This is a genomic window from Pedobacter sp. SG908, assembly GCF_011759615.1.
Taxonomy (GTDB): domain Bacteria; phylum Bacteroidota; class Bacteroidia; order Sphingobacteriales; family Sphingobacteriaceae; genus Pedobacter; species Pedobacter riviphilus.
Genome location: NZ_JAAOYY010000002.1, coordinates 807368 through 865038, shown reverse-complemented (window position 1 = coordinate 865038; position 57671 = coordinate 807368). Strand labels below are relative to the sequence as shown.

At 38.2% G+C, this 57671-nt stretch carries 56 protein-coding genes (2 of these 56 running past the window's edge); 38 read left to right on the top strand and 18 right to left on the bottom strand.

Annotated elements, in window-relative coordinates; genetic code table 11:
* The 5 genes from FHT21_RS18700 to FHT21_RS18680 all read left to right on the top strand — a co-directional run.
* Positions 1-614, top strand: the 3' end of a protein-coding gene (locus FHT21_RS18700) for an ROK family protein (protein ID WP_167296251.1). 640 nt of this gene lie to the left of the window's left edge; 614 of the gene's 1254 nt are visible here — the last part of the coding sequence; its start codon lies beyond the left edge, outside the window; it ends in the stop codon at positions 612-614.
* Between the two features lie 102 nt (positions 615-716).
* Positions 717-1499, top strand: a complete 783-nt coding sequence (locus FHT21_RS18695; RefSeq protein ID WP_167296250.1) for an alpha/beta hydrolase — start codon at positions 717-719, stop codon at positions 1497-1499.
* A gap of 39 nt (positions 1500-1538) precedes the next feature.
* Positions 1539-1814: a MafI family immunity protein gene (locus FHT21_RS18690; RefSeq protein WP_167296249.1), complete on the top strand. Its 276-nt coding sequence runs from the start codon at positions 1539-1541 to the stop codon at positions 1812-1814.
* A 65-nt stretch (positions 1815-1879) separates the two neighbouring features.
* Positions 1880-2563, top strand: coding sequence for a GNAT family N-acetyltransferase (locus tag FHT21_RS18685; protein WP_167296248.1), 684 nt, complete (start codon positions 1880-1882; stop codon positions 2561-2563).
* 84 nt (positions 2564-2647) lie between these two features.
* Entirely contained in the window at positions 2648-2872 is a 225-nt protein-coding gene (locus FHT21_RS18680; protein ID WP_167296247.1) for a CDGSH iron-sulfur domain-containing protein, read from the top strand.
* 63 nt (positions 2873-2935) lie between these two features.
* Here the strand turns inward: FHT21_RS18680 and FHT21_RS18675 are convergent, their stop codons facing one another.
* Together FHT21_RS18675 and FHT21_RS18670 are read right to left on the bottom strand one after the other, a co-directional pair.
* A complete protein-coding gene (locus tag FHT21_RS18675) occupies positions 2936-3739 on the bottom strand; it encodes an AraC family transcriptional regulator (protein ID WP_167296246.1) in 804 nt (267 codons plus the stop codon).
* 126 nt (positions 3740-3865) lie between these two features.
* Positions 3866-4744, bottom strand: coding sequence for an oxidoreductase (locus FHT21_RS18670; protein WP_167296245.1), 879 nt, complete (start codon positions 4742-4744; stop codon positions 3866-3868).
* A 308-nt stretch (positions 4745-5052) separates the two neighbouring features.
* On the opposite strand from FHT21_RS18670, the gene FHT21_RS18665 reads away from it, so the two are divergent.
* The 6 genes from FHT21_RS18665 (at position 5053) to FHT21_RS18640 (ending at position 9703) form a co-directional block, all read left to right on the top strand.
* Positions 5053-5451: a helix-turn-helix domain-containing protein gene (locus FHT21_RS18665; RefSeq protein ID WP_167296244.1), complete on the top strand. Its 399-nt coding sequence runs from the start codon at positions 5053-5055 to the stop codon at positions 5449-5451.
* A gap of 95 nt (positions 5452-5546) precedes the next feature.
* A complete protein-coding gene (locus FHT21_RS24880; RefSeq protein WP_208398985.1) occupies positions 5547-6080 on the top strand; it encodes a hypothetical protein in 534 nt (177 codons plus the stop codon).
* Between the two features lie 501 nt (positions 6081-6581).
* Entirely contained in the window at positions 6582-6884 is a 303-nt protein-coding gene (locus FHT21_RS18655; protein WP_167296243.1) for a metalloregulator ArsR/SmtB family transcription factor, read from the top strand.
* Between the two features lie 11 nt (positions 6885-6895).
* Positions 6896-7996 carry an NADH:flavin oxidoreductase gene (locus FHT21_RS18650; protein WP_167296242.1) on the top strand — a complete coding sequence of 367 codons (1101 nt, stop codon included), beginning with the start codon at positions 6896-6898 and terminating at the stop codon, positions 7994-7996.
* Positions 7997-8524: 528 nt separating this feature from the next.
* The gene (locus tag FHT21_RS18645) at positions 8525-9415 is read left to right on the top strand and encodes a pirin family protein (protein WP_167296241.1); all 891 of its coding nucleotides are present in this window, start codon (positions 8525-8527) and stop codon (positions 9413-9415) included.
* Positions 9416-9421: 6 nt separating this feature from the next.
* Positions 9422-9703: a GNAT family N-acetyltransferase gene (locus FHT21_RS18640; protein WP_167296240.1), complete on the top strand. Its 282-nt coding sequence runs from the start codon at positions 9422-9424 to the stop codon at positions 9701-9703.
* Between the two features lie 6 nt (positions 9704-9709).
* Here the strand turns inward: FHT21_RS18640 and FHT21_RS18635 are convergent, their stop codons facing one another.
* Entirely contained in the window at positions 9710-10894 is a 1185-nt protein-coding gene (locus FHT21_RS18635; protein ID WP_167296239.1) for a hypothetical protein, read from the bottom strand.
* On the bottom strand, positions 10891-11532 hold the full coding sequence (locus FHT21_RS18630; protein ID WP_208398984.1) for a sigma-70 family RNA polymerase sigma factor: 642 nt from the start codon (positions 11530-11532) through the stop codon (positions 10891-10893). Before FHT21_RS18630 ends, FHT21_RS18635 begins: the two co-directional genes overlap by 4 nt.
* 173 nt (positions 11533-11705) lie before the next feature.
* Between FHT21_RS18630 and FHT21_RS18625 the strand changes: the two genes are divergently transcribed.
* The gene (locus FHT21_RS18625) at positions 11706-12566 is read left to right on the top strand and encodes a hypothetical protein (protein WP_167296238.1); all 861 of its coding nucleotides are present in this window, start codon (positions 11706-11708) and stop codon (positions 12564-12566) included.
* Positions 12567-12624: 58 nt separating this feature from the next.
* Here the strand turns inward: FHT21_RS18625 and FHT21_RS18620 are convergent, their stop codons facing one another.
* Positions 12625-13023: an HIT family protein gene (locus FHT21_RS18620; protein ID WP_167296237.1), complete on the bottom strand. Its 399-nt coding sequence runs from the start codon at positions 13021-13023 to the stop codon at positions 12625-12627.
* Positions 13024-13098: 75 nt separating this feature from the next.
* Positions 13099-13572, bottom strand: coding sequence for a transcription elongation factor GreA (gene greA / locus FHT21_RS18615; RefSeq protein WP_047798983.1), 474 nt, complete (start codon positions 13570-13572; stop codon positions 13099-13101).
* A gap of 95 nt (positions 13573-13667) precedes the next feature.
* Here greA and FHT21_RS18610 point away from each other — a divergent pair, with 95 nt between their 5' ends.
* Positions 13668-13904: a hypothetical protein gene (locus tag FHT21_RS18610; protein WP_167296236.1), complete on the top strand. Its 237-nt coding sequence runs from the start codon at positions 13668-13670 to the stop codon at positions 13902-13904.
* Positions 13905-13906: 2 nt separating this feature from the next.
* Positions 13907-15787, top strand: coding sequence for a M1 family metallopeptidase (locus tag FHT21_RS18605; RefSeq protein ID WP_167296235.1), 1881 nt, complete (start codon positions 13907-13909; stop codon positions 15785-15787).
* Positions 15788-15861: 74 nt separating this feature from the next.
* On the opposite strand, the gene FHT21_RS18600 is transcribed toward FHT21_RS18605, so the two are convergent.
* The 3 genes from FHT21_RS18600 to FHT21_RS18590 all read right to left on the bottom strand — a co-directional run bounded on the left by FHT21_RS18600 (position 15862) and on the right by FHT21_RS18590 (position 18012).
* Positions 15862-16329 (bottom strand): OsmC family protein, encoded by a 468-nt coding sequence (locus tag FHT21_RS18600; protein WP_167296234.1) that lies wholly within the window; start codon positions 16327-16329, stop codon positions 15862-15864.
* A gap of 139 nt (positions 16330-16468) precedes the next feature.
* Entirely contained in the window at positions 16469-16927 is a 459-nt protein-coding gene (locus FHT21_RS18595) for a hypothetical protein (RefSeq protein ID WP_167296233.1), read from the bottom strand.
* Between the two features lie 158 nt (positions 16928-17085).
* Positions 17086-18012: an NAD(P)-dependent oxidoreductase gene (locus tag FHT21_RS18590; protein ID WP_167296232.1), complete on the bottom strand. Its 927-nt coding sequence runs from the start codon at positions 18010-18012 to the stop codon at positions 17086-17088.
* Between the two features lie 240 nt (positions 18013-18252).
* On the opposite strand from FHT21_RS18590, the gene FHT21_RS18585 reads away from it, so the two are divergent.
* The 4 genes from FHT21_RS18585 to FHT21_RS18570 all read left to right on the top strand — a co-directional run bounded on the left by FHT21_RS18585 (position 18253) and on the right by FHT21_RS18570 (position 24893).
* Complete coding sequence (locus FHT21_RS18585; RefSeq protein WP_167296231.1) at positions 18253-20736, top strand: TonB-dependent receptor; 2484 nt, start codon at positions 18253-18255, stop codon at positions 20734-20736.
* 55 nt (positions 20737-20791) lie between these two features.
* A complete protein-coding gene (locus FHT21_RS18580) occupies positions 20792-23221 on the top strand; it encodes an outer membrane beta-barrel family protein (RefSeq protein WP_167296230.1) in 2430 nt (809 codons plus the stop codon).
* 28 nt (positions 23222-23249) lie between these two features.
* Positions 23250-23804, top strand: coding sequence for an NUDIX hydrolase (locus tag FHT21_RS18575; RefSeq protein ID WP_167296229.1), 555 nt, complete (start codon positions 23250-23252; stop codon positions 23802-23804).
* Between the two features lie 324 nt (positions 23805-24128).
* Positions 24129-24893 (top strand): lysophospholipid acyltransferase family protein, encoded by a 765-nt coding sequence (locus FHT21_RS18570; protein ID WP_167296228.1) that lies wholly within the window; start codon positions 24129-24131, stop codon positions 24891-24893.
* Positions 24894-24967: 74 nt separating this feature from the next.
* On the opposite strand, the gene FHT21_RS18565 is transcribed toward FHT21_RS18570, so the two are convergent.
* Together FHT21_RS18565 and FHT21_RS18560 are read right to left on the bottom strand one after the other, a co-directional pair.
* Positions 24968-25717, bottom strand: coding sequence for a LytTR family DNA-binding domain-containing protein (locus tag FHT21_RS18565; RefSeq protein WP_167296227.1), 750 nt, complete (start codon positions 25715-25717; stop codon positions 24968-24970).
* Positions 25718-25777: 60 nt separating this feature from the next.
* A complete protein-coding gene (locus FHT21_RS18560) occupies positions 25778-26809 on the bottom strand; it encodes a histidine kinase (RefSeq protein WP_223833479.1) in 1032 nt (343 codons plus the stop codon).
* Between the two features lie 262 nt (positions 26810-27071).
* Between FHT21_RS18560 and FHT21_RS18555 the strand changes: the two genes are divergently transcribed.
* From FHT21_RS18555 to FHT21_RS18540, 4 genes are all read left to right on the top strand, one after another.
* Positions 27072-27329 carry a hypothetical protein gene (locus FHT21_RS18555; protein ID WP_167296226.1) on the top strand — a complete coding sequence of 86 codons (258 nt, stop codon included), beginning with the start codon at positions 27072-27074 and terminating at the stop codon, positions 27327-27329.
* A gap of 5 nt (positions 27330-27334) precedes the next feature.
* Positions 27335-28243: an ABC transporter ATP-binding protein gene (locus FHT21_RS18550; protein WP_167296225.1), complete on the top strand. Its 909-nt coding sequence runs from the start codon at positions 27335-27337 to the stop codon at positions 28241-28243.
* A 1-nt stretch (position 28244) separates the two neighbouring features.
* Positions 28245-29042 (top strand): ABC transporter permease, encoded by a 798-nt coding sequence (locus FHT21_RS18545; RefSeq protein ID WP_167296224.1) that lies wholly within the window; start codon positions 28245-28247, stop codon positions 29040-29042.
* Between the two features lie 119 nt (positions 29043-29161).
* Positions 29162-30730 carry a M20/M25/M40 family metallo-hydrolase gene (locus FHT21_RS18540; RefSeq protein WP_208398983.1) on the top strand — a complete coding sequence of 523 codons (1569 nt, stop codon included), beginning with the start codon at positions 29162-29164 and terminating at the stop codon, positions 30728-30730.
* A gap of 98 nt (positions 30731-30828) precedes the next feature.
* Here FHT21_RS18540 and FHT21_RS18535 read toward each other — a convergent pair whose 3' ends face one another.
* On the bottom strand, positions 30829-31059 hold the full coding sequence (locus FHT21_RS18535) for a helix-turn-helix transcriptional regulator (RefSeq protein WP_167296223.1): 231 nt from the start codon (positions 31057-31059) through the stop codon (positions 30829-30831).
* 318 nt (positions 31060-31377) lie between these two features.
* Here FHT21_RS18535 and FHT21_RS18530 point away from each other — a divergent pair, with 318 nt between their 5' ends.
* The 7 genes from FHT21_RS18530 (at position 31378) to FHT21_RS18500 (ending at position 37580) form a co-directional block, all read left to right on the top strand.
* Positions 31378-31827: a hypothetical protein gene (locus FHT21_RS18530; protein ID WP_167296222.1), complete on the top strand. Its 450-nt coding sequence runs from the start codon at positions 31378-31380 to the stop codon at positions 31825-31827.
* A 696-nt stretch (positions 31828-32523) separates the two neighbouring features.
* Entirely contained in the window at positions 32524-33291 is a 768-nt protein-coding gene (locus tag FHT21_RS18525) for an ATP-binding protein (protein ID WP_167296221.1), read from the top strand.
* Between the two features lie 4 nt (positions 33292-33295).
* Positions 33296-33937, top strand: a complete 642-nt coding sequence (locus FHT21_RS18520; RefSeq protein ID WP_167296220.1) for a response regulator transcription factor — start codon at positions 33296-33298, stop codon at positions 33935-33937.
* A 209-nt stretch (positions 33938-34146) separates the two neighbouring features.
* Positions 34147-34524, top strand: a complete 378-nt coding sequence (locus FHT21_RS18515) for a BlaI/MecI/CopY family transcriptional regulator (RefSeq protein WP_147227562.1) — start codon at positions 34147-34149, stop codon at positions 34522-34524.
* Positions 34521-36506, top strand: coding sequence for a M56 family metallopeptidase (locus FHT21_RS18510; RefSeq protein WP_167296219.1), 1986 nt, complete (start codon positions 34521-34523; stop codon positions 36504-36506). Before FHT21_RS18515 ends, FHT21_RS18510 begins: the two co-directional genes overlap by 4 nt.
* Positions 36507-36517: 11 nt before the next feature.
* Positions 36518-37156 (top strand): TonB-dependent receptor plug domain-containing protein, encoded by a 639-nt coding sequence (locus FHT21_RS18505; RefSeq protein WP_167296218.1) that lies wholly within the window; start codon positions 36518-36520, stop codon positions 37154-37156.
* A 25-nt stretch (positions 37157-37181) separates the two neighbouring features.
* Entirely contained in the window at positions 37182-37580 is a 399-nt protein-coding gene (locus tag FHT21_RS18500; protein WP_167296217.1) for an energy transducer TonB, read from the top strand.
* A gap of 498 nt (positions 37581-38078) precedes the next feature.
* On the opposite strand, the gene FHT21_RS18495 is transcribed toward FHT21_RS18500, so the two are convergent.
* The 3 genes from FHT21_RS18495 to FHT21_RS18485 form a co-directional block, all read right to left on the bottom strand.
* Positions 38079-38849 (bottom strand): succinate dehydrogenase/fumarate reductase iron-sulfur subunit, encoded by a 771-nt coding sequence (locus FHT21_RS18495; protein WP_109929539.1) that lies wholly within the window; start codon positions 38847-38849, stop codon positions 38079-38081.
* Between the two features lie 111 nt (positions 38850-38960).
* Positions 38961-40940: a fumarate reductase/succinate dehydrogenase flavoprotein subunit gene (locus tag FHT21_RS18490; RefSeq protein WP_167296216.1), complete on the bottom strand. Its 1980-nt coding sequence runs from the start codon at positions 40938-40940 to the stop codon at positions 38961-38963.
* Between the two features lie 17 nt (positions 40941-40957).
* The gene (locus FHT21_RS18485; RefSeq protein WP_167296215.1) at positions 40958-41638 is read right to left on the bottom strand and encodes a succinate dehydrogenase cytochrome b subunit; all 681 of its coding nucleotides are present in this window, start codon (positions 41636-41638) and stop codon (positions 40958-40960) included.
* A 237-nt stretch (positions 41639-41875) separates the two neighbouring features.
* On the opposite strand from FHT21_RS18485, the gene FHT21_RS18480 reads away from it, so the two are divergent.
* On the top strand, positions 41876-42997 hold the full coding sequence (locus tag FHT21_RS18480) for a TlpA disulfide reductase family protein (RefSeq protein ID WP_167296214.1): 1122 nt from the start codon (positions 41876-41878) through the stop codon (positions 42995-42997).
* An 89-nt stretch (positions 42998-43086) separates the two neighbouring features.
* Here FHT21_RS18480 and FHT21_RS18475 read toward each other — a convergent pair whose 3' ends face one another.
* Entirely contained in the window at positions 43087-43278 is a 192-nt protein-coding gene (locus FHT21_RS18475; RefSeq protein WP_010599638.1) for a cold-shock protein, read from the bottom strand.
* Between the two features lie 281 nt (positions 43279-43559).
* Positions 43560-44063, bottom strand: a complete 504-nt coding sequence (locus FHT21_RS18470; protein ID WP_167296213.1) for a hypothetical protein — start codon at positions 44061-44063, stop codon at positions 43560-43562.
* Positions 44064-44328: 265 nt separating this feature from the next.
* Here FHT21_RS18470 and FHT21_RS18465 point away from each other — a divergent pair, with 265 nt between their 5' ends.
* Complete coding sequence (locus tag FHT21_RS18465; RefSeq protein ID WP_167296212.1) at positions 44329-44673, top strand: four-helix bundle copper-binding protein; 345 nt, start codon at positions 44329-44331, stop codon at positions 44671-44673.
* Between the two features lie 59 nt (positions 44674-44732).
* On the opposite strand, the gene FHT21_RS18460 is transcribed toward FHT21_RS18465, so the two are convergent.
* Positions 44733-46283: a trypsin-like peptidase domain-containing protein gene (locus tag FHT21_RS18460; protein WP_167296211.1), complete on the bottom strand. Its 1551-nt coding sequence runs from the start codon at positions 46281-46283 to the stop codon at positions 44733-44735.
* 316 nt (positions 46284-46599) lie between these two features.
* Here FHT21_RS18460 and dapF point away from each other — a divergent pair, with 316 nt between their 5' ends.
* The 7 genes from dapF to FHT21_RS18425 all read left to right on the top strand — a co-directional run.
* Complete coding sequence (dapF, locus tag FHT21_RS18455; protein ID WP_167296210.1) at positions 46600-47382, top strand: diaminopimelate epimerase; 783 nt, start codon at positions 46600-46602, stop codon at positions 47380-47382.
* A 416-nt stretch (positions 47383-47798) separates the two neighbouring features.
* Complete coding sequence (locus FHT21_RS18450; RefSeq protein WP_167296209.1) at positions 47799-48968, top strand: efflux RND transporter periplasmic adaptor subunit; 1170 nt, start codon at positions 47799-47801, stop codon at positions 48966-48968.
* Positions 48969-49016: 48 nt separating this feature from the next.
* Positions 49017-52193, top strand: a complete 3177-nt coding sequence (locus tag FHT21_RS18445; protein ID WP_167296208.1) for an efflux RND transporter permease subunit — start codon at positions 49017-49019, stop codon at positions 52191-52193.
* 10 nt (positions 52194-52203) lie between these two features.
* The gene (locus FHT21_RS18440; protein WP_167296207.1) at positions 52204-53604 is read left to right on the top strand and encodes an efflux transporter outer membrane subunit; all 1401 of its coding nucleotides are present in this window, start codon (positions 52204-52206) and stop codon (positions 53602-53604) included.
* A gap of 241 nt (positions 53605-53845) precedes the next feature.
* A complete protein-coding gene (locus FHT21_RS18435; protein WP_167296206.1) occupies positions 53846-56737 on the top strand; it encodes a DEAD/DEAH box helicase in 2892 nt (963 codons plus the stop codon).
* A 134-nt stretch (positions 56738-56871) separates the two neighbouring features.
* Positions 56872-57189 (top strand): DUF2892 domain-containing protein, encoded by a 318-nt coding sequence (locus tag FHT21_RS18430; protein ID WP_167296205.1) that lies wholly within the window; start codon positions 56872-56874, stop codon positions 57187-57189.
* Between the two features lie 64 nt (positions 57190-57253).
* Positions 57254-57671: the 5' portion of a DUF1080 domain-containing protein gene (locus tag FHT21_RS18425; RefSeq protein WP_167296204.1), read on the top strand. Its footprint extends 365 nt past the window's final position; the window shows 418 of its 783 coding nt (coding positions 1-418); its start codon is at positions 57254-57256; its stop codon lies beyond the right edge, outside the window.

Sequence of the window (57671 nt, the reverse complement as noted above, 5' to 3'; positions counted from 1 at the left end):
GTAAAAAGAACGTACTGGTATTGTTAATGGATTGGGGCGTGGGCTTAGGCATTATAATGGACGGAAAACTAAGGCAAGGCACCAGTGGTTTCTCTGGCGAATTGGGCCATATACCTTTTGTGGAGAATGGCGCGCTCTGTTACTGCGGAAAACACGGCTGCCTCGAAACCATAGCATCAGGGAATGCCCTATCGGAAATGGCAAAAGAAGGCATTTTATCGGGCAAAAACTCGATGCTTAATAAGCTTTCTAACGAAGAACTCAAAAGAATTGAACCCGCTTTGATTATTCAAGCAGCAAATAAAGGTGATCAATATGCCATTCAGCTACTCTCTAATGTTGGTACTTATATGGGCAAAGGAATAGCCGTCCTGATCCAACTATTTAATCCCGAACTAATTATTTTAAGCGGCAAAATTGCAGGTGCCAAACAATACATCACATTACCCATGCAACAGGCAATAAACACTTATTGTATGACCCAGATTAGAGAAAAAACAACGATAGTTTCTTCCGAGCTGGGCGAAAACTCCAGGTTACTGGGATATGCAGCAACTGGCATTGATCAATTTTTAGAAGCTTACACCAAAAAAGTAAAAAAACTTAGAAAGTAATATTTCAAATGGCTCAAACCACCCTAAATTTGTCTGTTATCAACACTTTATTCTCCGATAGCTTATTTAGATTTGTATAGCAAAAATTTTAAACCAAAACTGATGGAAGCATATAAAAAGGCAGGATATGAAAACGTAAATGGTATTAAAATGTACTATGAAATTTACGGCGAGGGAGAAATTCCGCTGGTATTGATACATGGTGGCGGCTCAACCATCCAGTCCACATTCGGGAAACTTATTCCGCTTTTGGCAAAATCTGGCCGGGTCATAGCTGTCGAGCTTCAGGCACATGGACGTACCAGCGACCGTGACCAGGCAGAATCTTTTGAGCAGGATGCAAAGGATGTAAGCACTTTATTAAATCAGTTAAAAATAACAAAAGCCAATTTCCTGGGTTTCAGCAACGGCGGAACAACAACCTTGCATATTGCAGCGCACCATCCGGTGGTGGTGAATAAAATCATCGTCATTTCGGCCAATTATCAACGCGAAGGCTTAATTGATGGTTTTTATAATGGCTTTGGAGATGCAACTATAGATCATATGCCCGAGCCACTTAAAGCAGCTTTTTTAGCCGTAAATCCAGATCAAAATGCACTGCATACAATGTTCGAAAAGGACAAACAGCGCATGCTCGATTTTATCGATCTCAGCGATGATGACCTGAGGGACATTACCTCCGATACACTTTTAATGGTGGCAGACAAGGATGTCATCAAGCCCGAACACGTGGTTAAAATGTCGAGATTGATTGCCAATGCACAACTGGTTATTTTGCCTGGTGTGCACGGTGCTATGATCGGCGAAAACCTAAATCCGGATGTAAGCAACAAAACGATTGAGATTACGGCGCATCTGGTGGAAACTTTTTTAAATAATTAATGCCTTAAGCTACTCTGCATAAAAATTAACTATAGGTATATGAAAAAGAAATTAGCATCATTAATTGAGGGGGCTAAAATACTGGGTTTACCTCAGCGTGATCTAGAGAATGCAAATGATTTTTTAATTAACCATGAGTATGGCCTATGTTACGACACAGTTATAACACAATTGTATGAGTATAATATAGAAATTGACAATAAGATATATAGTCTAATTTCGAAAATCGCGAAAGACCTCAGCCTTTCCGAAGACGATTATTTGTTTATGAAAGATTTAGTTCCCACAGAGACTGAAATTTCTAAGAAATTATAAGTTAAGACTTAACTCCATTAGATAAAATTACCTCCTCCTGATTTAGCATTTAATATCTTTGCCGAATGGAACACGTATTGGATAATCCTATTTATTATGCCTTAACATCCGGACATAGCCATATTGCAAAAGGCCTTGATGAGGTAAAATATTATATCGAAGATATCACCGCATTTGCAGGTTTAAAAGATAATTCGAAGGAGAATTTAAACACCCTTTATCAGGTCAGCCCAGCAGAAAGCCTTTTCGTATTTTTCTCAAAAACACCTGTCGAAATACCTGCACAGTGGAAGTTGCTAACCCATATCGATATGTTTCAATTTATTTTTCGTGGCAAGGAAGTACCAACCGCAGATGCAACGGGAATAACAGACCTTGATCTGGAACATGTTACAGAAATGATCGACTTGGTAGAGCTGACTAAACCAGGGCCTTTTCTGGCCAAAACCATAGAACTCAGTAATTACACAGGCATATTTGCTGATGGGAAATTGGCTGCTATGGCCGGGCACCGGTTCTATCCCAGCCCTTATCGCGAAGTAAGTGCCGTTTGCACGCATCCCGATCATTTAGGCAAAGGTTATGCCTTTAAGATTTTACAAGAACAGATTAAACGGATACTGCTCCGTTCCGAAATACCGTTTTTACACGTTAGAAATGATAATGAGGGTGCCATTAAACTTTATCATAAATTGGGTTTCGAGATCAGGACTGATATGATTGCCTACGTCATTAAAAAAGAGGCTTAGACCAAGAAGAGAATGTTTCTAAATAGAAAACCGTTCAGAAATTACCATTTCAATGCTTTAGTTTTGCACTAAACTAACACATACATGTCTAAAACAAAACTTACCATTAACAATAACGGCTCTGTTAAAATTGAGGGCGATTTCGAAATTGTAGATAGAAATGGAAATGCTTATGGCTTACAGGGTAGAGAAGTACTTTCGATCTGCCGTTGTGGTTTATCAAAAAACAAGCCTTTTTGCGATGGTGCACATAATGGCCACTTTGAGCATGAAGCAATAGCTTTCGACCTTCCTCCAAAAAAGGTTTAATGACAATTAAAAATATAAAAGCCCTGCTCATACGGGGCTTTTATATTTTGAAAGCGGTATAAATTAAACACTTACCCTTGACGGCGCCATGCCATAAGCTTTTTTAAAGGCGAAAGAGAAATGTGACAGGTCTTTAAAACCAACTTCGAGGTATACATCTGATGATTTCCAGCCTTTTTCGGTTAGGAGATAATAGGCATCATTCAAGCGCTTTTTCTGTAGCCAACGGTTGGGCGAAAGGTTAAAAATCTTCTCAAAATCCCTTTTAAAAGTCGCTAAACTCCTGCCCGTTAAATAAGCAAAACGGTTAATATCTACGTTGAATTTATAATTTGCATTCATATAGGCTTCCAGATCAATTTTTCCAGGTTCTGAAAAATCGAAAAGCACATCTTTTAATATTGGGTTGGTCTGCAATAAAATCATTACCGCTTCTTTAACTTTTAAATCGATCAAAACCTGATTAAACTCGTTATTTCCATCTAAATATGGCCATATCGAATCGATATAATTCTTCAAAAGGCCATTGGCTTCTAACGCCAGACCTTTAATATCGTGGTTCGGCTTTTGCATATGCAAATCATATTCGTTACTGATGCTATGCAGAATATCCTGATCAATGTTAATGCTAATCGACTTAAACTCTCCTCCTGCTGGTGGGTATTTGGTATACCGGGCCAATTGATTCCGCCTGAAAAAACGAAAATCGCCATCAGAAAAAACAAATTTTTCTCCACCGATAAAAATCTCAGAAGTACCCGCAATAACCAACCCCACAGAGTGGTTAGCAATAAACTGTTCGCCCTCGCTGCTTTTTTGGGCATAGCAGGAATACAGGATCTGGGGACGTTTCTCTTGATTTGACATCTTAATCAAATTTATGGATTTATAGCGAGACATCGTCATCCCCGTGCAGACGGGGATCTTAATGCAAATAAGCCTTGGTAATGGCATTAAGATTCCCAATCAAGTTGGGAATGACGATACAACCAATTATCTCTTTGTAAAAGATTTTCCCAAATCAGTAGCTAAGAAATTCTCAGCTTCATCATGATCTGTTGATAAACTAACGTTCATCCATTTCTCCATTTCGGCAGTTCTGGCAGCATCGGCGTGTTTAAGCATTCCAATGGCTTCACTTCCAAATACCAAATGTACCGGTGGTTCAGGGTTCTCTACCAGTGCCAACATGGCTTTCGCTGCTTTCTGCGGATCGCCCATCGGTATAAAGTTACCACTTTGGAAAAAATCTGAGCGTTTTTTTACAGTAGATTCATACCCTTCAACATGAGGTGCATACGACATTGAGGCACCAGCCCAATCGGTACGAAAACCACCAGGTTCTACACAGGTTACATAAATCCCTAAATCCACTACCTCTTTTGCAAGGGATTCACTAAAGCCGCTCAACCCAAACTTTGCAGCCTGGTAAATACTTACCCCGGCATTCCCTACCCGCCCGCCTATCGAGCTGATTTGAAGGATTCTGCCCGAACGTTGCTTGCGCATAAATGGCAATACAGCTCTCGTAATTTCAATCGGTGCATATAAATTTGTTTCCAACTGACTGCGCACCTGTTCTTCAGTAAAAGCTTCTGCTGCACCAACAATACCAAAACCAGCATTGTTAACCAAAACATCTATTTTACCAAAATGGGCTACAGCCGATTCTACCGCCAAATACACCTGATCGTAATCGGTAACATCTAAAGTGATCGGAAAAATCTGATCAGGGTATTTTTCTACAAGATCTTTTAAAGCTGCTGTATTTCTTGCTGTTGCTGCAACGAAGTCGCCTTTTGCCAATACCTGTGCTGTTAGGTCACGTCCTAATCCACGGGAACTACCTGTTATAAACCATACTTTTTTCATTTTTTCTATATTTTATGAATCAAAGGTAGGTCGATAATCTAGGCAAAGTTTTGCTTTAGGGCTCAATTTACTTTGTTAAAAAGCTCAATTGGTTGATCAGAACTTTTAAATACAATCTGCTGTTATTAAAAAATCGAGTTCCAAGAAGAAATTAACAATCAGTAAAAAAGCCTATAAAAAATGTAGAAAGGATAAAAAAAGTAACCATTTGTTATACGACGGTCAAACTCAGGCAGTTTTACTATCTAAAAGATACTAGTATCCAAAAAGATAGTAGTATCCTTTACGAAAGCTTATACCTTTGTATTATGGGACCAAGAAAAGAAGACCGTAATAAAGAAACCTGTACCGCAAGTTTAAATGCGGTAAAAGACGCACTCTATGTGTTAAATGGCAAGTGGAAGCTCCCTTTGATTCTTTCCCTGCAAGAAGGGCCACAGCGCTTTAATGAGATCCAAAAATCGCTTGGAGAAATTACGCCCAAAATATTATCGAAAGAGCTTAAGGATCTGGAATTAAATGAATTTTTAGTGCGCAAGGTTTTTTCTACCACTCCGGTTACCATAACTTACGAGCTTACCCCCTACAGCGAATCGCTTGAAAGAGTAATTGATGAACTAAGGGATTGGGGATTAAAACACCGCGAACGGCTGGTTAAAAATAGAAGAACCGAACCGGTTGCCGCAGAAATAACAGCTTCTCTTTAAGCGCCAAATTCAATCTCTCACACTATCCATTTTGCCTAAAACAGCAAAAAACTGATAATGATAAAATTCGGCTATCTTTGTACAAAATAAAATCGATGGCGGTATTACATAAAAAAGAAGAAAAAATTCAGGCAGTGCTGGGTAGGTTGCCTAAAAAATATACAGATGAACAATTTGTAGAGATGTTTATCAGACTTTACTCTAAAGATTGGGGCAAAATTAAATCGGCTTACATTAAACAATCTCAGGATAAAGAACCTGGAACCATCATCAATATGCCGAAACCAGAGGTATATTTACGACAGATCCTCTCAAACTATCTACAGCAAGACCATGCTCCGAAAGCAGTAGAGGTTAAAGAAGAACCTGTGGTTGAAGCACCAGTTACCGAAGTTAAAAAAGCGAAGGCTCCAGCCAAGAAGAAAGAAGCTGTAGCAGAAAAAGTGCCTGCTGAGGTTAAAAAAGCAAAAACACCTGCTAAAAAGAAAGCTGAAGCAATTGAAGAACCGGCTGTAGAAGTTAAAAAAGTCAAGGCGCCCGCAAAAAAAACAGCGAAAGCAATCGAAGAGACTCCAGTAGCTGAAAAGAAAGCAAAAACAGCGGCAAAAAAATCGGCAGAAAAAAAATAAAAAAATATTTTACATCAAATATAATAAATCACCTTTTTGGTTGTTTATATATATGAGAGCGTTAATTTAGATGACGGGGATAGGTCGGTATGATTTATCCCCGTTCTTTTTTAGCTGTTTTTTCGACTATTTTACCGTTTGTCTTTTTTCCTAATTACCAGCCACAGGAACAGAGAAAACACTGATCTCCAATTCTTATTCCAAGAGGTCTTTATCAAAAAATCCAGCGACCAATCACAGCGATACGCCATTCCCAACTTGATTGGGAACCACGAAGTGCTCATCGAAGATAATCGTAATACCTCGGGAGGGTTTGTATGCTGCATCAAGATTCCCGCCTACGCGGGAATGACGACCGTTCTCTAAAATCAGTTATAGTATGCAACAAATAATCTTTCAGCACGTAACACAATTCATTTTACCACCCCCCAGTTTTACATCCAATTGTAAACTTTATTCTTTTAATTGGCATATCGGGAAAAGTCGATATATATTTGTGCTATGGATCAAGTAGAAATATTCAAAGCCCTTTCGAACAAAACACGTTTGCAGATTTTAAGTTGGTTAAAAGCACCTGAGCTACATTTTCCGGAACAGCCAAATCCCGATTTTGAAAATGTAGGTGTTTGCGTTGGACAGATTCAACTTAAAAGTGGCTTATCACAAAGTACCATTTCCGAATACCTGTCTATTTTACAGCGTGCTGATTTAATCAGTTCCACACGCCTGGGCCAATGGACTTATTACAAACGCAATAAAGAAGGCTTAGAAAAATTAAGCGAAATCATCAATACCGAATTATAATTTAGAAACATATGAACACAGATAGTTTATTCAGGCCTTTTAGCCTTAAAACATTAAATGTCAAAAATAGAATAGTAATGGCGCCTATGACGCGTTCTTTTTCTCCTGGTGGTGTACCAACGGCCGAGGTTGCAGCGTATTACGCAAGAAGAGCAGCTGGAGAAGTGGGCTTAATTTTATCAGAAGGAACGGTAATTAATCGTCCATCTTCTTCTGCAGATCCCAACATTCCGCATTTTTACGGTGCAGAAGCTCTGGCAGGCTGGGAAAACGTAATTAAAAGTGTACACCAGGCTGGTGGACAAATGGGACCGCAAATCTGGCACCAGGGTATTCATGCAAATCATGCTTCTGGTTGGTTACCCAGTGCACCATTTGAAGGCCCCTCATCTTTTAATAGTCCGGGGTTTGAAAACGGAGTACCAATGACAGATGCCGCCATTGCTGATACCATAGCTGCTTTTGGCCAAGCTGCCGCAGACGCTAAAGCCCTGGGTTTCGACACTGTTGAAATACATGGTGCACATCAATACCTGATTGATCAGTTTTTCTGGGATGCTACCAATAACCGTACAGATATTTATGGCGGTAAAACGCTGGCAGAGCGTACCCGTTTCGCCGTTGAAGTAATTAAAGAAGTGCGTAAAAGGGTTGGAGAAGATTTCGCCTTAATTATCCGCTTATCACAATTTAAACCTGCTGCTTACGATTTCAAATTAGCTAAAAACGAGCAGGAAATGGAACAGTGGTTAACGCCATTGGCCGAAGCCGGAATTGATATTTTTCATTGTTCGCAACGCCGTTTCTGGGAGCCTGAATTTGAAGGTTCTGACTTAAATTTTGCAGGTTGGGCCAAAAAAGTAACTGGAAAAGCTACAATCTCAGTGGGTTCTGTTGGTTTAGATGGCGATTTCTTTGGTGCTTTCGCAGGCCAGAGTTCACAACCTAGCTCGCTAGATGAACTGGTACGCAGAATGGACCGCGGCGACTTCGATTTAGTAGCAGTTGGCCGTCCGCTTTTAGCAGACCCGAACTGGGTAGAGAAAATTAAAAACAACCGTACAGAAGAATTAAAAGGCTTTAGCAAAGAAGCTTTAATGCAATTGGTATAATTTCCCTCATTTTTCTTTTTAAGTTTAGAAAGGCATCTCGAAAGGGATGCTTTTTTGATAAGGAGGCATCGTCATCTCGATCCGACAGCTATCGGATGAAACGCAGTGAAATGGAGAGATCTACCTGCACCGTCAGCTGTTAACATAATGAATTTAGAAATTTTTCTGCCACGGAAGCACAGAGGGCACGGAAATTTTCTTGATAATTTGAAAAGCAATGCCTGTGGTTCTTCGGTTGCGCCAGTCCCGCCCTTTGCTTAATCCTGATAGAAAAAATCAGGATAACGCTGTCGGTTTTTAGTTCACTTCTGACAGTAGCAATGCCGTTGCCACCTAAACCCGATCAAAGCGAGATGCCGATTTTCTTCAAATTGGCAGAAGCGGGAGCGGGACTACAACAACCTAAAAGCCTCTGTTATTGCTTTCCAAAACAAACTAAGCCTTTTTTTCATGGCACCAGATATTACTAAACAATCTGCCATTGACGATAATTTTCCTTAAATTCACCTCATTAAAATTGATTATCCCATGTCGAACATTAAACTTATTATCGAAGAAAGACCAGCAAATATTGGTAATTTTATGGTTGGCCGGTTGCTGCCTTTCAGAGAGAAACGAATGGTTGGCCCTTTTTCTTTTATTGACCATATGGGGCCTGCCGCAATGAGTGATCATGAAAACCTCGATGTTCCACCCCATCCACATATCGGTTTATCTACGCTTACTTTTTTGTTCGAGGGTGAGATTACGCATAAAGATAGTTTAGGCTCGGATATTGTAATTAAACCGGGGCAGGTAAACTGGATGACCTCGGGCAGTGGCATTGTACATTCAGAAAGAACTCCTGAATACCTTCGCCATACCGATAAAATGCTCCATGGCCTACAGATCTGGGTGGCTTTACCTAAAGATTTGGAACAAATGGAACCTGAGTTTTGCCATGTAGAAGAGGCAGACATTCCAAACTGGACCCAGGATGGTGTTAATTTTAAATTAATTGCAGGAGAAGCTTTTGGCCTTAAATCGCCGGTACCTGTTTATAGTCCGCTGTATTTTTTAGAGTTAAAAAGTACCGATCGCCAAAAGGTAAATATCGGCAGTTCTCTCTTCGGAGAAAGTGCACTGTATATTTTAGAAGGAGCTATTGAGAGTGATGGGCATATTTTCGAACCCCGCCATATTTTAATTGCCAACGATGCCAAACTCTGCGAATTTACTATGCACGAAAATACTACCGTTTACATTTTTGGCGGCGAACCCTTTCCTGAAGAACGTTTTATTTACTGGAACTTTGTTGCATCAGATAGGGAATTAATTGAAAAAGCCAAAATTAAGTGGCTGGAACAAAGTTTTAAACCCGTTCCCGGGGAAACCGATTTTGTGCCATTGCCAGATCAAAATCCTTATATTAAGAAATAAGCCATAATGGAAATACAACAGATTAACGGTGAAAAGAAAGGACAGTTCGAAGCCCTAGATAATGGCTTACAAGCAGGCGTTTTGGCATATGTTTGGGCTGGCCCTGGTAAATTCATTATTGATCATACTGAAGTAAATCAAGATTTTGCCGGCAAAGGTGTAGGAAAAAAATTAGTGATGGCCACTGTAAATTATGCCAGAGAAAACAAGATAAAAATCCTCCCCCTTTGTCCGTTTGCAAAAAGTGTTTTCGATAAAACACCAGAAATTCAAGACGTATTATTTTAATCTTAACTAATTCTTTTTGCCAAATAAATTCATATTTACCGAAACGGCCACACCTGTTGATGACAGCCTAGAGTTTCCATAACCTATATCGGTTAATGGAATTTTCATAAAAGGTTTAGCGCTGATACTTAAATTATTATTTATTTTGTGCTGAAACTCTACACCAACATTGGCTATACCTAAATAATGCTGGTTCTGGTTTCTGACTTCATAGCTTTGAGGACCTTGATAAACGCCATTATAAGAATAGCTGTATTTCTCTTTTAACATTAAATAACTGGATAGGCCTGTACTTATGGAAATAGCATTTCTACGACCGTCAAAAACCTTATAGTTCACATTGATCGGAATATCGATTACATCGCAATTGGCATGAATATTTGCGGGGTTTACCTTAAAAACGTAATTGCTGTTGGGCTTGTATTGGCTAAAATCTGAATCATAAATTTTCTTAGCATAAACTGCCCCAGTAGTAACACTTAATTTCTTTGTTAAAAAAAGAGTAGCTTCTACACCAAAACCGCCACTTAAACTGCTTTTACCTGATTTTTGTACACTTGTTAAATCAGGCGCAGCCAAAATACTCAGTACAACGCGCGATTTTTTCCTCAAAACCAATGCTTTAATTTGTTCAGGTTTTCCTACCGCAATAGTGGTTGTTAAATCTTGATCTTTAAATGCTACAAGATCTGTTTTTGAGTTTAACTCAGGTTTGTAGCGCACATTGGCCAATATATTGGCATTAACATCGGTTGTGCCAGCTACTTTTTGAGTAGTTTTATTAACATCCCCAATTGCGTGCTCTTGTTTATTTGTATCGGTTGTAGCTTTTGCATTTAAAACCAATGGGCTTAAATCCCCGTTTCCTGTTGAATCATTTTGTTTAGGAGGTATTTCGGTTAAGTTATCTGTATTATTTTCCGTTTTATTACTGTTTTGCTTTCTTTGATCTTTTTTGATTACGGCCTTCACTTCGTTTTCGTTATTTGATGGTTTAGCCAATAAAAATACCACCAGTAACATTGCGGCTACTGCAGCCACAGCAGTTAACCAAATTAGCGGCACTATCCTCCTTTTTGGTTTTGGATGCAATCTCTCCTCCAGATTATCCCAATCTAAATCATTAAAAGGAAGATCAGGATTTTCCAATCCATCCTTAAATAATTTATCTATATCTTTTCCCTCTTTCATTGCATATTTGTGTTTAACCTTACCTCTAAAAGGTTCCTGTCTACACCCGAATTCCTTACCTGGTAAGTTTTCGACTCTGTAGCTTTTAACATTTCCTGTAACTTTTGCCTTGCTTTAAACAGGTTCGATTTTGATGTACCAACCGATATACCGAGCATTTCGGCAATTTCTTCATGCGTATATCCATCAATAGCAAATAGATTAAAAACGGTACGGTAGCCCGCGCTCAACTTTTGCACCAATGCCAATAAATCGTGGTAAGCTAATTTATCATACACAGAGCTTACCTGCGCAATATTTTCATGATCCAAGATATCTACCTGATCAGTAAATTTTAGATTAGCGCGATAATAGTCGATAGCTGTATTGGTTATTATACGTCCAAGCCAGGGCAAAAAAGCTTTGGTAGGTTCATATTTATTAATATTCTTAAAAGCTTTAAAAAAGCCATCGTTCAGTATTCCCGCAGCATCCAACCGATCGTTTGCATAACGCAAACAAATACCCATAGCAAAGCTATAGAAATGTTGGTATAGTGCTTTTTGACTATCTCTTTCATTTCTAATGCAGCCTTGAATATACTTTTGTATAACAATATCTTCTCTGTCGCGATTAGCGGTCACAAACTCTCCTTTCAAAATATATTACGGCAAGAAATTACGAAAGGTTGCCTAACAAAATATTTTTTTGACAACTAATTTATTTTGTCCATCTCGGTTAAAAATCTCATTTCTGCAAGCAACCATTTACAACCTGGTGGCGTAATAGCGGCATAACAATTTATTAATTTAAAACTAAATACAAAAATCTTATGCTAATCTACTTAAAAAAAAACCTATTGGCTGTATTGAGTATAGCCATGGTAATTACGGCCTGCAAGAAAAACAGTTCAGATGAACCTACAACTCCACCTGTTAACAACAATAAAGGAATCCAATTGGCAACCGACGCTAAATTCGGATCGGTATTAACAGATAAAGATGGTAAAACCTTATACTTTTTTGCATCTGATGCCGCGGGTGTGCCAACCTGCACTGGTGGCTGCGAAACAGCCTGGCCGCTTTATTATTCTGCCGATGCCAGTACAGATTTAAACCTGAACAAAGCTGAAGTTGGTGAGGTGACGAGAACTGATGGCCGTAAGCAAAGCACTTACCGGGGTTATCCGCTTTATTATTATGCAGGTGATGCTACCGCCGGACAAATTAAAGGTGACGGGGTTGGTGGAACATGGTTTGTAGCGAAGCCCGATTATTCATTAATGTTAGCCAATGCACAATTGTTTGGAAACAATACCAATTATACCAGCACTTATGCTGTGGGTACTGGCAACACCATTTACCTAACTGATAGCAAAGGCCGCACCTTATACGCTTTTGCACCAGATAAAAACGGCGTAAATACTTATACAAAGAGCACTACACAAGAGGGTATTTGGCCAGTTTATGAATCTGAAGTACTAAGCGTGCCCTCGGCTGTTGCAAAAGCTGATGTTGGCGTAATTACTGTGGCCACAATAAGCAAAAAACAATTAACTTATAAAGGATGGCCACTGTACTATTGGATATCAGATGTAAAAAGAGGCGATAATCTGGGCATAGTAATTGGAAAAGGTCCAGGTTTAACTTGGCCTGTATTACAGCTGAATGCTACAGTTGCTCCGGCACCATAAAAATATTTGGGTTAGGCGGGCAGAATGGTCGGCTGATGTTTTCACAGCCGGCCTTTTTTTATACTTCTAGTAAGGCTTGCCTAATTTTTTCGGCAGCCTCGGCCAACGCTTCGTTTGTTGGCTTTAATTTTTCTTTGCTAAAGTTCATATCGCTTACATTATTCATCGGTATTAAATGGATATGTGCATGTGGAACTTCCAATCCAATAACCGAAACGCCTACTTTTTTGCAAGGGAAAGCTATTTTTACACCTTTCGCCACAATTTTAGCAAACATCCACAGGCCAACATATAAATCTTCGTCCATATCGAAGATATAGTCGGTTTCGATTTTAGGAATTACCAAAACATGACCTGCTGTTAAAGGCTGAACATCCAGAAAAGCTAAATATTCTACAGTTTCGGCTACAACATGTGCAGGGATTTCGCCTGCAACGATTTTTGAAAAAACAGTCATTTGAGGTATAGGATTTAGGGTAAAGCGTTTGGCGGTGAGCGATTATTAAAACGCCTATCGCCAAACGCTATTCATTTATCTCGAAATTTCGAGTACTTCGAACTGCATTTTACCTGCAGGTACTTCAATTTCTGCAAATTCACCTACCGATTTACCCAATAAACCCTGTGCAATCGGCGATTTAACCGAAATTTTTCCGGTTTTTAAATCAGCTTCACTTTCTGCTACCAACTGATAGGTCATCGTAGCACCGTTTTTAACATTTTTTATTTTTACGATAGATAATGCCAGCACTTTAGATAAATCCAATTTCGACTCATCAATTAAACGTGCATTCGCCAACGTATTCTTCAATTTTGAAATTTTTGCTTCATGCAATCCCTGCGCCTCTTTTGCGGCATCGTATTCTGCATTCTCCGATAAATCACCTTTATCCCTTGCTTCTGCAATTGCTTTAGATATAAGCTGACGACCGGTGGTGGTTAGATAATGTACTTCCTCTTTCAATTTATCCAACCCCTCTTGGGTGTAGTATGTTACCTCTGTCATTGCTCTATTAATTTATTCAAACGCTATAAAAAACAAACAAGACTATATAGTTGGTTTGCTACATAGTCTTGCTTCAATAATAACGAAGATAAAATGTGGAAATTACAAAAGCAAATAAAAGATTAAGATTTACAGCATTTTTAACTTTATGCAGTAATTTTTTAGCTTGCTCTTCTTCATTTGATCAATTATCTATTCCAAATCAAATTATACCAGGGAATATGCGAGATCCACCAAAAACACAGCAATTAGCTATAAAACACTTCAAAATTCAGCTTTCCTTCACTCAAAATTCAATCATTAGTCCTATTTTTAGCTTAAATTATTCGTAAAAATGAAAAAGTTATTCTCTATTGCCCTGATAATCGGTTTGGGCGGATATATGGCCTCGGCACAGGAGCTTTATATGCCCCGGAATATTAAAGCAGCATATGCCAAGGGTACACGTGCAATGAATGGAAAACCTGGCTCAAATTATTGGCAAAACCATGGTAAATACAACATGGATATTAAGGTAGATGCCGAAACCAAAGTGGTTAGCGGTAATGAAGAAATTTTATACAGCAACAACAGTTCCGATACCTTAAAAACCCTTGCAATCCGTTTTGTAAACAACTTACACAAACCAACTTCCCCTAGAAGCGGTGCAGTAAGTGAAGACTTTTTAAGTACGGGTTTAAACATTACCTCCTTTTCTGTTGATGGCGTAACTTATAAAGTTGATAGTAAAGATTGGGGAACAGTAGGAAATGTTAAGCTGAATAAACCATTGTTGCCAAAATCGAAAATTACGGTTAAAATTGAGTGGAACTACCCATTATCAAAAGAAAGTGGTCGCGAGGGACAGATTGATCCAAACTCATTTTTTGTAGCTTATAGTTATCCGCGCATATCGGTATACGATGATTATAACGGTTGGGACCGCATTCCACATACTGATAGAGCTGAATTTTACAACGACTTCAATGATTATGAATTCGCGATTAAAGCCCCTAAAAACTATGTTGTTTATGCAACCGGCGATTTCCTGAACCCTGATGAAGTATTACAACCTGAAATTTCTGCGCGTTTAAAAAAATCATATAATGGTGATGAAGTAATCCACATTGCTACCGAGCAGGAAATGAAAGATGGTAAAGTAACACAACAAAAAGACTGGAATACCTGGAAATTTGCAGTAAAGCACATTACCGATGTTACTTTTGCCATGAGCAACCACTACGTTTGGGATGGTGCAAGTGTAATTGTAGATAAGAAGACCAATCGCCGTGCAAGTGCCCAGGCTGCTTACAACCCTACTACCGGAACAGATTTTATCAACTCGGTTAAATACAATCTTAATGCTTTAGATTGGTTTTCGAACAATTGGCCAGGCATCCCCTATCCCTATACAAAAACCATCGCTTTTCAAGGTTTTGCCGATATGGAGTATCCGATGATGGTTAACGATTCGCAATTTGGCGATCCTGTATTTGCACAACTGGTTCAGGACCATGAAGTGGCACATACTTACTTTCCTTTTTATATGGGCATTAACGAAACGCGTTACGCCTATATGGATGAAGGATGGGCCACAACATTCGAATATTTAATTGGCATTGCAGAACATGGCAAAGAGGCGGCCGATAAGTTTTACAAAAACTTCAGGGTAAATAAATATATCAACGATAAATCTACTGAAGAAGACCAGCCTGTAATTTCCATGTCCGACCAGGTTTCGGGTTCGGGTTATGGGAATAACTCCTACGGAAAGGCTTCATTATCTTATCTCGCCTTAAAAGATATGCTGGGTGATGAGCTATTTAAAAAAGCATTGCATACCTATATGGGCAACTGGAATGGTAAACACCCTATTCCATGGGATTATTTTAACTCGATGAATGCAGGATCTGGACAAAATTTAAACTGGTTTTTCCAGAATTGGTTTTTCACCAACAACTATCTTGATTTAGCCATTGCCAAAGTAACACCTGCAAAAGGAAAGTCTACTGTTTCTATTAAAAATGTAGGCGGTTTTGCTATTCCATTTGATGTGGTAATTACCTATAGCGATGGAAAGACTGACACCATCCACAAAACACCTGCAGTTTGGAAAACAAACCATAAAGAACTAAGCATAGTACTTAGCACTACAAAAAAAGTAAAATCAATTGGTTTAGCAAACGGCATTTATGTAGATGCTACGCCATTGGATAATGTTTGGGTAGCAAATTAATTAATAGTTGGCAATTTTCAGTTAGCAGTTATATCAAAACCGCTAACTGAAAACTGTTAATTGAGAACTGCAAACTAATAGCTTAGAACCGGCTCATGTTTAACCGGAAAATTTAATGAATTGGCAATAAAACACATTTTATTCGCTTCGTGATGTAGCGATGCTGCAAGCTCATAATGCGCCTTATCTGCTATTAAAACCTGGGGGTGTAGTGTAACTTCTCTAAACCTACCACTACCATCCGCCAATTCTTCCATGGTGCCTACAGCCTCATCCTTATAATCAATTACTACAATTTCATTTTTAGAGCATAAATGTAAATACCAGAGCATATGGCAACTGGATATGGAAGCCAATAATAGGTCTTCGGGGTTGTACTTAGATTTATCGCCCAGAAAAGCAGAATCAGACGATCCCGAAATATCGGCTTTACCTTTTACTGAAATTAAATAATCGCGATCGTACGAACGGTAATCCATTGTACCAGAGCCTTTATTGCCCGTCCAAGTAACTGTGGTTGAATATAAATGATCTTTCGGCATGATAAAATTGGTTAGATTGTATAGCCAATTTAAGAAAATATTATCAAGATTAATCTACTTTTAACCCGTTTGGCTAAGAATAATTTAAATATCTCAATCTCAAGAAACAATTTTAACACAAGAAATATTTTAGAAAAAATTATGCCCTAATTTTATGCCCTTTTGAGATTAAGAAGGAATTTAGCAAGCCGTATGTAGATTCGTCTGCATTAATATTAATCCCTTTATCATCCTCCATGTATGAGCATTCGAAACATACATTAAGCGCAGAAACAATTTCTTCGGTCTTATTATAAAATATGATTGCATCCCTGTAAATAGGTAGACACATCCAAGAAGGTAAGTTTGCAACCTCGGTTTCTAAAATGTGATTTAATTTAATCATATCCTGACTATTACGCCGGAAGGAACTAATCTTTTCCGAAGAGCTATCAAGGTTACCATTCAGATCAGTTATGCGGTTATCATACCAAGATATTGCCACAGTATTTCTAGTGGCATCTGAATAGTAGGCCTGCTGTTGAAAAGAGTATGTTTCAACATATTCGAAATCGATGTTTTTAATATAATCTTTGGATTGAATAGCTGTATGCGTCATAAAATATTAATTTTAGCGCCGGGAGCCTGCATCATAAGTTGTGATATCATTCGAACTTGTCACGTTGAGCTTGTCGAAACGCTTATCCAGGAATTTAAACAGGTCCTTCGACAGGCTCAGGATGACAATTCTATATTTATGATACAGCCTCCTTTAAATTAAAAACTAAGCCCACTTAACTTCTCAGCCAAAACCTCCGAAATTTTACGGTAAGAATCGAATGTCCAACCGCCTACATGCGGGGTTAAGATCACCTTATCGTTGTTTTTAAGTTCATCGTACCAAACCTGCTCGCCCAATGCGGGGAATTTTTCCACTTGCAGTACATCCAATCCAGCTCCTAAAATTTTTCCAGTTTTAATTGCACTCAACACTGCTGGCGTATTAACAATTTCGCCCCTCGCGGTATTGATAAAGAAAATAGGTTTTTTAAAATGAAAGAAATACTCGTCATCAACCATTTGTCTGGTTTCGGCTGTTAAGGGAATATGCAGGCTCAGTACATCACTGTGTTTCACAATCTCCTCCATACTTACCTCCCGGGCAAAAGCATCAGAAAAGCCGGTTTTATACTTATCATAAGCCATTACATCAACCTCGAAACCCGCCAGTTTCTTAGCAAAACTCTGTCCCATAAAGCCGTACCCAATAATTCCCACCTTTTTGCCTTTCAATTCGTAACCTCGGTTTCCTTCTCTATCCCATACGCCATTTCTGATCTCAATATCGGCCCTACGGAAGTTGTTCATTAGTGATAGAAGTAAACCCGTAGCATGTTCGCCAACGGCATCGCAATTGCCTTCAGATGCATTAATCAGTTCTATATTTCTTTCGAAGGCAACCTTATCGTCTATGTTATCCAACCCTGCCCCTGCCCTGGCCACAAATTTTAAATTCGGCGCAGCAGCAAAGAGCTCCGCATCGATCCTAAATTTCGTCCGGACAGCAATGCCGGTATAATCTTTTATTTTATCTAGTGTTTGTTGACGGGTGATCTGGGGTTCATCATCAACCTGGTAACCCATAGCAATGGCCTGATCTTTAAATGCAGGGTGCAAATCATCAACAATTAATATTTTTTTCATCTGTTATTCTATGCTCAATATGATGAACAAAAGTAACATTTTGAAGATCGTTCAACGGTAATATTCCATCATTGTTTTCCAAGAAACTGAAAACTGCCAATTGCCAACCGCAAACCGAACGCTAACCCACAAAAATATTACTATAAAATGGCTGTAATAAAATAGTTACGGCTCATTAATTAAACTTAGTTGCCGTTACTTTGTCTCCCTTTACAAAAACACACGAAATTTTATTTTTTAATGAGACTTTTACAATCGAGAACAATACAGATTACCCTTTTACTTTTAAGCTTATCATTTAGTCTTTTCGCACAAACAAGCGGAAAAGCAAAAATTACCGGAATACTTAAAGATGCAAAAACACAAGAAACCATTCCATTTGCTACAGCCATTTTAATTGATAAGGCTACGGCCAAAAATGCAAAAATTGTACAAACCGATGTAAACGGTGCTTTTGTAATGACCGATATCCCTACGGGAACCTTTACCTTTAAAATAAGTTTTGTGGGTTACCAAACCATGGTTAGGGATAATATAGCCATTACTACTGCCACAGGCACCTTAAATTTTGGCGAAATTAAAATGAACCCAGCAAAAGGCAATGTGCTGAGTGAAATTACCGTAACGGGCCAAAAACAGGGCATGCAAATGGGTATCGACAAAAAGATTTTTGCTGTAGATCAGAGTGTAATCAGTGAAGGTGGCTCGGCAGGCGATTTATTACAGAATGTACCATCAGTTTCTACTGATATGGATGGCAATGTGAGTTTACGTGGCTCAACAGGTGTTAAAGTACTAATTGATGGAAAGCCATCTTTAATCGCTGGCGGTAATGTGGCACAGATCCTTCAATCAATCCCAGCCAGCTCTATCGAAAGTGTTGAGGTTATTACCAATCCATCGGCAAAATACGATGCAGAAGGCCAATCAGGCATCATTAACATTGTACTTAAGAAAAATACAAAACTGGGCTTTAACGGTTCAGTTGCACTAACTGCAGGTAACCGCAATAACTATAATGCCAATACCAACTTAAGCTTTCAGAACAGCAAGGTAAATATTTATGGAAACTATGGCTATCGTTACGGAAATCGCGTTGGAGGTGGTTTTCAAGATATTACCTACAAAACACCAACAAACTCGATTTCATTTCTTGATCAGCATACCAACTCAGAGTCTTTAGATAAAGGCCACAATGCAAAAGCAGGTATAGATTACTACATTACGCCAAAAAGCGTGGTCAGCTTATCTGGTGGTTTTAATTCAAGAGAAAACGACCGAAATGAATATATCGATGTGAGGCAATTAAATGCAGGTTCGAATCCGGTTAATCTCAGCAATAGAAATAACACCAATAACGGGGACGGAAAAAGCTATGATCTAAATTTAGATTATACCCAGAAGTTTAAAAAACCTAAAGAAGAATTAACTTTTAACTTTGGCTATTCAACAGGAGATAATAATAATGATCAGACTTATCTGACCACAACTACTTATGCGAATGGCTCTACGGTAAATGTAGATAGTTTACAGCTTATTAATAATACCGGGAATAACACTAATTACAATATCCAAACTGATTATGCGCTGCCTGTTGGAAGGGCCGGAAAAATTGAAGTAGGTTACCGCAGTCAGATTCGTTTAGGTGATAACGATCAGTTTGCTCAAGTTAGACTTCCCGGAAGTGATGTTTTTACCAGAGACAATAGATTGATTAACGACTTTCATAGTAAAGATCAGGTTCATGCATTATATCTGAATTATCAGAATCAGATTAAAGACTTTGGCTATCAACTAGGCTTAAGGGGTGAAGATGCACGTTTAGACACCCATTTAGAAAGTTATACAGGCAATATATTAACTACCGCAGAAGGAAATATCCATTACAAAAGGTTATACCCAAGTGTTTTCTTAACCCAGAAATTTAAAGGCAACAACCAGCTTCAACTGAGTTATACACGCCGCGTAAACCGCCCCCGTCCTTGGGATACCAACCCATTTTTAGACGTTTCTGAACCATTTAACTATAGAGGCGGTAACCCGAATTTATTACCAGAGGATGTACACTCGTTCGAATTGGGGTACAGTAAATACTGGAAAAAAGTAACCTTAACATCGAGTTTGTATTTTCGCCAAACCAATGATGTTATTCAACGGGTAAGAAGTACACCTGTTAATGGGATTATCACTTCAACCCCTCAAAACTTATCACACCAGATTAACAGCGGGGTAGAACTAATCGGTCGCTTCGATTTGATTAAAGCTTTAAATTTTACGACCAATGTAAACTTATATCAAGCTAAGTTTGCCGGAGATGCAAGATTTGATATCCCATCAAGCAGTGGTTTTAGCTGGAACGCCAACCTGACCGGAAATTTAACGGTAGTTAAAAATTTATCGTTACAGGTACGCGGCGACTACAGGGCACCAGAAGTGATGGCACAGGGAAAACGCAACGCCATGTACGGTGTTGACGGTGGAGCCAAATACGACTTCCCGAACAAAAAAGCATCCTTAAGTTTCAATGTTCGGGATGTATTTAACACCAGAAGGTGGAGCATGACAACCGAAGATAAGGCGACAATTGTTGATTTTGAGCGCCAGTTTCAAGGGACAATGGGAAATTTAACCTTCTCTTACCGCTTTGGAAAAACAACGTTTACCGGCACCAAAAAGAAGAAAGACGACCAGCAGGATAACCGTCCTGATGAGGGATCATTTTAATAACCAAGGTGTTTAGAAAAAATTTTCTAAACACCTTTTTTTAATTAATCAGATATTGGGAAAACTTTTACCTAAGCTTTGCTTTACCCTGTTGATTTTACTCAGCACCATTGCTGCGTTTGCCGCAGAAAAAGGCGTAATCAGCGGAAAAGTGGTTGAAGAAGTTGGTGGCTTATCGATACCATCGGCCATAATATCTGTTTATATCGATGGATCTGAGCAGCCTATAGTTACATCCGCCACGGATGAAGATGGCCACTTTAGCATAAAAAATCTGAAAACAGGGAATTATAGTATCAGGGTAAGTTTTGTTGGTTATGCACCGCTAAAAGTAAATGGAATAGCCATCACAGAAAAAGATTTCGATAAAAACCTTGGTGCATTAAAACTAACTTCGGATCAGAATTCTTTACAGGAAGTAACCATTACCGTTCAAAAACCACCTATCGAATTTGGTGCCGATGGCATAACTTACAATGTTGGCTCTACACTATTGGCCGAAGGCAGTACTGCAACAGATGTATTAAAAAATGTACCCATGGTGCAGGTTGATATTGATGGCAATGCTACCATTGCCGGAAAAAGAAATACCAGGGTTTTCATTGATGGGAAACCATCCGACTATATGACCTCTAACATCACCGATCTGCTCAATGTGCTTCCTTCTGATGCCATTGATAAGATAGAAGTTCTTACCAATCCACCATCTAAATATAGTGGAGATGGCGAAGGCATTATTAATATTGTGATGAAAAAAGGTTTTAAGGTTGGCTTCAACGGTAATGTAGGCATTTCGAACGGTTTGCAGGGTAACGGCAATACCAATGCAAATGCTTCTTACCGCGGAAAATCTTATGCTTTAAATGGAAGTGCAGCCTACCGTTATAATGTTGGCAAAGGTGATAGCCACAATTTCCGCGAAAACTTTTTTCCTGATACAACTTTCTATTATGACCAATATGGGGCTTACCGCAACCATAACAACGGTGGGAATTTTAGGATGGGCTTAGATTGGACCATTAATCCGCAACAAAGTTTACGGTTATCAATCAATTACAACCTCAACAATTCGAATTCAAATTCCACAACCGATCTTCATTATTTAAGCAACGAACGGATAGAAAACCGTCTCCGCAACCAGCATAATACAGGTAATGGCAACAGTAATAACTTTGTTTTTAATGCAGATTACGATCTTCAGACGGATACCAGTGGAGGTAAAATATCTTTAGGTTTAAATTTCAACACCAATAAGAGTATCGATTTTAGGGATTATAGCACCACTTACGCTCAACCCAGCACATTGGCCCCAACTTTACAGCAAAACAATAACGACACCGGAAATAGGGGCCTAAACGTAACTTTAGATTACGAGAAACCAATATTCGATAAACGCGATCGCATTGAAGCTGGCTTGGCTTTTAACTACAGAAAGAACGATAACGACTTGTTAATCGAGAATTTTAATTTTGCAACGCAACGGTTTGTGCGTAATAACAAATTATCTAACCAGTTTTTATACAATGAAAACATAGCTGCTGCATACGCATCTTATAACTACCGCAAAGTTGGCTGGGGCATTAAAACAGGAGTTAGGGCAGAACTTACCGATGTAGCTTTCGATTTATCTACTGGTCAGAATTATAATGTAAAACCTTATTTAAGCATTTTCCCCAACCTATCATTAAACAGGTTTTACCGCAAAAGGTATAATATTGGTGCCACTTATAGTATCCGTGTGAACCGGCCGAGAGAAAATACACTGAACCCCCAGGTAAACAATGTAGATACGCTTAATATCTCGTATGGAAATCCCAATCTATCGCCGGCTTATACACATCAGTTCGATATTAATTTTGGGGCATTTGGCCAGAAATGGTCATTTAATCCACGGCTTTCTTATTCAATCAGTCAGGGCGTTATAGAGCGCTATCGCACAGTTACCTTAATTCCAGGCTCCAATACAGCGAGATCTGAGAGCACTTACGATAACGTGGGCACCAATAATTCGCTATCACTTATCTTAATCGGGAATTATAGGCCTACCAATAAGATATCGGCCAATGGAAATTTTAGCGTAATCCAAAGCAATTATAAATCACAATTAAATAGTTCGCTAAACCGGGATGGTTTGAGTTTTAGAGGCGCAATTGGTTTGTCTATGCAATTACCACTTAAAACAGCTTTCGAATCGAATTTAAATTATGCCAACAATACCAATGCACAAGGCCGGAACAAAGGTTCTATGTCTTCTAATTTCTCGGCCCGGAAAGTCTTTTTTGGTAACCGGTTAAATCTTCGCATAACTATAAATGATATTTTAGGAAACAGGACCAATACCTTTTACAATGAAGGTCAGAATTTCAGACTGGAAAATTATTCGACCAATAACACGCAAAACTTCACTTTTAGCCTAAATTACCGTTTCACTAAAATTACTGTAAATAAAATCCCTCCCCTACCTCAACCTGTAAAACCCCAGTAAGATATAATCATATTCCTTATCTTGCAGCATGGAAGAGATCAACCCTTGGAAAACGCTAGAGAGCGAAGTAAAATACGATAACAACTGGATTCGTTTAACCGAACATCAGGTCATTAATCCTTCTGGTGGGCAAGGGATTTATGGCACTGTTCATTTTAAAAATCGCGCTATCGGAATCCTCCCCTTAGATGAAGATTACAATACCTGGTTGGTTGGCCAATACCGATATGCGATTAATGCCTATAGCTGGGAAATTCCTGAAGGTGGTGGACCATTTCACGAAGCGCCATTAGAAAGCGCAAGGAGAGAACTACTGGAAGAAACAGGAATGAGTGCCAGAAACTGGAAAGAGATACAAAGAATGCATCTTTCCAACTCCGTAAGCGACGAGTTAAGCATTATCTACATTGCTACTGGCCTCATCCAGGGCATCGCCATGCCCGAAGAAACAGAGGAACTTGTGATTAAAAAATTGCCTTTTATTGAAGCCTATCAAATGGTTATGAATGGAGAAATTACGGATTCGATTAGCGTAGCCGCAATTTTAAAAGCCAAACTAATGATGCTGACTGGCGAATTATAGAATCATATATTAAGATCCTCTCATAACATTAACCTAGATTCCGTCATTTCTAGGGATGATTTATTTCATAAAAATCAATATAATTGACAGAGAAATTTTAAGCAGATGATACCTCTCGAGACATCGTCATTCCCAACTCGATTGGGAATCGTAATGCTATACGCTTTAAGATTCCCGCATGCGCGGGAAAGACGACCGTTTTAGACGACAAAAATATGCTCATAGCTTTAAACCATTTGCAATGTGCTGCACAGCCCAATTGTATTCGAGGTAATTAAACCAGAATAATTTATTATTATCTTTGCAATCTATTAAATCAACCAGATGAGTAAGCTTTTAGGATATATTTTAAGCCCTATTTTTTATATTTTTTTTGGATTAACCCTTTGTATCTTCCATCCTATACAATGGCTTTGCTTTAAGCTTTTTGGTTATAAAGCACATAAGGTTTCTGTAGACATCCTTAATTTTTTTCTAACCTATTGCCAGATTTTCCTTTTCAATTCAATCAGTTTTAAAAACGAATACGATTTGCCAACCGATAGACCAATCATTTTTGCAGCAAACCATCAGAGCATGTATGATATCCCATCATTGATTTGGTTCTTACGGAAACACAGTGCAAAATTTATTTCTAAAATAGAGCTTACGAAAGGTATTCCATCTATATCTATTAACCTGCGTTTGGGCGGTGGGGCAAACATCAACCGGAAAGATAACAAACAGGCCATTTCCGAAATCATCAAACTTGGCCGTAGAATGAAAGAAAACAACTGGAGCACTGTTATTTTCCCGGAGGGAACACGGGCAAAAGATGGCCAATTAAAAACATTCCAGTATGGAGGTATTGCCACGATATTAAAAGTAGTACCGAATGCGTTGATCGTTCCAGTGGCTATAGAAAATTCCTGGAAAATTGTTCGTTTTGGCAAGTTTCCATTATCCACAGGAAATGCCCTAAAATGGACAGTTTTAAAACCTATAGAACCCGGAGTAAAACCGCCGAACGATATTACATTGGAAGTAGAAAATGAAATCAGAAAGGCTTTGGGCCAACCCATGGCACAGCCCGCTTCCCAGTCAGTTTAATTGCTTTATTTGGTTAATCGATTGATGTCAGGCGCACATTATTCATTTTACAATTCCCTTCTTACATCACCCTGTTAGATGTTCTTATTTCCAATCACCCTAAAAAATTCATCGCGGTAAGTATCTCCAACCGGGATAATTTTTTGATTGATGGTAATGCGGCTACGTTCAATGCTTTCAATTTTATCAACAGCCACAATATAAGATTTATGCACCCTGATAAACTGACCTTGGGGTAAAGCTTCTTCCATCTTCTTCATGCTCTGTAGCGTAATTACGCGCTCATCTTTCGTAAATATCGAAATGTAATCTTTTAAACCTTCGATGAATAAAATATCGTGCAAATAGATTTTTTGAATCTTATGTTCCGTTTTTACGAAAATATAATCCTGAACCGGATTTGGAGAGCCGGAAAATGGCGCAGGTGTAACGATGGGTTGTGCTACACTTGCAAGAGCCTCAACCGGTTTTACCTGATTGTGAACTTTTTCTACCGCTTTATAAAAACGGTCGAACGCAATTGGCTTTAATAGGTAATCCGAAACATTTAGGTCGTAGCTCTCTAAAGCATACTCTGGGTAAGCGGTAGTTAATATATAGTGGCATTTATTACCCGCAATTTTTAAAAACTGGATTCCGGTTAGCTCAGGCATCTGAATATCTAAAAACACAAGATCAATCCCTCCGCCCTGTACAATCTGCAAGGCTTCAATAGGATTTTCGCACCTTTTAACCATGGTTAAAAAAGGTACTTTTGAAATATAATCCTGTAAAATATCAAGCGCTAAGGGCTCATCATCAACAACAATACAGTTTAAGTTCATTTTTGGTTATTATTTTTAATTAATGATTTTTTTATTTCCGATTTGTGTTAAGTTATCGGATTATATGTCAATCATCAGTTCGCAGGTATAATGAGTAGCCGAATTTACAACATTTAATTTATATCTATCAGGATAAACCAATTGTAACCGTCGTTCTACATTGGTTAAACCCACGCCCCCCTGCGCATCTTTATTCTGTTGGTTCTTTTTATTTACTACACTAAAATGCAAAATCTTCTGGTTAGCAATGATATTGATTTTTACTGGTTCGGCCGGATCATTCACTACCCCATGTTTAAATGCATTTTCTACAAACGAAATCAACATTAAAGGAACAATTTTTTGATTGTCAATTTCGCCGTTTAAGGTAAGCTCTATATAAGCACCATCTTTAAACCTTATTTTTTGCAGTTCGATATAACTGGTTAAATAGTCTACTTCTTTACTTAACGCTACAGTTGGCGTATTGCTCTCATAAATCATGTAACGCATAATCTCCGAAAGCTTCATAATGGCATCGGCGGTTTTGTCTGATTTCTGATAGGCCAGCGAATAGATATTATTGAGCGAATTAAAAAGAAAATGTGGGTTTAATTGTGATTTTAAAAACTGGAGTTCCATTTCACGGCGTTCGTTTTCGAGATTACGCTGAACCCGCTCGCTAGAAAACCAATCGATAATAAATTTAATGATACAACTGCTGATCAGGAAAAAACCAGAGAAAAAGGCCGCATTCAAGGCAAAGCTATTCACAGAAAAATTGCGCACCTCTTTTTCAACTCTATAGGTCAACAGCTCTTCGGGATTAAGAACCGCTAGCACCGTTTTCAAAAACGTACCGGCAATTAGCAATAGGAAGAATGAAAGGAAGTAAATCCAGTATTTTTTCTGCCTCTTGATCAATCCAGGTATTAAGAAAATATAATTGATATAAAAAAGAGAAACGTTGATAATACCGATTACGCCAAAAGATAAAAAATAATCTTTCATTGTTGCGCTACCCTCCCTGAATGCAGACATTGCAATCAGGAACATAAAAATCAATCCCCAGTATGTAATATGTAAAATTAAAGGGGCCCTGCTTTGTTTCATTAGTTATTCATTAAATGGTCTTAAAGCAGATACAAGTTAAAACAACACGTATCAGCTTCATGCATCCAAAGTAAATAAACTTTCAATTTAAACCGAACACAATCTACCAACGGGCATTTTTTTTCTACCAACGGCCCAATAGGCAAATTTTATCGACAAACGCCCAAAATGTCTGTTGATCTAGAATCTTGAACACTTGGTATAATAGATTTTAACAGGTTGTTTTTCTTGAGTTTCTTTGAATCATCAAAACGAAAACAAAATGAAAACATCATCAGCAATCAACTTAAAAAATCAAACAGTAATTACTGATGGTATTTTCACAACCTCTCAAATAAAACTATCGATCATGAAAAAGTTATCAAACACATCACCATTTTTACTTTTATTATTACCTGTATTTATGATGATTATTTTAACACTTACGGTTAGCACCAATCAGAATGATGCAGAAATAGTTGTAAAACCTATAAAAACATCTGGTGCCGTTGTGAAACAAGTAAGTGCTATTTTCAAATAGAAACAATGGGTAATTACGCTATCGAAACTGTAGGCTTAAACTTTAACTTCGGCAACCAGGTTATTGTAAAAGATCTTTTATTACAAGTACCAAAAGGCAGCATTTATGGCTTCTTAGGCCCTAATGGGGCTGGAAAAACAACTACCATAAAAATTCTGTTGAACCTGCTCAAATCGCCATCCGATCAGGTTTTTATATTTGGTAAAGAAATAAACAGTAATCGCATCGCTACCCTTAAACGCATTGGTGCTCTGGTAGAACAGCCAGCCATTTATGGGCATTTAACAGGAAAAGAAAACCTTGTTAACCGCTGTATTCTGTTAGGCATAAAAAAAACAAAAGCTGATGAAATGTTGTCGCTGGTAGGCTTGGCAGAAGCAGCAAATAAAAAAGCCAATAAATATTCATTAGGCATGAAACAAAGGCTAGGCATTGCGCAGGCACTAATTTCAGATCCAGAGTTACTCCTACTGGATGAGCCTACCAATGGCTTAGATCCAAATGGCATTATCGAGGTTCGGAACCTGATGATTGATTTAGCCACAAAACACCAGAAAACAATACTGGTTTCAAGCCACTTATTAGCAGAAATAGAAAGAACAGCAACGCATGTTGGCATTATAAACAAAGGCCAATTATTATTTCAGGGCACTATTAGTGAACTTCATTTATTGAGCAAACCTATGCTGGAAATCGAAGTCGACAAGATTGAAAGTGCAAGCTCCTTTTTAATAGCGTCGGGTTATAAAATTGCGGCAAAAACAGATAGGATAATTACATTACCATTTACTTCATCCCAAAAAAGTGGAGAATTAAACACATTATTGATCCAAAATGGTTTTACGGTGAGCAGTATTTATCAGCAACGAAAAGATCTCGAAAATTTATTTCTGGACATTACCAAAACAAACTAACATGCACGCTCTTTATATTTCTTTAGTATCAGAATTTTACAAATCGAGAAAAACCTTAGCTTTTTGGGCAGCCATATTATTACCCGTTATTATATGCTCCTTAATCACTTTCGGTTTTTATTCGGGTTCCGAAAAGATTTTGGCCAGGCATTACCCGCCTATGATGCTTTGGGGCAACTATATTGGTGCAGCACTTGGCGTAATGGGTTTATTGGTCATGCCTTTTTATGTCATATTTATGGCTTTTTCAGTCAATAATATTGAGCATAAAAATGATACCTGGAAAATGCTGTTTGCTCAGCCCTTGAATAAATTCTCTATTTATGCTGCAAAATATTTGTACGCGGTATTTTTAATCATGATCTGCTTATTCTTATTTGCCACCCTCACCTATGGTTTTGGTTATTTATTACAGGTTTTAGTTCCCGAATATAATTTTAATCAGTACAATCCCTCATCTATCCTGGCCAATTCCTATGCAAAATTATTCTTATCGTCATTCGGCATTTTATCACTCCAGTTTATCTTGAGCTTGCTCTGGGGCGATTTTCTTAAACCAATGGGGATAGGTTTTGTTGGAACCATAATGGGCATTATCACCGCGAACGTAGGGTGGAAATACGCTTACCTCAACCCCTATTCGCTACCAACACTTGCATTAAGGATTACTAAGGTAAGCAAAAACACTGATCCATTAGAATTCCCAATTTTTACCCAAGAAATATGGACAAGCTTGGTTTATGCTTTAGTCCTTTTCATCATTGGCTATTTTATCGTTACCAAAAAGAGCATAAAATAATTTCAAAATGTAAATTTCTGGGCCTGGAAAGGTAATCATGTAAAAATCTCATTGGATAATAATTTGAAGTGGTTTAAAGTGTATTTTAGATCAAAATCAACCACCAAATTATTCATAAAATGATCAAAAAATTTACAATCACAGCATTGGCCTTTGGCCTGTGCTTTTCGGCTTTTGCACAAGATACCCCTGATGCAGCTGTAGTACAAAAAATAAGAAAGGAAGGTCTGGAAAATTCGAAGGCAATGGATATTGCTTTTAATTTAACTGATGTAAGTGGTCCACGTTTATCAAATTCTCCGGGGTTAAAAAAAGCACAGGATTGGGCAGTGAAGCAACTAACTGATTGGGGATTAAAAAATGTACACCTCGAAGCCTGGGGAACTTTCGGTAAAGGCTGGCAGATTGATAAATACTATGCCGCCACCACACTCCCTTATTATCATACCATTATTGCCTCTCCTAAAGCATGGACACCTGGTACAAATGGCCCGATCAAATCGCAGGTAATTTTAATCAAGGCCGATAGTGTTGCCGATTTAGCAAAATATAAAGGAAAATTGGCCGGAAAAATCATTATGATGGATCAGGGCACTCCACTGGCAAGTGGCGTTAAACCTGATTTTTCGCGCTATGCCGATACTACCCTGGCACAAATGGCCGCAGCAAAACCACAAACTGCAGGCCCAAGACAACGCCCTACTGGCGGGCCAATGGCCGATAGAATGGCGCAGATGATGAAAATGCGTGAAATCCGCGCGGCAATGAGTGCCATGTTGGTAGAAGAAAAAGTAGGTTTAATTTTAACTTATGCCCGTGGAGGACAGGGGACTTTTTTCACCAGTAACGGTGCTTCTTATGCTTTAGATGCAAAACCGGTATCGCCTGAACTTGAAGTTGCAGCAGAAGATTTCTTGCACATATTGCGTCTTTTACGTGCAGGAAAGCCTGTAGAAGTTGAAGCTGACATCAAAACCTCTTTTTACGACCAGGATCCTCAAGGATATAACGTAATTGCCGAAATACCTGGGACCGATAAAAAGCTAAAAGATGAAGTGGTAATGATTGGCGGACACTTTGATTCGTGGCATGCGGCAACAGGTGCAACAGACAATGCAGCAGGTTCGACCGTAATGATGGAAGCCATGCGTATATTAAAGGCGATAGATTTTAAACCAAAGCGCACCATCCGTATTGCACTTTGGAGCTCAGAAGAGCAAGGTTTATTTGGATCAAGAGGTTATGTGGCAAAACATTTTGGCGATCCGAAAACTATGGTATTAACGCCAGATCAGAAAAAAATATCAGCTTATTACAACCTTGATAACGGAACAGGAAAAATTCGCGGTGTTTATTTACAGGGCAATGCAGCAGCTGGTCCTATTTTTCAAAGCTGGTTAACACCTTTTAACGATCTTGGCGCTACCACCATCACGATTAATAACACAGGTGGCACAGACCACCAGGCCTTTGATGCCGTAGGCATCCCAGGTTTCCAGTTTATTCAGGATCCTGCCGATTACAATACCCGTACCCACCATAGCAATATGGATACTTATGATAGGCTGGTCGAGGATGATTTAAAACAGGGGGCAACCATTATCGCTTCTTTTGTTTACAATACTTCGCAGCGCGAGGCACAGATTCCACGAAAAGAACTGCCTGCTCCACAACCGGCAAGACCTTAAACAAAATACAACGATAAACAAAAGCCTGCTGATTTGACTTTAGTATCAAATAGCAGGCTTTGTTGTTTAGAATGAGAGGTTATATGTATTTTTAACCCTTATAGGGATAATATTCTTTCTTTAAAGGCCCAAACAATTAACTGATAAGAATTTTTTAGATCGAGCTTTCTTACCATATTTCTTCGGTGCGTATTAACCGTATGCTCGCTGATAAAAAGCATTCCGCCAATTTCTTTACTGTTGTAGCCCATTGATAAAAGGTGCACAATTTCGACTTCCCTTTCGCTAATCGAACTATGGTTTTCCCGCAGCAGGATATTATTTATCATTTTTGAAAGAATTAAATGGTTAATGTTTCTAATAATTAAACGCTACTAAAAAAAATAGACTTATTTTGAAATAGGTCTAAAATATGTGTTTTCATAGGGTAGATAGCATTCATTTTTTACAATGACAAATTATTCAGTTGTTATTGTATACCAAAAGTAGTGGTAGGTGGCGATTCGGGGTTAGCGTAAAACGCCCTAAATAGAAGGGTATTTTTACGGTATCATCAAACAGCACTTTGAGCCATTGTAGAATTTATTTTTCATCTTTCATTAGCTTATTACTTATTATTTATATTTGGGTTAAAACCAACAAATTTTATGACACAAGTTCTATTAACGCAGGATGGTAAAAATAACACCATCCCGGTAAGTATTGCACAACAGATGACAGCGGCTTTTCGCAAGAGCCAGAACACAGAAAGAGGTACATATACAGAAGCGGCCTGGTTTCCTGCGGCGCAGATATCATCCTTAACAAAAAAAATAATTGACCTTGGTGGTGACGGGATTAGAATTTATTTCGGAAGATACACCAGCGAAATCATTGATCAGATCAACAAATTGGAATATGGCGACAAAATCCCTTTAACTTATACTGAAATGAATACTGTACTTCTTGTGGTTACTAAATTAATTGATGGTAAACCCTGCACTGATTATTTTATTGATAAAGATTACGGCGATCCAATATCACAACCTACCGATCCAGAAAACAGAGCTGACTTATGTCCGCAACTATGTGATGATAATAGTAAACTGATGTTGTAATACATTTTCTATGATAGGAAAAATTGCTACACAAATAGACATATTTAAGGCCCTAAAATTTATTGTTCCAACTAATAGCTCATATATTGAGCTACTTTGCCTTGGTTTTGCCATATACTTTTTATCTAAAGATAAAGCGCCATTTTGGCGGATAAGCATATGGTACCTTGTAGTAGTAATGGTAACAGAGATTGTTGGAAGGTATTGTGCGGTAACTTATCGTACAAATTTATTTGTGTATAACATTTATACTTTATTTGAAATATCGTACGTTACCTACGGATTCCATACTTTTATAAAACAGTATGCTGATATCAAAAAATGGATAATTACAATCTATGGAATAATAATGTTAATTTATATCACATTCACCTCCATATACGGAATAAACGTTTACAATGCTTTTACGATAAGTATAGCCTCTGTGGTTTTTGTAATTTATGGCCTATTGTATTTTTATTTGTTACTCAAAGACGAAAATTATATTGATTTAAAGTTTCACCCTGCATTTTGGTGGGTTGGCGGGGCTTTGATATTTTATTTTGGCAGCACACTCGCTAATTTCTTTGATGAAATTATACAGCAAAAATTTTTAGGAAAATACAATACTCGGAGTATTATTTATACAACACTTAACTTTTTTCTATACGGCCTTTGGGCCTATTCATTTATATGCAGAGCTCGTCAACGGAAGTAATGTCACTCATACTATTGGCATCATTTGTTTTCCTTTTGATGCCAATATTCTTATTACTCTACATCAGATCGTACAACCGGCATAAAAAGAACCACGTTTTGGAAAAGCAGAATATGCAGCAAAAATTTGAATCCGAAATGCTTCAAGCACGGGTAGAAGTACAAGATCAAACCATGCAAAGCATAGCTACAGAATTACATGATAATGTTGGCCAGTTGCTCAGTCTTACTACACTAACACTAAACTCTATAAATTTAAATGATGAGGGAAAAGCCAAAAAGAAAATCGATAATTCATTAGCACTTGTTAACAAATCCATTAAAGAATTAAGGGAGCTGGCCAAGCTATTACATGGAGAGCAACTGGTAGAAAATGGCATTGGTCATGCAATAGATCAGGAAATTAACTGGCTTAATAAGGCCGGTACTTACGAATTAAAAATCAACAACCTGCTCATTGATCTGCAAATTGCCTCGCCAAACAAGGATTTGATCATTCTTCGTTTGCTGCAGGAAATTATCAATAATATTATAAAACATGCACAGGCAACCCATATTCAACTCGATTCATACCTGACAGACAATATTTTACATTTAAGGGTTGTAGAAAATGGAGTTGGTTTTAATCCCGAAGAAATTAAATCAAAAAAAACAGGGATGGGCCTAAATTCTATTTTTAAAAGAATTGAGATGATCAATGGAAAATTAACATTAAATTCGGCTTCAGGCGAAGGCACTTCCATTTCAATAGAAGTTCCATACCCTTAATTGTATGCAAGACCAAAGTATTTCTATCGCTATTGTTGATGATCACACGCTTTTCCGTTCCGGATTGGCAAGCCTATTAGAAGAATTTGATGAAATAAACATAACGTTTGAGGCTGTAAACGGATTAGATCTCCAAGCCAAAATGAACAACAACCAGCAAGTTCAACTCATATTAATGGATATTAATATGCCAGTAATGGACGGTTTTGCAGCAACTAAATGGATTAAAATGAATCATCCGAATGTACATGTACTTGCATTAAGTATGCTCGAGGATGAAAAAGCAATTATTGGAATGCTTAAGGCTGGCGCCGGGGGTTACATGCTTAAAGAATCGACCCCATCAGATCTGCTAACGGCAATTAAAGTAATTGTAAACAAGGGGTTTTATGTAAACGAGTTGGTATCTGGCAGACTTTTAGTGGCACTGAAAGACAGCGATCAAAAGCCGGTATTCTCTGCAAGAGAGCTCACATTTTTGCAATATTGCAGTACAGAGCTTACTTATAAGGAAATTGCAGACCTCATGAATGTAAGTCCGCGCACAGTAGACAACTATCGGGAATCTCTTTTTGCCAAACTAAATATTAAATCGCGCACAGGATTGGTCGTTTATGGCATCAAAAACAACCTGATCACCATCTAGCCAAAACAATCACAAAGAACTGATTTACAACACAATAAAGATCTATCTTTAATCACTTCTTCGCAAAGAAAAATCCTAAAGTAGAACAAAAATTTTGCTCATTAATTTTTCTAATAATTTATGCGATAAAATTTGGATAACTAACTAATTAGTTTTAACTTTAGTTAAGGCAAAGTATTTTGCCGTCATCCTTATTATTATTAACTATTATGGAAATTAAAGATTTAACCAAAGCCGAAGAACAGATTATGCAGGTTTTATGGCAATTGGAAAAAGCATTCGTCAAAGAAGTTATTGATGAGCTACCCCTCCCTAAACCTGCTTACAATACCGTATCAACCATTATTAGAATTTTAGAAACCAAAGGTTTTATTGGTCACGAAGCTTTCGGTAAGGCCCACCAATATTATCCTCTGATCAGCAGAGAAGAATATAAACGCCATGCAACAGAAAAACTGTTGGGCAATTACTTCGAAAATTCGGTAGAGAGTATGTTCTCTTTTTTCGTTAAGGAAGAAAAACTGGATTTAAGCGATGTTGATGAAATTTTAAAAATGATCAATAAAATTAAACATAAGCCAAAATGAGTTTTGCCCACTACCTATTACAGGTGAACTTATACTTAATTGTTTTTTTCGGTTTTTACAAATTACTGTTAGATAAGGAGACCTACTTCACTTTAAACCGCATTTATTTAGTATCTGCGGGCGTTTTGTCTTTATGCATACCATTTATCCGTTTAGAATGGCTAACGGAACAGAAAGCAGCGCAACAGGTTTATACTTCAGTTAATTGGGAAGCCGTATTAGCACAGGCAACAATTGTAACGGAACGTAACACTGGTTTTAACTGGGGAAATGCTTTCGTTTATATCTATTGTGCCGGTATTTTGTTCTTCTTAGGTAGATTGGTATTTAACTTATTAGCAGTTAAAAAACTCATCACTATAAATAAGGCTGGCTCGGCTTTCTCCTTTCTTGGCAAAAAAGTAATTGATCAGCAATTACCGCAAATGGATGTGATTGATATTCATGAAGAAGCACACATCAAACAATGGCATACCGTAGATATTTTATTTTTCGAAATTATAGGGATTATTACCTGGTTAAACCCGGTTATTTATCTTTACAAAAACACCATTAAAAATATCCACGAGTTTTTAGCTGATGAACTTGCCGCAGAATTTCAGGGTGATAAAGCTGAATATGCCATGCTATTACTAAGTAAGTCGTTTGGTATTTCACCAAATGCCTTAACAAATGGCTTCTTAGGAAAATCATTGATCAAAAAAAGAATTTTCATGCTTCATAAAGAGCGGTCTAAAAAGATCGCTATTGTGAAGTATGGAATTTTTATTCCTTTATTTGCCATTCTGATTGTGTTTTCGTCGGCTACTGTTCGTAAAAATGAGAAATTGTTATCCATTACAGATCAAATCCCAATGGAGAAACCGATCGAGATGGTTGAAAACATGGTTACTGCTCCTGAAAAGCCAATTATAACACCTACAATTTCTGTTGATGGTAAAACAGACGCAAACTGGAAGGGATTTTATCAGTTTTTATCGAGAAATATTAAATACCCAAACGCAGCCAGTAGCGATGAGGTGCAAGGAAATACGCAGATAAAATTTAAGCTAAAAGGCGGTAGAGTTACCGATATTACATCGAATATAGAACTGGGAGCAGGTTGTGATGAAGAAGTGATGAAAGCAATTTTATCCTATAAAGGATTTAAAACCGTAGCTGATGGCAAATATGCTTTAACGGTAAGTTTTAAAATTCCAGAATCTTCGGAAGAGTTTAAGAATAAATCATTGCCTAAATCTGATGGATATGTAAACCTGAACAAGATTAATATCATATCTTATCTTCCTAAAACCACCGAAACGGAAACCAGCGCTATTAAATCTGAAAATACAGATAAAGTATATGATTTTGTTTCAATCGAGAAACAACCAGAATTTCCGGGAGGCATAAGCAAGTTTTATAGATATCTGAGTAGCAGCATTAAGTATCCTAAGTTGGCACAGGAGAATAATGTGCAGGGTAAGGTTTTCCTCAGCTTTGTAGTTGAAAAAGATGGATCATTAACAGATATCCAGATTACACGTGGTTTAGGAAGCGGCACAGACGAGGAGGCCATCAGGGTTTTAAAAGAATCGCCAAAATGGCACCCAGGTATCCAGAATGGCCTAGCTGTAAGGGTAAAATATAATATCAACGTTAATTTCACCATCAACGATCCCACAAAAGAGACTAAAACAGGTAGCATTTCCAACGACCGGATTAGATTAAAAGAGGGTACAAATCTTGATGCGCTAGTTATTTTAGATGGTGTTAAATTATCAGATAACAGTCAATTGAATGCGATAAACCCAAACAACATCGAATCAATAGAAGTGTTAAAAGATCAAGCAGCAATGAATCTATATGGGCCAAAAGCCAAGGGTGGCGTCATTTTAGTTACCAGTAAGGGCGCAAAAAGCAACGCTTTCAGGCCACTTGACTCAAAAGAGCTTTCGATAGATAAAACAATTAATTTTTTCGATCCTAAAAAGAAACTCTAACTAAATTCAAAATGAAAAACGTAATCATATTTGGCATGTTGATAGGCTTTAGTTTAGCCAGTTTTGCTCAAAAAGCAGATAGTAGCAAAACGCCTAAAGTTAACCTCAGGGGAATATCAACATCAGGGACTGAACCCTTAATTATAATTGATGGTAATAAACAGTATATAAGGGGTACATCATCACTTAATGATATTGATCCCAATAACATAGAAACTGTAAGCATCTTAAAAGATAGTTTAGCAACGGCGCGATATGGCGCTGATGGTTTTGCGGGGGTAATAGAAGTTAAAACCAAAAATGGTTCTCTGAACAATAATTATGGGCTTAAGGCTGCTCCAATAAAAATTGACGAATCTAATTTAAAGGGAAAAGTATCAGGATTTAGCGTACGCCCATCAATACCTAATATTGATACCCCAAAAAAAGTAAGATACTTATTGAATAGAGATTTTGACCCCAAGGTAAAACTGCTTTATATCATTGACGGAAAAGAAGTTTCAGAGATAAAAAGTTTGGATCAGGAATCTATTGAATCAATAGAAGTGCTTAAAGGCTCATCTGCAGGAACCTTACATGGTGATAAGGGCAAAAATGGAGTCGTGATTATTACCACTAAAAAATCAAAAGCTACGTCCAAGAAAAACTAAATAATCAACATTTTAATAAAAAACAATGAGAAAGCTAATCTTTTTAGCCCTAATGGGCATCGCCATGTGCTTTAATTTGGCAAAAGCACAGAACAATCCAAACAAAGTTTATGATTTTGTATCTGTTGAAAAACAACCAGCGTTTCCTGGAGGCATTTCAAAATTTTACGATTACCTCGCTAAGGAAATAAAATATCCCGACGCAGCCAAGAAAAACAAAACCCAAGGTAAAATATTTGCATCTTTCATTGTTGAAAAAGACGGTACACTAACAGATGTACAAGTGATTAGAGGACTCACGACAGAAACTGATGCGGAAGCATTACGGGTGTTGAGAAAATCTCCAAAATGGCAACCAGCTCAGCAGAAAGGAATACCAGTTCGTGTAAAATATAATATTGCAGTTAATTTTACCATGGCTTAAAAAAATCTAACTTAACGCTCTGTTAAAAAACACAAAACCCCAGCAAAAATTGCCGGGGTTTTATGTTTTCTCTCCTGTCTCGGAGGACTAAATTTATAAAATTTTTAATGTATATGCAAATATTACAGAATAAAATTTCTAAATATGAAAAATTTTAATATGCAAACATAAGATTATTGCAACTTTCGCAAACTTTTATTTCGAGTCAGCTTTGTTGTGCAAGGTTTCGGTTTCAAAATATAAAGTTTCATTTGTTTTCATAACAGCTAGCAAATGTTAAATGTGTATCAGTTTTAATCGCCAGCTTGCTAACAAATCATTAAAACTTATTGATTATTTATTCTTAGTCTATTAACCAGCATTAGACTAATAATGTGCCTTCAACAGATATTTTTATCTATTTTATGATTGTTTTGTAGTTCCCTTTAAAAACTAAAAAGCCTCCACGTTGTGGAGGCTCAAGAACCCAGCAGTTAAGCTGGGTGCACAGTATATCTTTTAAACGGTTTCTTCTGAAATAAATTTTGCAGATGCAAAATCGCGGTTCATACGCGCGATGTTTTCTAAAGAGATTCCTTTAGGGCATTCGGCTTCGCAAGCACCAGTATTGGTACAGTTACCAAAACCTTCAGCATCCATTTGCGCAACCATGCTCTGCACCCTGCGGTAACGCTCTGGCTGACCTTGTGGCAACAATGCCAACTGAGAGATCTTAGCTGATACGAATAACATTGCTGAAGCATTTTTACAGGTTGCCACACAAGCACCACAGCCAATACAAGCTGCGGCTTCGAAAGCAGCATCTGCCTGCATTTTAGGGATTGGCAGGTTGTTCGCATCTTGCGCATTGCCTGTGTTTACCGAAATAAAGCCGCCAGCAGCAATAACCCGGTCAAATGCAGAACGATCTACCGTTAAATCTTTTACTACCGGGAAGGCAGCAGCTCTCCAAGGCTCAACCACAATGGTATCGCCATCTTTGAAAGAACGCATGTGCAACTGGCAGGTGGTAACCAAATCTTTTGGTCCGTGAGGACGCCCGTTGATAAACATCGAGCACATTCCACAGATCCCTTCGCGGCAATCGTGATCGAATACAACTGGCTCTTCACCTTTGTTAATTAATTGTTCGTTTAATACATCGAACATCTCTAAGAAAGACATATCCGGTGAAATATCGGCCAATTTATAATCTACCAAAGCACCTTTGGTTTTGTTATTTTTTTGACGCCAAACTTTTAGCGTTAAGTTCATATTTCCTGTACTCATGATATTGAGATTTAAGTATCAACTATTAGTATCGAGTAATGAATATCAAGTATCAAGACGGTTTGCAATCTTGATACTTAATACTTAAATCTTGACACCCATTTCTTGCTACTATTTATAACTTCTTTGTGCTACTTTAATATTTTCAAACTTCAATTCTTCTTTGTGAAGTTCGAAGTTTACACCTTCCTTAAATTCCCAAGCGGCTACGTAAGAATAGTTCTCATCATCACGTAGTGCTTCACCTTCTTCTGTCTGATACTCTTCACGGAAGTGGCCACCACAACTTTCGTTACGGTTTAAAGCATCAATACACATCAACTCACCCAGTTCGATAAAATCGGCAACACGGCCAGCTTTTTCTAGTTCGGTATTTAACTCATCAGCTGTTCCAGGTACACGAACATCGCTCCAGAATTCAGCACGTAAAGCCCTGATTTCTTCAATCGCTTCTTTTAAACCTTTTTCGTTGCGGGCCATACCACATTTCTCCCACATAATGTGGCCTAAACGTTTATGGAAATGATCTACCGATTTGGTTCCTTTGATATTGATCAGTGTATTTAAAATACCTACAGCTCTTTCTTCGGCTTCAACAAAAGCAGGATGATCAGTCGGAATTGCTTTTACCGAAATCTCTTTCGATAAATAAGCACCAATGGTGTAAGGTAGAACGAAATAACCATCAGCCAAACCTTGCATCAAAGCTGATGCACCTAAACGGTTGGCACCGTGATCTGAGAAGTTAGCCTCACCAGTACAGTATAAACCAGGTACCGATGTCATTAAGTTATAATCAACCCATAAACCACCCATGGTATAGTGAACCGCAGGATAAATACGCATTGGTGTTTCGTAAGGATTCTCACCAGTAATCTGCGCATACATATCGAACAGGTTACCATATTTTTCCTTAATTACCGCAGTACCTAAACGCATGCAGGTTTCTTTATCAGGGTTGTGGTTACCGGCTTTAGCCGCTTCGATTTTACCGTAACGCTCTGTATTTGCCTTAAAGTCAAGATATACTGCCAATTTAGAAGCACCTACGCCATAACCTGCATCACAACGCTCTTTAGCGGCACGAGAAGCCACATCACGTGGAACTAGGTTACCAAAAGCAGGGTAACGGCGTTCTAAATAATAATCTCTTTCATCTTCAGGAATTTCTGAAGCTTTACGGTTATCATCTTTCTTTTTAGGAACCCAAATACGTCCATCGTTACGCAACGACTCAGACATTAGGGTTAATTTAGATTGGTGATCGCCAGAAACCGGGATACAAGTTGGGTGGATCTGCGTATAACATGGGTTTGCAAAATAAGCACCTTGTTTGTGCGCTTTCCAGGCCGCAGTAACATTACTTCCCATCGCGTTGGTAGAAAGATAGAATACGTTACCGTAACCACCTGTTCCTAATACCACCGCATGACCGAAATGACGTTCGATTTCTCCTGTAATTAAGTTACGTGCGATAATACCACGCGCTTTGCCATCGATTTTAACCACCTCAAGCATTTCGTGGCGGGTATACATTTCTACTTTACCCATACCAATCTGGCGTTCTAAAGCAGAATAGGCACCTAATAATAACTGTTGACCAGTTTGACCTGCAGCATAGAAAGTACGTTGTACCTGTGTACCACCGAAAGAACGGTTATCTAACAAACCACCATATTCACGCGCTAAAGGCACACCTTGTGCTACACACTGATCTATAATGTTGGCACTTACTTCGGCTAAACGGTGTACGTTAGCTTCGCGGGCACGATAATCGCCACCCTTAATTGTATCGTAGAAAAGGCGATAAACGCTATCACCATCATTCTGATAGTTTTTTGCTGCATTGATACCACCCTGAGCAGCAATTGAGTGTGCTCTACGTGGTGAATCCTGAAAACAGAAACATTTTACCTTGTAACCCATCTCGGCCAACGTAGCCGCTGCCGAAGCACCTGCTAAACCCGAACCTACTATGATTACTTCAATAGTTCTTTTGTTCGATGGGTTAACCAAAGGCACAGAAGACTTATATTTTGTCCATTTGCTGGTTAATTCGCCTTCTGGAATATTTGAATTAATATCTGACATATCTTTTGTGCTAAAAATTATTGAATAAGACCGAAATAAACTGCAATCGGCATGGCTGCGAAAAGGATCGAAATAATAACCGAATACCAAACGCCAGCTCCTTTAATTATACCATTATATTTTGAGTGGTTCCATCCTAATGTTTGGAATGCCGAAGCAAAACCATGCAATAAGTGGTAGCATAAAGAAAACATAGCCAAAATATATACGGCAACTCTTACCGGATCCTGAAATTTTTCTTTCATTACCGCAAAAAGATCTTCATGTCCGTTGGCATCAACCGTTGGGATTCCTGTAAAGCGAGAAACTACCCAAAAATCTTTCAGGTGGACAACCAGGAAGATCAGCAAAAGCGTACCCAACAAGCCCATAGAACGGCTATACCATTTACTGTTTGCCTTACCATCGTTTACAGCATATTTAACCGGGCGTGCTTTCTGATTTTGCAGCGTTAAACGTAACGCCTGAAAAATGTGCGCAAGCAAACCAATAAACAACACAATCTCGCCAGCCCGGATAATCCAGTTAGTGGCCATAAAATGTGCGCCTACGTTAAATGTTAAACCACCGTCGTTAATAAATATTAAAGCATTAATACCGCAGTGTACAATTAAAAAAAGTATCAGGAACAAACCTGTAATACCCATGATGAATTTCTTCCCTATTGATGAAGAAAATGCATTTCCGAAACCACTCATTTGATTAGGATTTATATCTAAATTTCTTGCAAAAGTATCTAATTATGAGTTTAATTTATAAACGAATATGACAAAACAACGATAAAACTTTTATTTAGAAACATTCTAAAGCATATTCGGAAGAAAGTGAAAGAATATGGGAATATTTATTTCTTAATGATAAAAAAATGAAGATGAGTTTATTTTCACCGAAATTCAACTAAGTTTTTCGTTATATTGCTCTATCAAATTATTAACATGAAAAAACAGCTCTATTTATTTATTTTATTAGCCAGTCTATTCTCTGCTTGCGACCCAGTTCCTGCTACATTTAATTTCGAAACCAAAAACTTTGGTCCAAATGCAGTAATAATCATTCAAAGTCCTGAAAGCGGAGAAACACTGAAAGTTGAAAACATTACCAACGCCAACCAGACCTTCAAAATCAACATCCCGGTAAAAGGTTATGCCATTTTAAAAACCGAGGATGGCGATCACAAAGGAGAATATTACTTCTATCTTGACAAAGGCAACTTCAAAGGCGTTCTTGATGGAAAAAACATTAATTCATATCCTTTAAAAAGTGTTCCAAACAAAGAGGGTGAACAATTTATAGACTTCTATAGACTAAAAGATAATATGAGCAAAAACCTGCTCGACAGTTTGGATATTGTTGAATCGGAATTTGACCAAGCCACGCAAAGCAATATTATGGAAAAGGCTAAAAATGCAGACCGTTGGAGAGAGAAAAAAATCTTGTTCCAATTGGATATCATAAAGGCCTTTGCCAAAAAGTATCCCCGTTCTGCGCACACCCTCTTTTTATTGGAACAACTAGGCAGGGCAGATTCGGAACCCAAAAATTATTTATCGATTTTTAACAGTTTAGATAAGGAAATTCAGGAAAGTAAAAAAGGTAAAAGTCTTTTAGAAGAGATTAAACAAGCTAACCAGATGATGGCGGGAAGTAAAATGCCTAATATTGAAGGAGAAAATCCAGACGGAAAAAAGTTCGACCTAAGCATACTTAAAAAGGTAAACCTGGTTATATGCTGGACTTCTTACAGTGGAAAAAGCAGAAAAAACAACCAGGTATTAGTTAAACTCTACGAAAAGTATAAAAATAAAGATGTAGAATTTATCGGGGTATCGTTCGATAAGAAAAGAGACTGGTGGGTAAATGTGATCAAGGATGATCACCTTACCTGGCCACAATATTCAGATCTTCAGGGAGCGAAATCGCCAAATGCGAAAAATTTAAGCAATTACAACGTTACCTACTTCTTTTTAGTAGATAAAAATGGTACTGTATTAACCAACAATGATCTTTCTTTGGATTTTGTTGACAGTGAAATCAGCAAAAATTTGGCAGGCAGATAAATATGAGGATCGACAATCCAAAAGTTGATTCCATAAAAAAAGTCCCGATTTGCATCGGGACTTTTTACGATTTATGTGTTTGAGTTTTCTTAAGCTACTTTAACATTTACCGCGTTTAGGCCTTTTCTACCTTCTTCTACATCGTAGTTTACGGTATCATTCTCGCGAATGTTATCGATTAAGCCTGAAGCATGAACAAAAATTTCGGCATCGCCATTAGATGGAGTGATAAATCCGAAACCTTTAGTTTCATTAAAAAATTTTACTGTTCCTTGTTGCATTATATTGTATTTTAATTTGCACCAAAGATAGAGTTAAATCCCTATAAATCAATTTTTTATTTTTTATTATATAAATAATTGCTAAATATATTGATAATTTGCCCTTTAAGCCCCATTTAGCGGCCTGATTTAATCCATCACTACTCCATATATTGCCTGTTTTTATCAATAAGGCACGTTCAAAACAGGCCTAAGTCTCCGCTTTTCTACCTGAAAAAAGCAAAGACCAACCCAACCTATAAATTGCTATCGCAATCGATACTGGCTATCGGGATTTAAATTTAGCTATAAACCAGGCTTTCGTGCTGCTCATAATTTACTATCAGATTTTCGGTAATTTTAACTACTAAGGTTTCGTGTTCTTTGCCATTATAGCTTAAGATTAATAAATCACCAACGATTTCGTGTAAAATTAATTTCGGACTGGTATAGGTGATCGAAACCACATGCGCTGCCTTATTTAACAGGTCTGAATCATAAATATGTAATTCGGCCCAATCGAAAAGAATCGGACGATCCTCAAGATCATTTAGAACAGGCATTTTCTGTGCTAAGGCAGCAATACTATTCATTACTGAATATTGAAGTTTTTGATTTAGCGTGTTTGCCTTTTCGTTGGCTTGTTGCATCTGAGAAAAGGTATGCAGGCGTTGATCCAAGCTATATATTTTGGATCTTTTTTGAAATTCTTTATAAGTATCATGAAAGATCCGTCTTTCAAAATCAGTTCTGCACATGAAATTGAAATATTGTTTTACACTGAGGTTAATACTAGCTAAAGCCATAATATTCGGTTTTTGTTCTGATTCTAATATGGAACAATAAAAAAATAATTATAAAGTATCAGTAAAGACTGATTATCAATCGATAAATAGCGAAACTAAGTCTTGATTATGAAAAACGGATGAATATTGGTTTGAGTACGAAGATTTGGCTGAACAGCTCCTTATTTAAGATATTTTAACATTTCGAAATCTCATTTTTTTAAAACAGTTTAATTTACAAGAGGTTATTAATATACAAAATAGGTATAACCAAAACTTTTACGATATGGAAACGAGGAACAACCATGGTTTAATCCAAACTTTACTAGATTGCGCGCTAGCTTGCGAACATTGTGCATCATCTTGCTTAAAAGAAGAAGACATCAACATGATGATTGACTGCATTAAACTAGATAGGGATTGCGCAGATATCTGTACCCAGGCAGCCAGGTTATTGCAAAGAGATTCAATTATTGGCCATCAATATTTATTGCTCTGTGAAGAAATATGCAGGCTTTGTGCGGCCGAATGTGGCAAACATGATCATGAACACTGCAGACAATGTGCGGTGGCCTGCGAAGAATGTGCAGATGCTTGTCATGCCAACCACGAACCTATCAACCAAGACTAAAATAAAAAGGCTTCCCAAGTTAAACTCGGGAAGCCTTTTAAACTATTTATTACAATTAATTACTGTGCAGGGAAACTATAGTTATACGAACCTTGCTCGCCAACTCCAGAAATACTCACCATGTTGTTTCTGCCTAAAGGTAATGCTTTTTGTACATCAGCTACAGAATTTACAGGTTGTCCGTTAACTTTAGTAATAATTAAACCTTTTTCAACACCGATATTATCAAAAGCCTTGCCTGTAGTAACAGATGTTACCACCACTCCACTATTGATACCGTATTTCGATTTCTGAGCCTGAGTTGCCGGAGCAAAAGTTGCGCCCAGTTTCGAAACTTCTACACCTTTACCTGTAGCATTTTTTGCGGTAAGGCCCACGCTAGCCTCTCCTTTTAAAGTTACGGTGTAATCTTTAAGTGCCCCATCTCTCAACACAGTTAATTTAACTTTATCACCTGGATTTAAACGGCCAACTCTTTCCTGAAGATCAGGCGAATCGTTGATCACTACTCCATCAACTTTTTTAATTACGTCGCCCGATTTAATACCCGCAGCGGCAGCACCGCCACCAGCAACCACATCATTCACATACAAACCACTTATCTCGTTGGTTTTAATTCCTTCTGGTTTTTCCTCACCGCTTAATGGTACAAAGTTAACACCAATGTAACCACGTTTAACCGAACCATATTTCATAAAATCATCTACAATTTTACGGGCCAGGTTAACCGGAATTGCAAATCCATAACCTTGATTGTATCCACTCTGCGATGCTATTGCCGAGTTAATACCTACCAATTCGCCGCTTGCATTTACAAGAGCACCGCCGCTGTTACCAGGATTAATAGCAGCATCGGTTTGGATAAACGATTCAATACTGGTATTGGCCGGACGATCTGGTCTTTTACCAGTACGTTGGTATTCGCGATATTCCTCTTCTGTAATTTCATTACCTTGTTGCTCGCGACCAATAATACCAATACTACGGTTTTTTGCACTTACAATACCAGCTGTTACTGTTGTATTTAAATCTAATGGGAAACCAACTGCTAAAACCCACTCTCCAACCTGCACATTATCCGAATTACCCATTTTTACTACCGGTAAACCAGTTGCATTTACTTTAATTAATGCTAAATCGGTATTTGGATCGCGGCCAATTACTTTTGCCTCTACTTTACGTCTGTCTGTTAAAACCACCTCTACCTTCTCTGCATTTTCTACCACGTGGTTATTGGTTACGATATAACCATCCTGGCTTATAATTACACCAGAACCCGATGCCGCTCTAGGCTGACGTTGCATCTGACGGCCACCGCCACCAAAGAAATCTTCCATCATATCAAACGGAGAAGAACTTCTACCACCGCCGCTTTGTGCCGCATATGTAGTTTTAATGTGAACCACACCAGGTGCAACTGCTGCTGCAGCCTGCGTAAAATCTGCTGTTCCTGCTGATGATACCTTAAGTGGATTATTGGCAAAGTATAAGTTCTGCTTTTCAGTAATCGTACTGCCAGTTTGGTTACGCTCAAATAGTTTGTAACCTCCAATTGCTGCCGCCCCACCTATAAAAGCGGCCAACACGGTAATTCCTAATATTTTTTTCATGTTTCTATATTGTGTTTTTTAAAGCCATGATTTATTATAAGCTGATTTGCTAGCTAATTGTTTGGTTAGCTTATAATATTCATTTGTTAAATGTTATTATTTGCGAGAGCATTTTTCACTTTGATTTAAGCAGAATGCTCAGGCAGTTTTTATCTGCTCAAATTTTCTTTCGTAAGTTTATTCAAATTTAATACCATATAAACGATATTTGTATCCTCAAAGCACTTAGTTTTGTGTTAAAAAATGTTAAATTAAAAAACACAAACCCCGAATTACCTTTTGCAACTCAAATATTGCATTAAAAAATGAAGCTTTCATGAAAATTAATTTCTTTAAATACCAAGGCGCAGGCAACGATTTTATTTTAATAGACCACACCATGAGTCCGTTAAAAAACATTGACAATCAATTAGTTGAACAACTGTGCCATAGAAGATTTGGCATTGGTGCCGATGGATTAATGTTTATTACCAAACACGAGGATTATGATTTTGAGATGCACTATTTTAACGCAGATGGTAAGCTGGGCAGCATGTGCGGAAATGGCGGCAGATGTATTGTTGCCTTTGCCAAACAGCTCGGAATTATCGACCGCGAAACAAACTTTTTGGCAGTAGACGGACCACATTATGCCAGAATTTCAGAGAATGGCGAATGGGTTGATTTACAAATGATTGATGTAGATACCATTACCAAAGATGGCGATGCTTATGTATTGAACACCGGCTCTCCACATTATGTTGCCTTACAAAGCGATTTAAAAGACTTTGATGTTTTTACCGAAGGAAAAAACATTCGTTACAATGGAACTTATGCAGAAAAAGGCATAAACGTAAACTTTGTTGAAGATAAAGGCGACCATTTATTTGTGCGCACCTACGAACGCGGTGTTGAAGATGAAACTTATGCCTGTGGCACTGGAGTAACAGCAGTAGCCATGGCCATGGCAAAACATAAAAACCAAACCGGCCATGTTAAAACAGCCATTAAAGTTTTAGGTGGCGATATTAAAATAGAATTCGATTACGATGGTAAGGCATTTACTAATGTTTTTTTATGTGGGCCGGCCAAATTGGTTTTTGAGGGAGAAGTGGAGTAGTTTTCTTTCTCAAACCTATCAGGTTTTAAAAACCTGATAGGTTTAACGCTCCCTTAATATCTCGTGTAAAACAAACACCATCAATGTATTTGTTGCCTCAAATACTCCACATTTATTCCAATAAAAATCGTATATTTCCTTTGAATTTAACAGCTTTTAACATCTGTCGCAAGATATTTACACACTGTTTTTCATGCCAAAAAATACGACAACACAATATATAACAGCATTTTAAAGGAAGTTCGACATGTTTTTAATCGCAAAATAAATCAATCGATTGATTAAATGACAGAATTCGGACAGATTTATTTTTTTTTAGGCTCTATTTTTGGGCACTTATCGGCGAAAATCGAAGTCCTAATATTTCGATAACGCCCTTAATTCCGGAATTTAAATTTAAACACACAAAAATACCCATGAGAAAAGTAACAACTCTCTTTTTTAGCATGAGCATTGGTATGCTTTTGGCATCCTGCGGAAATAACGATGCAGCTAAAAAAGCTGCCGCTGCAGCAGCAGCCGGTCCACAGGCTTACCCTGTATTTACAGTAAACACACAAAACACAACCTTAGATTCTGATTATCCAGCAACAATTGAGGGTATTCAAAACATCGATATCCGTCCGAAAGTTGATGGTTTTATCGAAAAAATATTAGTGGATGAAGGTGCGGTAGTTAAAAAAGGCCAGTTACTTTTTACCATTAATGCACCACAGTACGAACAGCAGGTACGCACAGCAAGAGCTGCCATTAGCAGTGCAGAAGCAGATGTTAATGCAGCCCAGTTAACAGTAAATAAAACCAGGCCTTTGGTAGAAAAAGACATCATCAGCAAATATGATCTTGATGCTGCTCAATTAACACTCCAAAGCAGAAAAGCGGCATTAGCACAGGCAAAAGCCGAATTGGTAAATGCACAGGTTAATTTGGGGTATACTTCGGTAAAAAGCCCAGTTGATGGTGTTGTTGGCAGTATCCCTTTCAGAAATGGAAGTTTAGTGAGCAGTAGCAGCACACAACCATTAACTACTGTTTCTAACACTTCTAAGGTTTATGCATATTTCTCTTTAAACGAGAAGCAGCTTTTAGATTTTTCTAACACCTACAAAGGCAACACACTTGCACAGCAAATGAAAAACATTCCTCCGGTAAGTTTAGTTCTTGCCGATGGAACAATCTATGCACAAAACGGCAAAATCGAATCCATCAACGGACAGATTAACACCAGTACTGGTTCGGCAAGTTTAAGGGCAACATTCCCTAATCCGGCTTTCTTATTAAAAAATGGTGCAAGTGCATCCGTTAGAATTCCTCAACATGTTGAAAATGCAATTCTGATCCCTCAAAAATCGACGATCGATTTACAAGGTAAAAAATTCGTTTACATTTTAGGTGATTCGGCCAAGGTGATTAATACGCAAATTGAGGTGATGGAATTGGCCAAAGGTAATTTCTACGTAGTTACCAAAGGGCTTAAAGTAGGCGATAAAGTTATTTTAGAAGGCTTTCAATCTTTAAAAGACGGAACTAAAATTAAACCTGAAGTAAAAAACACCGATTCAGTTTATGCTGAAATAAAAAAATAACAATATAGTCAGTGAAATCACACTCTAGCAGTGTAATCAATATTAATTATGTTTAAGAAATTTATAGATAGGCCCGTTTTATCGACAGTTATATCCATTATAATTGTAATATTAGGTGTATTAGGCCTTGTAACTTTACCCATCTCGCAATATCCCGAAATTGCACCGCCAACCGTTCAGGTATCGGCTTCGTACCAGGGGGCAAACGCCGATGTGGTAATGAGTAGTGTTGTTGTTCCGCTGGAAGAGCAGATAAATGGTGTGGAAGACATGACCTACATGACGTCTAGCGCCAGTAATGATGGTACTGCAACCATTACAGTCAACTTTAAATTAGGCACAAATGCCGATTTAGCAGCAGTAAACGTGCAGAACCGTGTAGCCAGAGCTACCAGCTTATTACCTGCAGAGGTAACCAGATCGGGTGTAATCACAGCAAAAAGACAGGCGAGTAATTTGCTTATTTTCGCTATTTACAGTGATGACCCGTCATATGATCAGAAGTTTTTACAGAATTATGCCAACATTAACATCATTCCCGAAATTAAACGGATTAGTGGTGTGGGTGATGCAAGTGCATTTGGTACTTTAGATTATACCATGCGTATCTGGCTCAAGCCAGAAGTAATGGCCGTTTATGGCCTGGTGCCAAACGATGTGAGCGTAGCCCTTGCTGAGCAAAACATCGAAGCTGCACCAGGTCAGTTTGGCGAGCAGGGAAATCAGGCTTTTCAATACACGTTAAAATACAGCGGCCGTTTAAAAACGGAAACTGAGTTTAGCAACATTATTATTAAGGCAAATGCAAACGGACAGATTCTTCGCCTAAAAGATGTGGCCAGAATAGAGCTTGGGGCACAAAGTTATGCCAGCTATGTAAAGTTTAATGGTAAACCAGCCCTAGGTATTGCCATTAGTCAAACAGCAGGTTCGAATGCGAAAGAAGTAATCGAAAATTCGATTAAAACTTTAGATAAAGCAGCAACTTCTTTCCCCAAAGGCATTCATTACGAAACGGTTGTTAACGTAAATAACTTCCTGGATGCCTCAATCGAAAAGGTAATCCACACCTTGATCGAAGCATTTATTTTGGTATTCCTGGTGGTATTTATCTTTTTACAGGATTTCCGGTCAACTTTAATTCCAGCAATCAGTGTTCCGGTGGCTATTATCGGTACCTTCTTCTTCCTGAGTTTATTCGGTTTTACCATTAACCTGTTAACCTTATTTGCATTGGTACTGGCCATCGGTATTGTGGTAGATGATGCCATTGTAGTGGTTGAGGCCGTACATGCCAAGCTCGATGCCGGTTACAAAGACCCTAAAAAGGCGACGAAAGATGCGATGGACGACATTAGTGGTGCGATTATTTCGATTACACTGGTAATGGCGGCGGTATTTATTCCGGTAAGTTTTATCCAAGGTTCGTCTGGTGTATTTTATAAACAATTCGGTTTAACACTGGCTATCGCGATTATTTTATCAGCAATCAACGCCTTAACATTAAGTCCGGCACTGTGTGCGATGTTCTTAAAACCACACGCAGAAGATCACGAAAAAAGTAAAAATTTCTTACAGCGTTTTTATACTGCTTTCAACACTTCATTTGATGCTGTAACGCAAAAATATAAACGCTCTGTTGGCTTCCTGGGTAAAAAAAGATGGCTGGCAGGTTTAGGAATCGCTGTTTTCGCTGTGGTGTTAGTGTGGATTATGAATACGACGCCTAAAGGTTTTGTACCAAACGAAGATTTAGGAACGGTTTTCTCTGACATTTCATTGCCACCTTCTACTTCACAGGAAGAAACCGATAAAATTATTGTAAAAATCAATGATATTGTAAGTAAGGTACCAGAAGTAGAGGCTACATTTAGGGTTGTTGGCCGAAGTTTGATCAGTGGTTCGGGTAGTTCCTATGGTATGGTTATCGCAAGGCTTAAACCATGGGATAAACGCAAACGCGATGTTAAAGCCATTATTGGTGAATTATTTGCAAAAGCAGCTAGTATTAAAGGTGCGAAGATAATTTTCTTTGCTCCACCAACCATCCAGGGTTTTGGTACTGGTGGTGGTTTCGAATTCCAGTTACAGGATAAAACCGGTGGAGACATTAAAAAATTCAACGAAGTGGGTAATGCATTTTTAGGAGCTTTAAGTAAACGTCCAGAAATTCAGTATGCATCAACCTCGTTCAATCCGAATTTCCCACAATATCAGATTGATGTAAATGTGGCAAAAGTAAAACAAGCTGGCTTAACCGTTAGCGATGTATTGGGCGTTTTACAAGGTTATTATGGTGGTGTTTATGCCTCAAACTTTAATAAATTTGGTAAACAGTACAGGGTAATGTATCAGGCAGATGCCAAGTACCGCGCCAACCAACAAAGTTTAACCAGCATTTACGTGCGTAATTCGAGCGGTACAATGGCCCCTATTTCTGAGTTTATCACTTTAGAAAAAGTTTACGGACCACAGGCTATTTCGCGTTTTAACTTATATACCTCAATTGCGGTTACTGGGAACCCCAATGCAGGATTTAGTTCTGGTGATGCCATTAAGGCCATTCAGGAAGAAGCCGCAATCCACCTTCCAACAGGTTACGGATATGAGTTCTCGGGTTTATCGCGTGAAGAAGTAAGCAGTGGCAGTCAGACAATTTTTATCTTCCTGCTTTGCGTAATCTTCGTATACTTTCTCCTTTCGGCGCAGTACGAAAGTTATATATTGCCATTAGCTGTATTATTTTCATTGCCAATCGGTTTGGCCGGCGTATTTATCTTTGATAAAATATTTGGTGTAGACAATAACATTTACACACAGATTACCTTGATTATGTTGGTGGGTTTGCTCGCAAAAAATGCCATTCTGATTGTAGAGTACGCGGTAGACAGACGACGAAAGGGAATGAGCATTGTTAACGCGGCCATTGATGGTGCAACTGCCCGTTTACGTCCGATCTTGATGACCTCTTTTGCTTTTATCCTGGGTTTATTGCCATTAATGTTGTCATCAGGTGTTGGGGCAGCAGGTAATACCTCAATTGGTACTGGAGCTGTAGGCGGTATGTTAATCGGTACGATATTCGGAGTATTTGTAATTCCCGCCTTGTTCATTGTTTTCCAAACCTTACAGGAGAAAATAAGTAACAAATCTCCTTTTGAGGAAGGCATTGATCGCGAACAAACAGAAGAAGAGTATGAGCTAGCGGTTAACCGTCCACATTAATTTTAAAACCATGAAATTTAGATATAAGCATTCCATTTTAATCGGTTTAGCCATCCTCAGTTTAAGTGCCTGCGTAACTAAAAAATACGAGCGCCCGCAACTTAAGAGCGAAGGTTTATACCGTGATAACAATACAACAGATACAACAACCATTGCCGATCTGCAATGGAAAACGTTGTTCTCAGATACCACTTTACAGTCGCTGATTCAGCAAGGGATAAATGAAAATTTAGACCTGAAACAAGCGATTGAACGCATTAAAATTGCAGAAGCTACTTTAATACAAAGCCGTGGTGCATTATTACCAAGCTTACAAGCCGATGTAAATGTAACCGACAATAAAGCTTCTGCGGCAGCACAGAATTTTCCAGCAGGGATTAACATCAACCTGGAAACCCAAACCTACAAAGCACAGTTGAGCACCAGTTGGGAAGCTGACATTTGGGGGAAATTAAGTAGCGCAAAACGCGGTGCTTACGCTACATTATTGCAAAGCGATGCAGCAAAACGTGCTGTTCAAACCCAGTTAATTGCTACCATTGCTAATAATTATTATGCTTTGTTGGCACTGGATAAGCAGCTGGCCATTACCGAAGAAACCATTAAGGTGAGAACCAAAGATGTGGAAACCATGAAAGAGCTTAAACAAGGCGCAGTAGTTAATGGTGCAGCGGTTGTACAAAGTGAAGCCAATTTATATGCAGCCCAGGTAACCTTGCCTGATTTAAAAAGAAGCATTAAAGAGGCCGAAAATGCATTAAGTATTTTGGTTGCTAAAGCACCAAATACAATTAACCGTACTACCTTAGATCAACAGACTCCTTATGCGAATTTGCAAACCGGGGTTTCTGCACAACTGTTAAAAAACCGTCCGGATGTGATAGCTGCTGAATTTGGTTTCAGATCGGCTTTCGAAAACACCAACGTAGCGAAAGCTTATTTTTACCCTGCTTTAACCATTACCGCAGCAGGTGGATTATCAAGCTTACAATTACAGGATTTCTTTAGCAAATCTATCTTCTATAATTTAGTGGGTGGTTTAACGCAGCCCATTTTTGCAAAAGGCGCAAACAAAGCACGTTTAAAAACAGCTGAAGCCAATCAACAGATTGCTTTTTACAACTTTCAACAAACGCTGTTAACCGGCGGACAGGAAGTATCGAATGCTTTGTACGCTTACCAAACGGCTTCAGAAAAAGAAGCAACAAGAGCAAAACAAATCGCCTCGCTAACTAAAGCGGTAGATTTTACCAAAGAATTATTGCGCTACAGTTCGGCAACAAATTATACTGACGTTTTAACTTCAGAACAAAGTTTGTTAACCGCTCAATTAAGCGGCATTAATGATCGGTTACAAAAATTACAGTCGGTGGTAAACCTATACCGTGCATTAGGCGGTGGCTGGAAATAAACAATAATTAACAAGTTTTTAAGGCATTCTGATTTTCAGGATGCCTTTTTTGTTTTATGTTGCTGTACTAGCCCCATTTCTAACTAATACAATCAAGGCAATTAACCGTTCTTTTAAATTCCGATAAAAAAACTGATAATTTTTATCTCAAAAACAGTTACTTCTTTTTGATGTAACAGCAAAATATTGTAAGTTTAAAGTTTTTTAAGCGCTTAGCTTAGAAAAATTTTTATCTCCATCAATGTTACGTGTCGATAGTTCAAAAGCCTGTAAAGTAGTGTACTCTTTGTGCAAGCATGAGTACCTGGGCTATTTAATTGAGCCTCACGTTGTTCAGCTCAACCCACAGGGGGATTTTTCTTTTACTTACCAACGGATTTTTACGCATACCGCAGAAGAATTTAATGCCTGTTTAAGTGATATTGATTATAAGCTGATCAAGATTTTAGACGACATTGAGCAAGACTCGCTGATTAAAAAATATTATAAAAAACTAATCAGGCCAACTGAGTTTTTCACCAAAATTTTCGACAATAAATTTTACGAAAATGTTCGTCCTAAAATCGAGAAAAAACTTGCAGAAGCTTTAGAGCTTTTAAAGGTAAAAAACGAACTTTATGTGATGGATAAAGATGGCTGGCCTGTAGAGCGCAAAATCGAACTGGCTGAAGAGCCCGCATCTATCCTTTTTCATTTCAGAAGGAACGAAACTGAAACACGTTATTTTCCTACCATCAAATATCAGAACCTGCGCATCGAATTTATGTTTAAAGAAGCGCAAATTATCAGCAACAAACCTGCCTGGTTACTGCTTAACGATGTATTGTATTTTTTTGATCAGGATATTGAAGGGAAAAAACTGCAGCCCTTTTTAAATAAACGTTTTATTGCCATACCCCAAACAACTGAAGCTACTTATTTCGAAAAGTTTGTTGCCCCTTTAATAGAGAAACACCATGTGTATGCCGAAGGTTTCGAAATCAGAACCGAACAATTTGAAGCTATACCCGTAATTAAAGTGCTGTATGTGGATGGCGGACTTTCTCAGATTCAGTTGTACTTTAAATACGGCGAATACACTTTCCCTGTAGAAAACGCACATAAAGTAACTGTACGTTTAGAAAAAACAGCCGATAATTATATTTTCCACCGCATCAAACGTTCTGCAGAGTGGGAGAAAAAACAGTTCAATTTACTGTTATCATTAGGGCTAAAAAAAACAAGTTCTTTATTCAGCAACCTGGAAGTAATTTCAGCTGATGAAAACCCAAGTTATGCGGCAATTAATTGGGTAAATGAACATATTGAACTTTTAGAAGCGGCAGGTTACGAAATTGAACAGGCAACGGGCCAGAAAAAATTCGTTTTCGGCGCCAGTAAAATAGATCTTGAAGTTAAAGAAGGAAACGATTGGTTCGATATCCATGCCGTAGTATGGTTCGGGAAATACCAGATTCCTTTTCTTTCACTAAAGCAACATATTCTACACAAAAAGCGTGAGTTTTTATTGCCTGATGGCGAAGTGGCCATTATTCCAGATAAATGGTTTACGCAATATGGCAGTTTGTTCAGTTTGGCGGAGGCCGGAAAAACGCTAAAATTAAAGAAACACCATATCGGTCTCATTAACGATTTGGCCGAAGACAGCCTGGCTAATGTTACGCTTGAGCGCAAGTTACAGCGATTATCAGACTTTGAGGATATTGCCGATACTCAGATGCCTGTTCATTTTAAAGGCAGTTTACGCGATTACCAGAAAGCCGGTTATAACTGGTTCAGCTTTTTACGCGAATACAATTTCGGTGGTTGTTTAGCCGACGATATGGGATTGGGTAAAACCATCCAAACATTGGCCATGCTTCAAAAGGTGAAAGAAGATGACCAATTGCTTGAAACGCAAACAACCTCGCTGATCATCATGCCTACCTCTTTAATTTACAACTGGTTAACGGAGGCTAAAAAATTTACACCAAAGCTTAAAATACTGGCACATACAGGTACCAACCGAAATAAAGATGTTGCCAATTTTGCCAATTACGATATTATCATTACCACTTATGGCGTAACCAGAGTAGATGTAGATGAACTGAAAAACTTTTATTTCAATTACATTATTCTGGATGAAAGTCAGAACATTAAAAATCCTGCTTCCAAATCGTTCAAAGCCGTTAGAAGCTTAAAATCGAAACACAAACTGATTTTGAGCGGTACACCTGTAGAAAATTCGGTGAGTGATTTATGGTCACAGTTAACTTTTTTAAACCCTGGTTTATTAGGTACGCAAGCATTTTTCTATGAAGAATACGTGCAAGCGATAGAAAAGAAAAAAGACGAAGAAAAAGCGCGTAAACTTCAATCTATTATCAAGCCCTTTGTACTCCGTAGAACAAAAGAGCAAGTGGCGGCAGAATTACCACCTAAAACGGAACAGGTAATATATTGCGACATGAGTGAAGATCAGGCCGCTTATTACGAAAAAACAAAATCGGCCTATCGCAACGATTTATTGCAAAGCATGGACGATGGAACTTTTGCACAGAAACAAGTGCAGCTCTTACAAGGATTAACCGCTTTACGCCAACTAGCCAACCATCCCGTAATGATTGATGGCACCTATGTTTCAGATTCTGGAAAGTTCGAAAACGTCATTCATACGCTGGATAATGTACTTAAAGGAGGGCATAAGGTTTTGGTATTTTCTCAGTTTGTAAAACACCTGGATATCTTTAAAAAACATTTTGAAGAGGAGAACATTCCATTTGCTTATTTGGATGGTGCAACCCGTAACCGCGGCGAGATCGTTTCTGAATTTCAGCAGAATACCGAGCTGAAGGTTTTCTTAATCTCAATAAAAGCTGGTGGTGTGGGTTTAAACCTAACCCAGGCCGACTATGTTTTTATCCTCGACCCCTGGTGGAACCCTGCGGTAGAGCAACAAGCTATTGATAGAACACACCGCATTGGTCAGGATAAAAAGGTTTTCATCTATAAATTTATTGCAAAAGACACTGTTGAAGAGAAAATATTGGCTTTACAAAACCGTAAAAAATCGCTCGCAAACGCTCTAATTACAACTGAAGAAAGTTTCTTTAAATCGTTAAGCAAAGAAGATATACGCGATATATTAAATTAGGCATTCAATATTAACTCGTCATCTCCTGACTGAAACGCAGTGGAATGGAGAAATCTTATGGGCCACATTTAATTTTCTTTTCAAAACTCATTCCCACTTAACTTGTTATACTGTAGAACATAAATTTTACCATCATGACAAATCAAGATTTTAATACTGCGATAAACAATGTTAAAGAAGCCTGGAAGTACCCAGAATTATTCGAAAACGTTTCGAAATCAGAACGCTGGTTATCTGGCGCTGCAGGAACATATTTACTTTTTAAAGGCATCACCAGTATTTTTTCGCATCCTGTAATTGGCCTAACCGGTGCAGCAATTGGTGCAGGCTTACTGTACCGTGGTATTACGGGCTATTGCCCTGTGCGCGATTTAGCTGAACAACGAAAAGAAGACATTGCTCCTGATGAAGTGATTATAAGTGAAACGTATGTTGTGGATGATTTAGGGTAAAATTTTAAATACCAGTTTCCATTTCTTAATAAACTGGTTAACTTTAGAAAGTTAAACCACAATTATGAACAAGTATACACTATTATTTATTCCTGCATTTTTTGCAGGGCAAGCTATGGCACAAGATAAAAAACCAGATCCTGCCAATGACCCAAAAACAACCGAGGTTTGGGAGCCCGTTCCTAAAATTGTTACGCCAGGTAAATTACCTCAAGATGCACCATCTGATGCGACAATTCTTTTTAATGGAAGAAATCTGGACGCATGGCATTCGGTTAAAGATCCTTCGAAACCAGCAGCATGGACTATAGACGATGGGTTTTTCACTGTAAAAAAAGGGACTGGAAACATTGAAACAAATAAAAAGTTTACCGATTACCAGTTACATCTAGAATGGAAAATTCCTGAAAACATATCAGGCGAGGGTCAGGCACGTGGGAACAGTGGGGTGTTTTTAGCCTCAACTGGCGGAGGCGATGATG

Excerpts from the sequence above, each read along its gene's own strand:
- FHT21_RS18680 (WP_167296247.1), top strand. The coding sequence starts at position 2,648 with ATGTCTAAAACAAAACTTACCATTAACAATAACGGCTCTGTTAAAATT.
- FHT21_RS18440 (WP_167296207.1), top strand. The coding sequence starts at position 52,204 with ATGAAATTTAGATATAAGCATTCCATTTTAATCGGTTTAGCCATCCTC.
- FHT21_RS18430 (WP_167296205.1), top strand. The coding sequence starts at position 56,872 with ATGACAAATCAAGATTTTAATACTGCGATAAACAATGTTAAAGAAGCC.
- FHT21_RS18565 (WP_167296227.1), bottom strand. The coding sequence starts at position 25,717 with ATGAACTTAAACTGTATTGTTGTTGATGATGAGCCCTTAGCGCTTGAT.
- FHT21_RS18485 (WP_167296215.1), bottom strand. The coding sequence starts at position 41,638 with ATGAGTGGTTTCGGAAATGCATTTTCTTCATCAATAGGGAAGAAATTC.
- FHT21_RS18570 (WP_167296228.1), top strand. The coding sequence starts at position 24,129 with ATGAGTAAGCTTTTAGGATATATTTTAAGCCCTATTTTTTATATTTTT.
- FHT21_RS18640 (WP_167296240.1), top strand. The coding sequence starts at position 9,422 with ATGGAAATACAACAGATTAACGGTGAAAAGAAAGGACAGTTCGAAGCC.
- FHT21_RS18435 (WP_167296206.1), top strand. The coding sequence starts at position 53,846 with ATGTTACGTGTCGATAGTTCAAAAGCCTGTAAAGTAGTGTACTCTTTG.
- FHT21_RS18595 (WP_167296233.1), bottom strand. The coding sequence starts at position 16,927 with ATGACGCATACAGCTATTCAATCCAAAGATTATATTAAAAACATCGAT.
- FHT21_RS24880 (WP_208398985.1), top strand. The coding sequence starts at position 5,547 with ATGGCGGTATTACATAAAAAAGAAGAAAAAATTCAGGCAGTGCTGGGT.
- FHT21_RS18635 (WP_167296239.1), bottom strand. The coding sequence starts at position 10,894 with ATGAAAGAGGGAAAAGATATAGATAAATTATTTAAGGATGGATTGGAA.
- FHT21_RS18475 (WP_010599638.1), bottom strand. The coding sequence starts at position 43,278 with ATGCAACAAGGAACAGTAAAATTTTTTAATGAAACTAAAGGTTTCGGA.
- FHT21_RS18560 (WP_223833479.1), bottom strand. The coding sequence starts at position 26,809 with ATGAAACAAAGCAGGGCCCCTTTAATTTTACATATTACATACTGGGGA.
- FHT21_RS18470 (WP_167296213.1), bottom strand. The coding sequence starts at position 44,063 with ATGGCTTTAGCTAGTATTAACCTCAGTGTAAAACAATATTTCAATTTC.
- FHT21_RS18495 (WP_109929539.1), bottom strand. The coding sequence starts at position 38,849 with ATGAGTACAGGAAATATGAACTTAACGCTAAAAGTTTGGCGTCAAAAA.
- FHT21_RS18625 (WP_167296238.1), top strand. The coding sequence starts at position 11,706 with ATGCTAATCTACTTAAAAAAAAACCTATTGGCTGTATTGAGTATAGCC.
- FHT21_RS18695 (WP_167296250.1), top strand. The coding sequence starts at position 717 with ATGGAAGCATATAAAAAGGCAGGATATGAAAACGTAAATGGTATTAAA.
- FHT21_RS18605 (WP_167296235.1), top strand. The coding sequence starts at position 13,907 with ATGAAAAAGTTATTCTCTATTGCCCTGATAATCGGTTTGGGCGGATAT.
- FHT21_RS18525 (WP_167296221.1), top strand. The coding sequence starts at position 32,524 with ATGTCACTCATACTATTGGCATCATTTGTTTTCCTTTTGATGCCAATA.
- FHT21_RS18480 (WP_167296214.1), top strand. The coding sequence starts at position 41,876 with ATGAAAAAACAGCTCTATTTATTTATTTTATTAGCCAGTCTATTCTCT.
- FHT21_RS18530 (WP_167296222.1), top strand. The coding sequence starts at position 31,378 with ATGACACAAGTTCTATTAACGCAGGATGGTAAAAATAACACCATCCCG.
- FHT21_RS18515 (WP_147227562.1), top strand. The coding sequence starts at position 34,147 with ATGGAAATTAAAGATTTAACCAAAGCCGAAGAACAGATTATGCAGGTT.
- FHT21_RS18620 (WP_167296237.1), bottom strand. The coding sequence starts at position 13,023 with ATGACTGTTTTTTCAAAAATCGTTGCAGGCGAAATCCCTGCACATGTT.
- FHT21_RS18460 (WP_167296211.1), bottom strand. The coding sequence starts at position 46,283 with ATGAAAAAAATATTAGGAATTACCGTGTTGGCCGCTTTTATAGGTGGG.
- FHT21_RS18665 (WP_167296244.1), top strand. The coding sequence starts at position 5,053 with ATGGGACCAAGAAAAGAAGACCGTAATAAAGAAACCTGTACCGCAAGT.
- FHT21_RS18650 (WP_167296242.1), top strand. The coding sequence starts at position 6,896 with ATGAACACAGATAGTTTATTCAGGCCTTTTAGCCTTAAAACATTAAAT.
- FHT21_RS18450 (WP_167296209.1), top strand. The coding sequence starts at position 47,799 with ATGAGAAAAGTAACAACTCTCTTTTTTAGCATGAGCATTGGTATGCTT.
- FHT21_RS18545 (WP_167296224.1), top strand. The coding sequence starts at position 28,245 with ATGCACGCTCTTTATATTTCTTTAGTATCAGAATTTTACAAATCGAGA.
- FHT21_RS18575 (WP_167296229.1), top strand. The coding sequence starts at position 23,250 with ATGGAAGAGATCAACCCTTGGAAAACGCTAGAGAGCGAAGTAAAATAC.
- FHT21_RS18445 (WP_167296208.1), top strand. The coding sequence starts at position 49,017 with ATGTTTAAGAAATTTATAGATAGGCCCGTTTTATCGACAGTTATATCC.
- dapF (WP_167296210.1), top strand. The coding sequence starts at position 46,600 with ATGAAAATTAATTTCTTTAAATACCAAGGCGCAGGCAACGATTTTATT.
- FHT21_RS18585 (WP_167296231.1), top strand. The coding sequence starts at position 18,253 with ATGAGACTTTTACAATCGAGAACAATACAGATTACCCTTTTACTTTTA.
- FHT21_RS18690 (WP_167296249.1), top strand. The coding sequence starts at position 1,539 with ATGAAAAAGAAATTAGCATCATTAATTGAGGGGGCTAAAATACTGGGT.
- greA (WP_047798983.1), bottom strand. The coding sequence starts at position 13,572 with ATGACAGAGGTAACATACTACACCCAAGAGGGGTTGGATAAATTGAAA.
- FHT21_RS18555 (WP_167296226.1), top strand. The coding sequence starts at position 27,072 with ATGAAAACATCATCAGCAATCAACTTAAAAAATCAAACAGTAATTACT.
- FHT21_RS18505 (WP_167296218.1), top strand. The coding sequence starts at position 36,518 with ATGAAAAACGTAATCATATTTGGCATGTTGATAGGCTTTAGTTTAGCC.
- FHT21_RS18675 (WP_167296246.1), bottom strand. The coding sequence starts at position 3,739 with ATGTCAAATCAAGAGAAACGTCCCCAGATCCTGTATTCCTGCTATGCC.
- FHT21_RS18540 (WP_208398983.1), top strand. The coding sequence starts at position 29,162 with ATGATCAAAAAATTTACAATCACAGCATTGGCCTTTGGCCTGTGCTTT.
- FHT21_RS18685 (WP_167296248.1), top strand. The coding sequence starts at position 1,880 with ATGGAACACGTATTGGATAATCCTATTTATTATGCCTTAACATCCGGA.
- FHT21_RS18465 (WP_167296212.1), top strand. The coding sequence starts at position 44,329 with ATGGAAACGAGGAACAACCATGGTTTAATCCAAACTTTACTAGATTGC.
- FHT21_RS18520 (WP_167296220.1), top strand. The coding sequence starts at position 33,296 with ATGCAAGACCAAAGTATTTCTATCGCTATTGTTGATGATCACACGCTT.
- FHT21_RS18590 (WP_167296232.1), bottom strand. The coding sequence starts at position 18,012 with ATGAAAAAAATATTAATTGTTGATGATTTGCACCCTGCATTTAAAGAT.
- FHT21_RS18645 (WP_167296241.1), top strand. The coding sequence starts at position 8,525 with ATGTCGAACATTAAACTTATTATCGAAGAAAGACCAGCAAATATTGGT.
- FHT21_RS18655 (WP_167296243.1), top strand. The coding sequence starts at position 6,582 with ATGGATCAAGTAGAAATATTCAAAGCCCTTTCGAACAAAACACGTTTG.
- FHT21_RS18510 (WP_167296219.1), top strand. The coding sequence starts at position 34,521 with ATGAGTTTTGCCCACTACCTATTACAGGTGAACTTATACTTAATTGTT.
- FHT21_RS18670 (WP_167296245.1), bottom strand. The coding sequence starts at position 4,744 with ATGAAAAAAGTATGGTTTATAACAGGTAGTTCCCGTGGATTAGGACGT.
- FHT21_RS18490 (WP_167296216.1), bottom strand. The coding sequence starts at position 40,940 with ATGTCAGATATTAATTCAAATATTCCAGAAGGCGAATTAACCAGCAAA.
- FHT21_RS18550 (WP_167296225.1), top strand. The coding sequence starts at position 27,335 with ATGGGTAATTACGCTATCGAAACTGTAGGCTTAAACTTTAACTTCGGC.
- FHT21_RS18535 (WP_167296223.1), bottom strand. The coding sequence starts at position 31,059 with ATGATAAATAATATCCTGCTGCGGGAAAACCATAGTTCGATTAGCGAA.
- FHT21_RS18500 (WP_167296217.1), top strand. The coding sequence starts at position 37,182 with ATGAGAAAGCTAATCTTTTTAGCCCTAATGGGCATCGCCATGTGCTTT.
- FHT21_RS18600 (WP_167296234.1), bottom strand. The coding sequence starts at position 16,329 with ATGCCGAAAGATCATTTATATTCAACCACAGTTACTTGGACGGGCAAT.